The sequence below is a fragment of the Dokdonia sp. PRO95 genome, from assembly GCF_000355805.1.
Classification (GTDB): Bacteria; Bacteroidota; Bacteroidia; order Flavobacteriales; family Flavobacteriaceae; genus Dokdonia.
In genome coordinates, this window is record NZ_CM001837.1 from 1394120 (window position 1) to 1451026 (window position 56907).

58 protein-coding genes, 2 tRNA genes, 2 pseudogenes and 1 riboswitch (1 of these 63 running past the window's edge) are annotated in these 56907 nt (G+C 38.1%); of the genes and pseudogenes, 30 read left to right on the top strand and 32 right to left on the bottom strand.

The window, feature by feature from the left end:
- Both D017_RS06170 and greA read right to left on the bottom strand, forming a co-directional pair.
- Positions 1 to 277, bottom strand: the 5' portion of a protein-coding gene (locus D017_RS06170) for a four helix bundle protein (RefSeq protein ID WP_035335365.1). It extends 74 nt beyond the left edge of the window; 277 of the gene's 351 nt are visible here — the first part of the coding sequence; it begins with the start codon at positions 275 to 277; its stop codon lies beyond the left edge, outside the window.
- Positions 278 to 346: 69 nt separating this feature from the next.
- Positions 347 to 823, bottom strand: coding sequence for a transcription elongation factor GreA (gene greA, locus D017_RS06175; protein WP_035335371.1), 477 nt, complete (start codon positions 821 to 823; stop codon positions 347 to 349).
- A 188-nt stretch (positions 824 to 1011) separates the two neighbouring features.
- Between greA and D017_RS06180 the strand changes: the two genes are divergently transcribed.
- On the top strand, positions 1012 to 1434 hold the full coding sequence (locus D017_RS06180) for a hypothetical protein (protein ID WP_035335373.1): 423 nt from the start codon (positions 1012 to 1014) through the stop codon (positions 1432 to 1434).
- A 137-nt stretch (positions 1435 to 1571) separates the two neighbouring features.
- Here D017_RS06180 and D017_RS06185 read toward each other — a convergent pair whose 3' ends face one another.
- A complete protein-coding gene (locus D017_RS06185) occupies positions 1572 to 3746 on the bottom strand; it encodes a TonB-dependent receptor (RefSeq protein ID WP_035335376.1) in 2175 nt (724 codons plus the stop codon).
- A 158-nt stretch (positions 3747 to 3904) separates the two neighbouring features.
- Positions 3905 to 3997: riboswitch (TPP riboswitch) on the bottom strand.
- 110 nt (positions 3998 to 4107) lie between these two features.
- Here D017_RS06185 and D017_RS06190 point away from each other — a divergent pair.
- The 10 genes from D017_RS06190 (at position 4108) to D017_RS15355 (ending at position 13471) form a co-directional block, all read left to right on the top strand.
- Positions 4108 to 5031 (top strand): 2-dehydropantoate 2-reductase, encoded by a 924-nt coding sequence (locus tag D017_RS06190; protein ID WP_035335378.1) that lies wholly within the window; start codon positions 4108 to 4110, stop codon positions 5029 to 5031.
- Between the two features lie 182 nt (positions 5032 to 5213).
- Entirely contained in the window at positions 5214 to 8090 is a 2877-nt protein-coding gene (gene leuS / locus D017_RS06195; RefSeq protein ID WP_035335382.1) for a leucine--tRNA ligase, read from the top strand.
- 89 nt (positions 8091 to 8179) lie between these two features.
- Positions 8180 to 8449, top strand: coding sequence for a SemiSWEET transporter (locus D017_RS06200; RefSeq protein ID WP_081804645.1), 270 nt, complete (start codon positions 8180 to 8182; stop codon positions 8447 to 8449).
- A 125-nt stretch (positions 8450 to 8574) separates the two neighbouring features.
- Positions 8575 to 9681, top strand: a complete 1107-nt coding sequence (gene ald, locus D017_RS06205) for an alanine dehydrogenase (protein ID WP_035335384.1) — start codon at positions 8575 to 8577, stop codon at positions 9679 to 9681.
- A gap of 192 nt (positions 9682 to 9873) precedes the next feature.
- Complete coding sequence (locus tag D017_RS06210; protein ID WP_035335385.1) at positions 9874 to 10575, top strand: zinc metallopeptidase; 702 nt, start codon at positions 9874 to 9876, stop codon at positions 10573 to 10575.
- A 146-nt stretch (positions 10576 to 10721) separates the two neighbouring features.
- On the top strand, positions 10722 to 11039 hold the full coding sequence (gene trxA, locus D017_RS06215; RefSeq protein WP_035335387.1) for a thioredoxin: 318 nt from the start codon (positions 10722 to 10724) through the stop codon (positions 11037 to 11039).
- Positions 11040 to 11239: 200 nt separating this feature from the next.
- The gene (locus D017_RS06220; RefSeq protein ID WP_035338043.1) at positions 11240 to 11788 is read left to right on the top strand and encodes an ATP-dependent Clp protease proteolytic subunit; all 549 of its coding nucleotides are present in this window, start codon (positions 11240 to 11242) and stop codon (positions 11786 to 11788) included.
- A 103-nt stretch (positions 11789 to 11891) separates the two neighbouring features.
- Entirely contained in the window at positions 11892 to 12827 is a 936-nt protein-coding gene (locus tag D017_RS06225; RefSeq protein WP_035335389.1) for a DUF58 domain-containing protein, read from the top strand.
- Between the two features lie 152 nt (positions 12828 to 12979).
- A tRNA-Asp gene (locus tag D017_RS06230) sits at positions 12980 to 13053 on the top strand.
- Positions 13054 to 13297: 244 nt separating this feature from the next.
- Positions 13298 to 13471 (top strand): hypothetical protein, encoded by a 174-nt coding sequence (locus D017_RS15355; protein ID WP_160164963.1) that lies wholly within the window; start codon positions 13298 to 13300, stop codon positions 13469 to 13471.
- Positions 13472 to 13545: 74 nt separating this feature from the next.
- Here the strand turns inward: D017_RS15355 and D017_RS06235 are convergent.
- Positions 13546 to 13619, bottom strand: a tRNA-Asn gene (locus D017_RS06235).
- A gap of 445 nt (positions 13620 to 14064) precedes the next feature.
- Here D017_RS06235 and D017_RS06245 point away from each other — a divergent pair.
- The gene (locus tag D017_RS06245; protein WP_035335395.1) at positions 14065 to 15396 is read left to right on the top strand and encodes a M20/M25/M40 family metallo-hydrolase; all 1332 of its coding nucleotides are present in this window, start codon (positions 14065 to 14067) and stop codon (positions 15394 to 15396) included.
- Between the two features lie 106 nt (positions 15397 to 15502).
- On the opposite strand, the gene msrA is transcribed toward D017_RS06245, so the two are convergent.
- The 14 genes and pseudogenes from msrA to D017_RS06310 all read right to left on the bottom strand — a co-directional run bounded on the left by msrA (position 15503) and on the right by D017_RS06310 (position 26530).
- On the bottom strand, positions 15503 to 16042 hold the full coding sequence (msrA, locus tag D017_RS06250; protein ID WP_035335398.1) for a peptide-methionine (S)-S-oxide reductase MsrA: 540 nt from the start codon (positions 16040 to 16042) through the stop codon (positions 15503 to 15505).
- Positions 16032 to 16466: a DUF2452 domain-containing protein gene (locus tag D017_RS06255; RefSeq protein WP_035335400.1), complete on the bottom strand. Its 435-nt coding sequence runs from the start codon at positions 16464 to 16466 to the stop codon at positions 16032 to 16034. The genes msrA and D017_RS06255 overlap by 11 nt, the downstream gene beginning before the upstream one ends.
- A gap of 37 nt (positions 16467 to 16503) precedes the next feature.
- Positions 16504 to 16803 (bottom strand): TIGR03643 family protein, encoded by a 300-nt coding sequence (locus D017_RS06260; RefSeq protein ID WP_035335403.1) that lies wholly within the window; start codon positions 16801 to 16803, stop codon positions 16504 to 16506.
- A gap of 6 nt (positions 16804 to 16809) precedes the next feature.
- A complete protein-coding gene (locus D017_RS06265; protein ID WP_081804646.1) occupies positions 16810 to 18351 on the bottom strand; it encodes a deoxyribodipyrimidine photo-lyase in 1542 nt (513 codons plus the stop codon).
- Positions 18305 to 19840 (bottom strand): cryptochrome/photolyase family protein, encoded by a 1536-nt coding sequence (locus D017_RS06270; RefSeq protein WP_035335408.1) that lies wholly within the window; start codon positions 19838 to 19840, stop codon positions 18305 to 18307. Before D017_RS06270 ends, D017_RS06265 begins: the two co-directional genes overlap by 47 nt.
- Positions 19841 to 20485: pseudogene (locus tag D017_RS15560) on the bottom strand (FAD-binding domain-containing protein); the annotation flags it as partial. It abuts the gene before it with no gap.
- 68 nt (positions 20486 to 20553) lie between these two features.
- Positions 20554 to 21138 carry a deoxyribodipyrimidine photo-lyase gene (locus D017_RS15565; RefSeq protein ID WP_343215434.1) on the bottom strand — a complete coding sequence of 195 codons (585 nt, stop codon included), beginning with the start codon at positions 21136 to 21138 and terminating at the stop codon, positions 20554 to 20556.
- A 78-nt stretch (positions 21139 to 21216) separates the two neighbouring features.
- Positions 21217 to 22770: a DUF4301 family protein gene (locus tag D017_RS06280; RefSeq protein ID WP_035335410.1), complete on the bottom strand. Its 1554-nt coding sequence runs from the start codon at positions 22768 to 22770 to the stop codon at positions 21217 to 21219.
- A complete protein-coding gene (locus D017_RS06285; protein WP_035335412.1) occupies positions 22767 to 23327 on the bottom strand; it encodes an ATP-binding protein in 561 nt (186 codons plus the stop codon). Before D017_RS06285 ends, D017_RS06280 begins: the two co-directional genes overlap by 4 nt.
- Positions 23288 to 23920 (bottom strand): nicotinamide riboside transporter PnuC, encoded by a 633-nt coding sequence (gene pnuC / locus D017_RS06290; protein WP_035335414.1) that lies wholly within the window; start codon positions 23918 to 23920, stop codon positions 23288 to 23290. The genes D017_RS06285 and pnuC overlap by 40 nt, the downstream gene beginning before the upstream one ends.
- The gene (locus D017_RS06295) at positions 23904 to 24164 is read right to left on the bottom strand and encodes a hypothetical protein (protein ID WP_035335416.1); all 261 of its coding nucleotides are present in this window, start codon (positions 24162 to 24164) and stop codon (positions 23904 to 23906) included. Before D017_RS06295 ends, pnuC begins: the two co-directional genes overlap by 17 nt.
- A 5-nt stretch (positions 24165 to 24169) precedes the next feature.
- A complete protein-coding gene (locus D017_RS06300) occupies positions 24170 to 25129 on the bottom strand; it encodes a hypothetical protein (RefSeq protein WP_035335418.1) in 960 nt (319 codons plus the stop codon).
- A 20-nt stretch (positions 25130 to 25149) separates the two neighbouring features.
- On the bottom strand, positions 25150 to 25863 hold the full coding sequence (locus D017_RS06305) for a geranylgeranylglyceryl/heptaprenylglyceryl phosphate synthase (protein WP_051583946.1): 714 nt from the start codon (positions 25861 to 25863) through the stop codon (positions 25150 to 25152).
- Between the two features lie 43 nt (positions 25864 to 25906).
- Positions 25907 to 26530 (bottom strand): 4'-phosphopantetheinyl transferase superfamily protein, encoded by a 624-nt coding sequence (locus tag D017_RS06310; RefSeq protein ID WP_035335419.1) that lies wholly within the window; start codon positions 26528 to 26530, stop codon positions 25907 to 25909.
- A gap of 71 nt (positions 26531 to 26601) precedes the next feature.
- Here D017_RS06310 and ahcY point away from each other — a divergent pair, with 71 nt between their 5' ends.
- Positions 26602 to 27918, top strand: a complete 1317-nt coding sequence (gene ahcY / locus D017_RS06315; RefSeq protein ID WP_035335420.1) for an adenosylhomocysteinase — start codon at positions 26602 to 26604, stop codon at positions 27916 to 27918.
- Between the two features lie 116 nt (positions 27919 to 28034).
- Here ahcY and D017_RS06320 read toward each other — a convergent pair whose 3' ends face one another.
- Positions 28035 to 28913, bottom strand: a complete 879-nt coding sequence (locus D017_RS06320) for a hypothetical protein (RefSeq protein WP_035335421.1) — start codon at positions 28911 to 28913, stop codon at positions 28035 to 28037.
- A gap of 50 nt (positions 28914 to 28963) precedes the next feature.
- On the opposite strand from D017_RS06320, the gene D017_RS06325 reads away from it, so the two are divergent.
- Positions 28964 to 29308 carry a TM2 domain-containing protein gene (locus tag D017_RS06325; protein ID WP_035335422.1) on the top strand — a complete coding sequence of 115 codons (345 nt, stop codon included), beginning with the start codon at positions 28964 to 28966 and terminating at the stop codon, positions 29306 to 29308.
- 103 nt (positions 29309 to 29411) lie between these two features.
- Here the strand turns inward: D017_RS06325 and D017_RS06330 are convergent, their stop codons facing one another.
- Both D017_RS06330 and D017_RS06335 read right to left on the bottom strand, forming a co-directional pair.
- Positions 29412 to 29882 carry an Lrp/AsnC ligand binding domain-containing protein gene (locus D017_RS06330; RefSeq protein ID WP_013750864.1) on the bottom strand — a complete coding sequence of 157 codons (471 nt, stop codon included), beginning with the start codon at positions 29880 to 29882 and terminating at the stop codon, positions 29412 to 29414.
- A gap of 72 nt (positions 29883 to 29954) precedes the next feature.
- Positions 29955 to 31325: a saccharopine dehydrogenase family protein gene (locus D017_RS06335; RefSeq protein ID WP_035335423.1), complete on the bottom strand. Its 1371-nt coding sequence runs from the start codon at positions 31323 to 31325 to the stop codon at positions 29955 to 29957.
- Positions 31326 to 31415: 90 nt separating this feature from the next.
- Here D017_RS06335 and D017_RS06340 point away from each other — a divergent pair, with 90 nt between their 5' ends.
- Both D017_RS06340 and pckA read left to right on the top strand, forming a co-directional pair.
- A complete protein-coding gene (locus D017_RS06340; RefSeq protein WP_035335424.1) occupies positions 31416 to 31796 on the top strand; it encodes a DUF423 domain-containing protein in 381 nt (126 codons plus the stop codon).
- A 74-nt stretch (positions 31797 to 31870) separates the two neighbouring features.
- The gene (gene pckA, locus D017_RS06345) at positions 31871 to 33484 is read left to right on the top strand and encodes a phosphoenolpyruvate carboxykinase (ATP) (RefSeq protein WP_035335425.1); all 1614 of its coding nucleotides are present in this window, start codon (positions 31871 to 31873) and stop codon (positions 33482 to 33484) included.
- A 139-nt stretch (positions 33485 to 33623) separates the two neighbouring features.
- On the opposite strand, the gene D017_RS06350 is transcribed toward pckA, so the two are convergent.
- From D017_RS06350 to D017_RS06370, 5 genes are all read right to left on the bottom strand, one after another.
- Entirely contained in the window at positions 33624 to 34511 is an 888-nt protein-coding gene (locus tag D017_RS06350; RefSeq protein ID WP_035335426.1) for a DMT family transporter, read from the bottom strand.
- 89 nt (positions 34512 to 34600) lie between these two features.
- The gene (gene gldD, locus D017_RS06355; RefSeq protein WP_051583820.1) at positions 34601 to 35161 is read right to left on the bottom strand and encodes a gliding motility lipoprotein GldD; all 561 of its coding nucleotides are present in this window, start codon (positions 35159 to 35161) and stop codon (positions 34601 to 34603) included.
- Positions 35158 to 36480 (bottom strand): gliding motility-associated protein GldE, encoded by a 1323-nt coding sequence (locus D017_RS06360; RefSeq protein ID WP_035335427.1) that lies wholly within the window; start codon positions 36478 to 36480, stop codon positions 35158 to 35160. Before D017_RS06360 ends, gldD begins: the two co-directional genes overlap by 4 nt.
- 22 nt (positions 36481 to 36502) lie before the next feature.
- On the bottom strand, positions 36503 to 36994 hold the full coding sequence (ssb, locus tag D017_RS06365; protein ID WP_035335429.1) for a single-stranded DNA-binding protein: 492 nt from the start codon (positions 36992 to 36994) through the stop codon (positions 36503 to 36505).
- Between the two features lie 209 nt (positions 36995 to 37203).
- Entirely contained in the window at positions 37204 to 37605 is a 402-nt protein-coding gene (locus tag D017_RS06370) for a hypothetical protein (RefSeq protein ID WP_035335431.1), read from the bottom strand.
- A 210-nt stretch (positions 37606 to 37815) separates the two neighbouring features.
- On the opposite strand from D017_RS06370, the gene D017_RS06375 reads away from it, so the two are divergent.
- Complete coding sequence (locus D017_RS06375) at positions 37816 to 38688, top strand: AraC family transcriptional regulator (protein WP_035335433.1); 873 nt, start codon at positions 37816 to 37818, stop codon at positions 38686 to 38688.
- Positions 38689 to 38692: 4 nt separating this feature from the next.
- On the opposite strand, the gene mutY is transcribed toward D017_RS06375, so the two are convergent.
- Positions 38693 to 39748 (bottom strand): A/G-specific adenine glycosylase, encoded by a 1056-nt coding sequence (gene mutY / locus D017_RS06380; RefSeq protein ID WP_035335435.1) that lies wholly within the window; start codon positions 39746 to 39748, stop codon positions 38693 to 38695.
- Between the two features lie 128 nt (positions 39749 to 39876).
- On the opposite strand from mutY, the gene D017_RS06385 reads away from it, so the two are divergent.
- From D017_RS06385 to D017_RS06395, 3 genes are all read left to right on the top strand, one after another.
- Positions 39877 to 40167: an HU family DNA-binding protein gene (locus tag D017_RS06385; RefSeq protein WP_013750876.1), complete on the top strand. Its 291-nt coding sequence runs from the start codon at positions 39877 to 39879 to the stop codon at positions 40165 to 40167.
- A gap of 325 nt (positions 40168 to 40492) precedes the next feature.
- The gene (locus tag D017_RS06390) at positions 40493 to 42043 is read left to right on the top strand and encodes a ribonuclease E/G (protein ID WP_035335437.1); all 1551 of its coding nucleotides are present in this window, start codon (positions 40493 to 40495) and stop codon (positions 42041 to 42043) included.
- 86 nt (positions 42044 to 42129) lie between these two features.
- Entirely contained in the window at positions 42130 to 42609 is a 480-nt protein-coding gene (locus tag D017_RS06395; RefSeq protein WP_035338049.1) for a regulatory protein RecX, read from the top strand.
- 133 nt (positions 42610 to 42742) lie between these two features.
- On the opposite strand, the gene D017_RS06400 is transcribed toward D017_RS06395, so the two are convergent.
- Positions 42743 to 43228 carry a PAS domain-containing protein gene (locus D017_RS06400; protein WP_051583821.1) on the bottom strand — a complete coding sequence of 162 codons (486 nt, stop codon included), beginning with the start codon at positions 43226 to 43228 and terminating at the stop codon, positions 42743 to 42745.
- 163 nt (positions 43229 to 43391) lie between these two features.
- On the opposite strand from D017_RS06400, the gene D017_RS06405 reads away from it, so the two are divergent.
- The 8 genes and pseudogenes from D017_RS06405 to D017_RS06440 all read left to right on the top strand — a co-directional run bounded on the left by D017_RS06405 (position 43392) and on the right by D017_RS06440 (position 49751).
- Positions 43392 to 44045 carry a metal-dependent transcriptional regulator gene (locus tag D017_RS06405; RefSeq protein ID WP_013750882.1) on the top strand — a complete coding sequence of 218 codons (654 nt, stop codon included), beginning with the start codon at positions 43392 to 43394 and terminating at the stop codon, positions 44043 to 44045.
- 21 nt (positions 44046 to 44066) lie between these two features.
- Positions 44067 to 44858 carry a transporter gene (locus tag D017_RS06410; protein WP_035335439.1) on the top strand — a complete coding sequence of 264 codons (792 nt, stop codon included), beginning with the start codon at positions 44067 to 44069 and terminating at the stop codon, positions 44856 to 44858.
- A 6-nt stretch (positions 44859 to 44864) separates the two neighbouring features.
- Positions 44865 to 45782: a zinc ABC transporter substrate-binding protein gene (locus D017_RS06415; RefSeq protein ID WP_035335440.1), complete on the top strand. Its 918-nt coding sequence runs from the start codon at positions 44865 to 44867 to the stop codon at positions 45780 to 45782.
- Between the two features lie 4 nt (positions 45783 to 45786).
- Positions 45787 to 46527 (top strand): ATP-binding cassette domain-containing protein, encoded by a 741-nt coding sequence (locus D017_RS06420; RefSeq protein WP_035335441.1) that lies wholly within the window; start codon positions 45787 to 45789, stop codon positions 46525 to 46527.
- Between the two features lie 46 nt (positions 46528 to 46573).
- Positions 46574 to 47101, top strand: a complete 528-nt coding sequence (locus D017_RS06425) for a four helix bundle protein (RefSeq protein ID WP_035335442.1) — start codon at positions 46574 to 46576, stop codon at positions 47099 to 47101.
- Positions 47102 to 47195: 94 nt separating this feature from the next.
- Positions 47196 to 48095 (top strand): metal ABC transporter permease, encoded by a 900-nt coding sequence (locus D017_RS06430; RefSeq protein ID WP_225969336.1) that lies wholly within the window; start codon positions 47196 to 47198, stop codon positions 48093 to 48095.
- Positions 48096 to 48224: 129 nt separating this feature from the next.
- Positions 48225 to 49253 (top strand): annotated as a pseudogene (locus D017_RS06435) (metal ABC transporter permease); the annotation flags it as partial.
- A 93-nt stretch (positions 49254 to 49346) separates the two neighbouring features.
- Positions 49347 to 49751, top strand: a complete 405-nt coding sequence (locus D017_RS06440; protein ID WP_035335443.1) for a hypothetical protein — start codon at positions 49347 to 49349, stop codon at positions 49749 to 49751.
- On the opposite strand, the gene D017_RS15170 is transcribed toward D017_RS06440, so the two are convergent.
- The 4 genes from D017_RS15170 to D017_RS06455 form a co-directional block, all read right to left on the bottom strand.
- On the bottom strand, positions 49748 to 49888 hold the full coding sequence (locus D017_RS15170) for a FeoB-associated Cys-rich membrane protein (protein WP_081804648.1): 141 nt from the start codon (positions 49886 to 49888) through the stop codon (positions 49748 to 49750). The two genes, D017_RS06440 and D017_RS15170, sit on opposite strands and share 4 nt — an antisense overlap.
- Positions 49889 to 49925: 37 nt before the next feature.
- Positions 49926 to 52052, bottom strand: a complete 2127-nt coding sequence (gene feoB / locus D017_RS06445; RefSeq protein ID WP_035335445.1) for a ferrous iron transport protein B — start codon at positions 52050 to 52052, stop codon at positions 49926 to 49928.
- Between the two features lie 3 nt (positions 52053 to 52055).
- Positions 52056 to 52286, bottom strand: coding sequence for a FeoA family protein (locus D017_RS06450; protein WP_035335447.1), 231 nt, complete (start codon positions 52284 to 52286; stop codon positions 52056 to 52058).
- A gap of 73 nt (positions 52287 to 52359) precedes the next feature.
- A complete protein-coding gene (locus tag D017_RS06455) occupies positions 52360 to 53064 on the bottom strand; it encodes an SCO family protein (protein WP_035335448.1) in 705 nt (234 codons plus the stop codon).
- A gap of 143 nt (positions 53065 to 53207) precedes the next feature.
- Between D017_RS06455 and rseP the strand changes: the two genes are divergently transcribed.
- Positions 53208 to 54515, top strand: a complete 1308-nt coding sequence (rseP, locus tag D017_RS06460; RefSeq protein WP_035338056.1) for an RIP metalloprotease RseP — start codon at positions 53208 to 53210, stop codon at positions 54513 to 54515.
- 715 nt (positions 54516 to 55230) lie between these two features.
- Positions 55231 to 56907 (top strand): Calx-beta domain-containing protein (locus D017_RS15360; protein WP_035335449.1); only part of this gene is annotated, 1677 nt, incomplete at its 3' end.

The following is a 56907-nucleotide window of genomic DNA, read 5'->3' on the forward strand; positions in this document are numbered from 1 at the left end:
TGTTTTCTGATAATATATTTGCTTTAACTTGAATGTTGAGATTGCGCATGCTTTCCCTTAGTTCTTTTAAACAAATTCTGAGTTTATGAACTTTATCGTTAGTAGTTCCCGCCCCTAAGGCTTCTCCATAGTTTAAAGCAGATGAGCAAGATGATCTTATCAATTGTTTTGCGAGATATTCTGCAGCAAATGAAGATGGTTTTTTACTGTAAAGTATAATAACCGCAGCAGCAAAATCTTCCAGTCGCTCACTCAAATCGAAACGTTTGTCGCTCATATTATAATTATTTAGCCAACTTCATTTTTCAAATTCTAGTTCAATTTCAACTTCAATTTCGAGTTCTACTTAGTCCCTTGAGATAGAAACAACGTCAAATTTCATCACGCCACTTGGCACTTGAATCTCAGCTACTTCACCTACTTCCTTGCCTAGTAGCCCTTTACCTATAGGTGAGTCTACAGAGATGAGTCCCTTTTTAATATCGGCTTCATTTTGAGCTACAAGTTTGTAGGTCATGGTTGCGCCATTAATTTGATTTTTAATCTTTACCGTAGAGTGCACAAGTACTTTAGAAGTGTCTAGTTGTGACTCGTCAATGATACGTGCATTTGAGGCTAGGTTTTCTAGTTTTGCAATGCGCATCTCAAGCATACCTTGCGCTTCCTTTGCGGCATCATATTCGGCGTTCTCACTTAAATCTCCTTTGTCACGAGCATCTGCAATATCTTGTGACGCCTTAGGGCGCTCCACATCACGTAGGTGATTGAGTTCGTCCTTGAGCTTCTTTAAGCCCTCTGCTGTATAATAATTTACCTTACTCATAATAGATCCGGTTTAAGTATAATTAGTTTAAAAATGTTGTCATTTTATGCATACACATAAAAAAAGTCCCTCTTCGGGACGTGTCTCACGAATATACAAAATATTTTAAATCCTTTACCGTTTTATGGTACCTTGCAAGCCTAAATTGTTGAAATCACGCTTTCGCGAAAGCGTAAAAAAATCCTTCTATGCGTCAGATATTGACCTTTGTTATTCTTACTACTCTTTGTCTTTCATGTACAAATAGTGATGATGGAAACCAGCGTAATCCTTTCTTACTAGATGTGAACTTTTCTACACAATTGAGTGCTATACAGGTACTAGATTTAGAAATTCCAAGTAATCCTATCTATGTTCAAAACGGAGGTATACGTGGTCTTTTTGTTATTAATACAGGTAGCAGCATTGTTGCGTGGGAAGCATCAGATCCTAACCATGCACCTAACGATTGCTCACTTATGGTTATAGATGGTATCAATGTAAAATGCCAGTGTGATGATGATAATAGTTACAATCTCTTTACTGGGCAGTCTAATAATGAAGTGCTAGAATATACAATGCTTAATTACCGAGTAAATGCTTCTGGTAATAGCATCACCGTATTTAACTAAAAGTAAAAAAAAGAAGCCGACTCAAAAGAGGCGGCTTCTCACTTACAATTTGTAGTTCAGTCCCCCAACTGATTACATATTGTTTATTTTTAGCGACTTAAATATAGCGAAAATTAAATAATAAGACCTTTTATCCCTTAAAATTTAAGAGTAGCTCCTACTAAGAAGTTAATTCCCGCCTGCGGATAATAGCCCGCTCCTTCAATGGTAGTAATCTCATTAGGCACTGAGAAATCATCATTATAGGTGAAGAAGTATCCATTTGAAATATATTTCTTATTAAAGATATTATTCACAAGTCCATTGAGGAGAATAGACTTAAATACCGGAACCTCCTTAATCTCGTATTGAATACTCAAATCATTTAAGAAATAAGAATCAAGTTTAGAAAGTTCGCTATCTATATTACCCATATATTGCTCTCCTACAAATTTCGATAAGAAACCTATGCTAAAATCTGCATTAGGCTTATAGGTAAGCATATTACTAGCTACGAGATTAGGCGAGTATGAAATATTTGTATTACCTAGGTTTGTAATCGCACCATCTAGATTAAAAAGAAAATCTCTATTCTTATTTGTGCTTAATGCAATATTAGGTTGTAAAGTAAACTTAGAACTTAGCTTTATAGCAGCATCTATTTCTATACCTGCTCTATAGCTATTACTATTAATTCGGATAGGCGCTCCTACATTATCAAGTTCACCAGTAGGGACTAACTGCCCGTCATAATCCATAAAATAACCATTCACATTTAAGGTGACGGTCTCTGTATTTAATCTCCATCCTAGCTCAAAGTCGTCTAGTTTTTCTGCGCGTGGATTGCCGTCTTCAAAATCTCCACGGTTGGGCTCACGGTTTGCACGGGCATAAGAGGCATATAACTGATTTTCTGCATTAATCTTATAGCTCAAACCTAATTTTGGATTAAAGAACTCATAGTTTTCATCTACCAAAAATTCATCAAGGTCAGAATTGATTCCGTCAGTTTTATAAGTGATAAATCGACCTTGAATGTCTGCATAAAATTGCCATTGATCATTTAATTTAAAGTTCGCTTTCGCGAAAGCAGAAAACTCATTCTTACTTCCCGTTCCAAAATAGTAATTATCTCCTAGCTCAGAATCACCAGCAAATCGTGCCCATATCACTTCGCCAAAATGGTCTCCTCTATAAATGCTACCCAAAGCACCACCTACAAAGTCAACCATGTTGTCCTTGTAATTTGCCGTTGCACTTGCCACATAGAAGTCGTTATCTAGCCAGCGACGTCTTATAATATCTGATGTTTCTATGGTTTCACTACCTATAACTACAGGGGAAATACTGTAAAAAGCAAGATCTTCATCCTCTTTATATTCTTCAAAAAAGCCTCTACCATAGGTGTAGTTTAAACTGAGCTGTGTGCTCCAGTTATTGTCATAACGCTGGTTCCAGTGCAATTGGTAATGATCTTGCTTGTAATCATCTACTTGATTCTCGTGAAAGCGTGTCTCACCATTCTCATCTGTAAACTGTCCTGCAGGGTTAAAGGTTCTATCCTCGGCTAGCGTCTCTGCATCTATCCCAAACCAAGATTGGTATGTAACCTCAGATCCTGCAAAATTGATAAGCTTGATAAGCGTATTATCATCCTTATAGGCTGCTTGTAGAAAGTAAGATTTAAGATCAGACGATGCACGGTCGATATAACCGTCAGATTTAATTTGTGATAAACGACCAGATATCTCAATATGGTCATTGAGTAATCCAGTACTAAATTTCACATTATGACGTCGCGTCCCAAAAGATCCGAAAGAGTTGGAAATCTCACCATATGCCTCATTAGAAATTGCATCTGTAAGAATATTAAGACTGGCTCCAAAAGCTCCAGGTCCATTCGTAGAAGAACCTACTCCACGCTGTAGTTGTAAACTTTCTACGGATGATGTAAAATCTTGAAGATTTACAAAAAAGGTAGTAAGACTTTCTGAGTCATTATAGGGAATTCCATTTATAGTAACGTTAATCCCTTGGTTACCTGTACCACGTACTCGGAAACCAGTGTAACCTATGCCAGCACCAGCGTCTGAGGTAGTCACTACGCCTGGTAAAAAGTTAAGCTGCGTAGCAATGTCTTGTCCTAAGTTGCGCTCTGCAATTTGTTTTTTTGTAAGGTTGGAATGCGTAATAGGTGAGTCGGCTTTTACTCGTACAGAACGTACTAAAACTTCATCAAGTGACTCTACTTTTGTAGTGTCTACCACTGTTTTCTCTTGTGCACTAGCTGTAATTCCTGCAAGCGCAATCATACTCAATAGGATCTTTTTCATCCGTATATGGTTTAGTTACGAATACAAAGGGCAAATATTCTAATAAGTTAGCATTTACATACCTGTGCCGTGAGCACATATTGAAGAGGGTGCACCGTAGTGCTTCTCAAGAGAAATATGGTAACACTAGAAAAGCTAATTTGTATAGCGTTATCTGGAAAAACAAGTTCCTCATTCCTAAACAGCATTACCTGTTCTAGGTTCAATGGGTATAATCTCAGCTTCGTATAAAAGCACCCCTTTGAGATTTTGCAAAGATATACTAGAGTTTTTAATTAAGATATTATAAAGAAAAAATAAATCCGCTTACTGTACTTTTAAACTGACTAGCATTCTCTAGTTCTTATAAAATTATAAAACAATGCATATTTTAATTTACGGATCCGGTGGCGTGGGAGGATTCTTTGGAGGGAAACTCGCGCTTGCTGGAAATAAAGTAACCATGATTGCTAGAGGAGAACACCTTAAGGCCATACAAGAAAACGGTATTGAGGTAAACAGCATAACAGGAGATTTTAAAGCGACTCCGTATCTAGCAACAGATGATCTTAGTAAGATTGAAACACCAGATTTAGTCATCTTTGGAGTGAAGTCGTATCAGATAGAGAGTGCTGTAAAAGATATATTGCAATATTGTGATGAAAATACATTGTACTTGCCTTTACAAAATGGAGCAAGTAATGTAGAGGTCCTTAATTCGGTAGTGCCTAAATCACAGGTGCTGGCAGGACTTTGCCGTATGATTAGTTTTATTGAAGCGCCAGGAGTGATTTCTAATCCAGATATAGCGCCTGCAATACTCTTTGGAGAGCAGGATAATAGTAAGACAGAGCGCCTAGAAAAAATAGTGTCTGTATTTACAGATGCAGGAATTAATGCTGCTGTGCCAGATAATATTCAAGTAGCCATCTGGCAAAAATTTCTTTTTATAACAACCATAAGCGCCATAGGCGGACTAACAAGAGTGCCTATAGGCGTGATGAGAGAGCAGCCGTATATAAAAGAACTGATGCGCAAGACCGCGCAAGAAGTATTTGAGGTGGCAAAAGCAAAAGGAATCATACTCTCAGAGAAAACCTTTGAAAATATGTTTGGAGCCATTAGCAAGCAAGCGCATGAGACAACTGCTTCCACTCAGCGCGATATCATGGCTGGAAAACCGAGCGAATTAGAAAACTTCAATGGTTATATCGTGAAAGAAGGTAAAAGACTAGGTGTGGCTACACCCGTAAATGAGATGATTTATGAGTTGTTATTGCCGCAAGAGAAAGAGGCAAGGAAATAGTCATTTCGACAGCGCGCAGCGACAAGAAATCTCATTACAGTTAATATACAAAAGTGAGTATTATAATGATAACCAAAGCATGTTATTACCTACTATATAATTCCCCATAATTAATTGTAAATTTGCCCCCTTAAATGAGGAAGAGCACGCTTTCGCGAAAGCGTATAAATAATACATATACCATGAAATACCACTTTAACGAGATAGAAGCCAGATGGCAACAATACTGGGCAGATAAAGGCACTTTTCACGCGTCAAATAACAGTGATAAACCTAAATATTATGTGCTTGATATGTTTCCTTATCCTTCTGGGGCAGGGCTTCACGTGGGTCACCCGCTTGGGTATATTGCAAGTGATGTGTACTCGCGTTACAAGCGTTTAAAGGGGTTTAATGTATTGCATCCACAGGGATACGATTCTTTTGGATTACCTGCAGAGCAGTATGCAATCCAGACCGGGCAGCATCCTGCAGTGACTACAAAGGTGAATATTGAGGGCGGTGTAGATAATCAAGGAAATGTGATTGCTGGGTATAGAAAACAGCTGGATAAAATTGGCTTTTCTTTTGATTGGAGTCGTGAGGTGCGTACCTCAAATCCTGAGTACTACAAATGGACGCAGTGGATTTTTACAGAGCTTTTTAACTCTTGGTATAATAAGGATACAGATAAAGCAGAAGCGATAGAAACGTTGGTTTCCGCTTTCGCGAAAACTGGAAATGCAGAGGTAAACGCTGCTTGTGATGATAATATCACACCATTCACTGCAAAGCAGTGGAATGGGTTTACAGAAAAAGAACAACAAGATATATTATTACAATATCGCCTGACCTATCTCGCCGAAACGGAAGTAAACTGGTGTCCAGCACTTGGAACCGTACTTGCAAATGATGAGATTGTAAACGGGGTTTCTGAGCGTGGTGGTCACACAGTAATACGCAAGAAAATGACACAGTGGTCTATGCGTATTTCTGCTTATGCAGAGCGTTTAATCCAAGGACTTGAAGGAATAGACTGGAGCGAATCAATAAAAGAAACACAGCGCAACTGGATAGGAAAATCTGTAGGAGCGATGGTTACATTCCCTCTTAAAGATCATGCCGAAAGTGTAGAGGTGTTTACAACTCGCCCTGATACTATTTTTGGAGTGTCATTCATGACACTAGCGCCAGAACATGAGTTAGTAGCTCAAATCACTACTCCAGAGCAAAAAGAAGCTGTAGAAGCATACATTGAAAAAACAGCAAAGCGTTCTGAACGTGAGCGTATGGCAGATGTAAAAACCATCTCTGGTGTATTTACTGGAGCTTATGCAGAGCATCCTTTTACAAAGGAGCCTATTCCAGTATGGATAGGTGATTATGTACTTGCTGGTTATGGGACAGGAGCCGTGATGGCAGTTCCTTGTGGTGATCAACGTGATTATGACTTTGCAAAGAAATTTGATATTGCAATTCCTAATGTTTTTGAAGGTGTAGATATCTCAGAAGAAGCTTTTTCAGACAAGGCAACTACGGTTATCACAAACTCAGATTTCTTAAACGGATTAAAATATAAGAAAGCCGTAAAACTTGCGATTTATGAGTTAGAAAAAATAGGCGCAGGAGCAGGTAAAACAAACTATAGATTGCGTGATGCGGTGTTTAGCCGCCAGCGATACTGGGGAGAGCCATTTCCAGTGTATTATGAGAACGGAATCCCAAAGATGATTGACGTTGCTCATTTACCTATTAAACTTCCAGAAGTAGAAAAATACCTGCCTACAGAAGAAGGCGAGCCACCATTAGGCCGTGCAGATGTATGGGCATGGGATACTAAGAATAACAAAGTAGTATCTAACGATCTGGTCACTTCGAGCGCAGTCGAGAAGTCTCAAGACGGGATTTACCCGCTAGAACTCAATACCATGCCAGGCTGGGCAGGAAGTAGTTGGTATTTCTTTAGATATATGGAGAAAGCACAGCGCGATGAAGTCTTTGCTTCAAAGGAAGCAATGGATTACTGGGGTAATGTAGATTTATACATAGGAGGATCAGAGCACGGAACGGGGCACTTGTTGTACTCACGTTTCTGGGTGAAATTCTTAAAAGATAGAGGGCACGTAGGTGTAGATGAACCTTTCCAAAAGATGATCAATCAAGGAATGATTTTGGGGACTAGTGCTTTTGTGTATAGAGAGGAAGGAACGAGTAAATTTCTTTCTGCTGGGTTGTTAGAAGGAAAATCTTATCAAGCAATCCACGTAGACGTTACTTTAGTTAACGCATCAGATGAACTAGATGTAGAAGCTTTTAAGAACTGGCGTGAAGAATTTAAAAATGCTGAATTTATCTTAGAAGATGGTGTTTACAAAGTAGGCCGCGAGGTTGAAAAAATGTCTAAGTCTAAGTACAACGTGGTAAATCCAGATCAAATCTGTGAGCAATACGGAGCAGATACGCTACGTATGTATGAGATGTTCTTAGGGCCACTTGAGCAAGCAAAACCTTGGAACACGGCAGGAATTACAGGAGTACATAACTTCTTAAAGAAATTCTGGAAGCTCTATCACAATGGAGCAGACGAAGCTTTTAATGTGACAGAGGAGGCGCCAAGTAAAGACAGCCTCAAAACTCTACATAAAACAATAAAAAAGGTAGAAGAGGATATTGAGAACTTTAGTTTCAATACTTCAGTATCTACATTTATGATTGCTGTAAATGAGTTAGGAGCACAAAAGTGTACCTCTCGTGAAGTGCTGGAGTCTCTGGTTATCCTTATTGCACCTTATGCTCCGCACATCGCAGAGGAGCTTTGGAGCAAGCTTGGACACTCAGAAAGTATCTCTGAGGCTGCTTTCCCAATATTTGATGCGAGTCATTTAGTAGAAAGTGCAAAGAACTATCCTATCTCTTTTAATGGGAAAATGAAGTTTACGCTAGAATTACCACTAGATCTATCTAAAGATGAGATAGAAAAAGTAGTTATGGCAAATGAGAAAACACAAATGTATCTAGATGGTCGTACGCCTAAAAAGGTAATTATCGTGCCTGGTAAGATTGTAAATATAGTAGGGTAACACCTAGCTGTAATATAAAGCTTGCTTGTGTTCAAATAGCTCACGAGCAGGCTTTTGTTTTGTAATTACATTAATAATACGTTGTTGCTATGGCAGGAATTGATAACATAGAAATTATAGGTCTGGTTGCGGCCACACTTACTACGGCGGCTTTCTTGCCTCAGGTGTATCAAACCTGGAAAACTAAGGATGTCTCAGGCTTGAGTCTTCCTATGTTTACTATGTTTTTTGTAGGGGTTGTATTCTGGCTCGTTTATGGAGTTCTTAAAGAAAGTCTCGCCATTATATTAGCAAATGCAATTACTGTAGTCTCTTCTTTCTTATTACTCTATTTTAAAATCAAATACGGTAAAAAATAACATTTTCAGATTGCTAGAAATCCATAGGTATTTTTAATAATATCATTGTGATAGCCCTTGATTTTTAGGATTTTATAATCTGCATTTTTTCGTGTTTCTGTTACCTTGACGCCAAAATTCAAGCAATGGTAATAGGTGTTCCTACAGAAATTAAAAACAATGAAAACAGGGTGGGCATCACCCCCGGCGGAGTCTATGAACTCGTAAAGAGAGGTCATAGTGTACATATTCAAAAGGCAGCAGGCTTTAATAGTGGTTTTACAGATCAACATTATATAGATGCGGGTGCAACAATCCTTGACACGATTGAGGAGGTCTACGCCAGCGCAGAGATGATTGTGAAAGTAAAAGAACCGATCGAGCCAGAATATAAGCTCATTAAGAAAGATCAAATCGTATTCACTTATTTTCACTTTGCCTCTAGTGAGCCGCTCACCAGAGCGATGATTGCCAGCGAGTCTATATGTATAGCCTATGAAACGGTTGAAGAGGAAGACCGTTCGCTCCCGTTACTTACGCCTATGAGCGAAGTGGCAGGTCGTATGTCTATACAGCAAGGAGCGCGATATCTAGAGAAGCCCGTAAAAGGGCGAGGCGTACTTCTAGGTGGAGTTCCTGGAGTGAGTCCTGGTAAGGTGTTAGTCTTAGGAGCAGGAGTAGTAGGCATTCAAGCGGCAAAAATGGCTGCGGGATTAGGTGCCCATGTAACCATCCTAGATATTAGCATGAAGCGACTACGTCATGTAAATGACATCATGCCGCCACACGTGGTGACAGAATTTTCAAATGAATTTAATATCCGTAAACATATAAAAACGCACGACCTAATTATAGGTGGTGTTCTTATTCCTGGTGCAAAAGCGCCAAAACTTATTACTCGAGACATGCTCAAGGAGATGCGTCCAGGTACCGTAATTGTAGATGTTGCAGTAGATCAAGGTGGTTGCGTGGAAACCTCAAAACCTACTACGCACGAAGATCCAGTCTTTATTATAGACGATGTAGTGCATTATTGCGTGGCAAATATGCCTGGTGCAGTGCCTTATACTTCCACCGTAGCGCTTACTAATGTGACCTTGCCTTATGTATTGAAAATTGCAGACCAAGGTTGGAAATCTGCGTGTCTTAAAGATGCTACTCTTAAAAAAGGAGTGAATATCGTCGGAGGTGATGTTGTGTATCAAGAGATTTCGGAGGTTTTTGATGTGCCATATGTTCCGCTAGCAATATAGGTTGTGGGTTACGCTTTCGCGAAAGCGTACTTTTAAAAAACAACATATGTATTCCATAATCTTATGTAGTTGTTATTACACCGAGTATTTGAGGCTTTTGATGATAAAAAGATGAATTGTAATCTTGGCTTAATTTGTGCATAATACTTTTGTAACTTTAGAAACCTAAAAACAACTTTAAAATAAACGACTATGTTAGGAGGATATATGGGCTACTATATTATTGTAGGAGCTATCGGGCTTGTGAGTATGCTAGTAAGCAACAAGCTCAAAAGTAAATTTAAATTTTATTCAGAAGTGCAGCTGCGCAACGGGATGTCTGGAGCAGAGATTGCCGAAAAAATGCTAGCCGATAATGGAATTACAGATGTAAAAGTAATTTCTGTAGCTGGACAGCTTACAGATCATTACAACCCTAGAGATAAGACGGTAAATCTTAGTGATGTGGTTTACGGGCAGCGCAATGCTTCGGCAGCAGCGGTTGCTGCGCATGAGGTAGGTCATGCTATACAGCACGCTACGGCTTACAGTTGGTTGCAAATGCGATCTAAGCTTGTACCCGTGGTAAACATTGCTTCAAAAATGAGTATGTGGGTTATTATGGGTGGTGTCGCGCTCATGGCGTCTACTTCAATAGGAGGTACTGTGGCTATTATTGGTCTTGCACTATATGCAATGGGGACTATATTTAGTCTTATCACGCTGCCAGTAGAGTATGATGCAAGTAACCGAGCATTAGCTTGGCTCAAAGCAGAAAACATGGTAACACCACAAGAGTATGATGGAGCAGAGGATGCTTTGAAGTGGGCTGCAAGAACATACCTTGTTGCTGCAATAGGTTCGCTCGCTACATTAGCATACTTTGCGTTACAAGTTTTTGGAAATAGACGATAATAAGTGTTATCCTGTCAATGAACGTATGATAAACTGTCACAATGACGCTATAATCAAAGCTGATATAAGCGTTGTAAGGTTTGGATTAATTATTGACTAAGTTTGCATAACAGAAATTAATAAGAATACATTAAACACATATAGTTATGGCATTAGAAATCACAGATGCGACATTTGAAGAGCAAGTATTAAACAGCGATAAGCCTGTATTAGTAGACTTTTGGGCTGCTTGGTGTGGACCTTGCCGTATGGTAGGGCCAGTTATCGAGGAGATCGCAGGAGAATACGAAGGTAAAGCCATAGTAGGTAAAGTAGACGTAGATGCAAACCAAGAATTTGCAGCAAAATACGGAGTGCGTAACATTCCTACAGTTCTTATGTTTAAGAACGGTGAGGTAGTAGGACGTCAAGTAGGCGTTGCTCCTAAGGCAACTTACACAGAAGCTATCGACGGACTTTTATAAGCCCAAGCTTTTTATAAGATTATCAGAAAGGTTTGGCACTGTGCCAAGCCTTTTTGTATTTTTAGTGCGCTGTTATTGGAGTACGGTTTCGCGAAAGCAAAACAATACAACACTTAGCAGTTTTGATTACTAAAAGAAAATAATGATGAGGTTTCTGTCTAGGCAGGAACGATAAATAGCCGTAATCGCGGCATATGTTTATGGAAAAGAAAATGAAAGTACAAGACGCAATTGACAGTCAGTTGCTTGATGATAGAAAGATATTCCTCTGGGGAATGGTAGATGATAAAAGTGCAAAGCACGTGATAGATCGTCTTTTATACCTAGATGCACAAGGTCATGGTGAGATTCAACTGTTTATTAATAGCCCGGGTGGTTATGTGACATCTGGTTTTGCAATGTATGACACTATTAAAATGATTAAAAGTCCAGTTTCTACAATTTGTACAGGTCTTGCGGCAAGTATGGGTTCACTGCTTTTATCTGTAGGAGAGAAAGGGCGTCGTTTTATACAGCCACATGCACGTGTAATGATACACCAGCCATCTGGTGGAGCACGTGGTCAAGCTTCTGATATTGAGATTACAGCACAAGAAATTGTAAAAACAAAAGAATTGAGCGCACAAATCCTTGCTGATAACTGTGGTCAAACTTTTGAAAAAATAATGAAAGATTTCCAGCGTGATCACTGGATGGGTGCAGAGGAGTCTGTAGCCTACGGGATTGCAGATGGGGTTTATGAAGGATAGTCTCCTTTATAATTTTATGAGTAACACAAAGTGCGGAATTTATTCCGCACTTTGTGTTTAATGTATCAAAACATATATCTTACCTACTTAAATTGTACCCATAATGGATATCAAATCAGAACTTAACAAAACTTCGGGCTTCGGTAACTTAGAGTTGCTGGCGCGTCAAGTGGTGGAAGGTTTTATTTCTGGGATGCATAAAAGTCCGTTTCATGGATTTTCGGCAGAGTTTGCAGAGCATAAAATCTATAACCCTGGAGAGAGTACAAAACATATAGACTGGAAACTCTACGCAAAAACAGATAGACTGTATACAAAGCGCTATGAGGAAGAAACTAACCTACGCTGCCACCTTATACTAGATAATAGTAGTTCTATGCATTATCCCGCTGTAAAGGAGCACAGCGTGACAGATCTTAATAAGATAAGCTTCTCTGCACTTGCAAGTGCCGCTATTATGAATCTCATGAAAAAGCAGCGTGATGCTGTAGGAATGAGTATTTATAGTGACGATTATGAATTTTATACAGGAGAGAAGGGAAGTGATAGACATCACCATATGTTATTAGATCAATTAAATGGTGTGCTAGATCCCGCTCTTTCAAAGGCAGAAAAGAAAACAGCGACCTACAAGCATCTACATCTCATTGCAGAAAAGCTAAAACGTAGATCTCTGGTTTTTTTATTTTCAGACATGTTACAAGATGATGTAGAGCAAGAACAATTATTTGAAGCGTTGCAGCATCTTAAATACAATAAACACGAGGTGATTCTTTTTCATACGTATAGTCAAGAGAAGGAATATGACTTTAAATTTGATAATAGTCCGCGTAAATTTGTAGATGTAGAGAGTGGAACATCAATTAATTTATATGCAGATAATATTAGAGATATTTATACAAGCGCGGTAGAAACGTACTTTAAAAACTTGCAACTACGTTGTGCTCAGTATCGTATCAAGTATATTCCAGCAGTAATTGAAAAAGGTTTTGCACCTATACTCACCACGTTTTTAGTAGAGCGTCAAAAATTTATTTAAAAATTTTAATTTTTTGTTTGTGTAATCAAAAAACGAGTGTATATTTGCACCCGCAACGAAGCAAAAGCAATGTTGCTTCTCTAATTAAAAAGTTAGAGATTGAAAAACTGAAAAATTTAAGACATACTCAAAGTCTCAAAAAGTGGAGTAACGGTCTGGTAGTTCAGCTGGTTAGAATATCTGCCTGTCACGCAGGGGGTCGCGGGTTCGAGTCCCGTCCAGACCGCAACAAAAAGCTCACAGTCCGTGGGCTTTTTTTGGTTTATAGAAGTAATTGATTACTTTTAACGATGTTGTGTTGGCCACATCACATGTGGTAGGATTTGTAGTTGAATCCGATGAAGAGCTTTTCCTGTAGGAAAGGCTTTTTTTGTTTCAGAGCAATCTTAGATGCTTAGACTAGAAGTGAAACTTCCTTTATAGTTTCGCGATTTTCACGACAACTCTTGATACAATCTTTAATTATTTAGATGAGTAGTGTGCTAGCAAATACAAGAGCTCTTGATCATCTTTTTAATATTTCTAGTGATGATGCTTTCGGCAGGGCTGATGATGTCGTAAAACGCTTTAATTGGCTCAGGAGGTTGCAAGCGCTAGGTTTTATGGTGGTGGTGAAAGCATTAATATTAGTGAGCTTTAATTAATACTTGTAATTGAAAACATTTAAAATAAGGCACAAAAAAAAGCCACACGGACTGTGTGGCTTTGTACTTACTAGCTCCTCAACTAAGACTCGAACTTAGGACCCTCTGATTAACAGTCAGATGCTCTAACCAACTGAGCTATTGAGGAGTGTTACTTTTTGTAAGCGGATGCAAATATAAAACTTTTTTACACTCGTCCAAAAAAATCAAGCATTTTTTTGACTTTTTTTTGACTTTTTTTTCATCATGCCTACCTGTAAGTAATGCGTTTCTTGAGCTTAAATAATCATCGCGATTCTTATGTGTTCAGAATCAGGTATTTTCAAAAAGAAGAGTAATTAAAAAGAGAAAACCCCAAGAAAAATATTTCTTAGGGTTTTTTCAGCTTTTTTTTGAAATTGTACTCAAAAGTAGTTTTCACTAATCCAAAAAAGCGGGGGAACATTGTTTTTAGTAGGATTAATTCTTTGTTATATAACCACCCAATTATAAAAACTCCTACCCTCCATTTGAAAAAAATGAAAAATAACGCAAGAATTGAATTATTGAGCATTGATTATCTTTGAGATAATCGCCTCTTAAATATAAAACCTATGAAGAACCATCAGATATTATTTCTAATTGTAATTAGTTTAATGATTGCTTGCGCGAAAACAGGAGCACTCAATGCGCAATCTTCTATACAACAATTATCAAAAGAGGAACTACAAATTATAAACCTCGTAGAAACACATACAGAGGAAAGTATTGAGTTTCTTAAAAACGTGGTAAACATTAATAGTGGTACACTCAATACAAAAGGGGTGAAAGAAGTGGGCGATGTATTCTCTGCGTCTTTTACAGATATAGGTTTTACTACAAATTGGATTGATATGCCTTCCGAGATGAATAGAGCAGGACATCTATTTGCTAGTACAGAAGGAAAAAGAGGCAAGCGATTGCTGCTTATAGGACATCTAGATACCGTTTTTGAGGACGATAGCGAGTTTCAGCAATTTGAAATGGTGAATGATTCTATTGCAAAAGGTCCTGGCGCAAATGATATGAAAGGTGGTAACGTAGTAGTGCTATATGCACTTAAGGCTCTTAGAGAAGCAGGATTACTTGACGATGCGCAAATCACCGTAGCCTTCACAGGAGATGAGGAAAGTACCGGGAAACCACTCACAATAAGCAGAAAAGATTTGATAGATGCTGCAAAGAATTCGGATATCGCTTTAGGTTTTGAAACTTCGACAGGATTTGATAATGCTACCGTAGCAAGACGAGGATCTTCTAACTGGAAAGTTACAGTTACTGGAAAGAGAGCACACTCTAGCGGAATTTTTCGCGAAAGCGTAGGAGCAGGAGCAAATTTTGAACTTGCACGTATTCTCAACGGGTTCTATAATGAAGTAAGAGGCCCAGAATTACTGTCTTTTAATCCAGGCATGATGTTGGGAGGTACCACAATGGAGCTCAACCCAGAAGAAAGCAAAGGAAGTATTTTTGGAAAAGGAAATGTAGTTGCACAAACAGCATATGTGCAAGGAGGTCTTCGCTTTATCTCTGAAGAGCAGAAGGAAGAAGCACGAGCAAAAATGCGTGAGATTGTAGCAAATAATTTACCGCATACAAGCGCCGTTGTCGAGTTTGAAGATAGTTATCCAGCAATGCAACCTACTCCTCAAAATTATGAAGTGCTTGAAATTTTGAGCCAAGTGAGTCAAGATATGGGAGGTCCTGCTGTTGCGGCCTATGATCCTGGAAAGCGCGGTGCAGCAGATACTTCGTTTGTGGCAGCGTATGTGGCTTGCCTAGATGGTTTGGGAACTATGGGAACGGGAGCGCATACTCCTAGCGAGACTGTAAATATTAAAACTATAGAAATGCTCACAAAGCGTACGGCAATTCTGATTTACAGATTGATTAATATGGAAAGATAATGAGTTACGCTTTCGCGAAAGCGTACTAGTCCCACCACAACTTAAAAAGCCACATTGCTCTATGTTTATGAGTAATGTGGCTTTCTTACGATTTGTTATTCCAGTATTAAGAAGCGAGCAAATGCTCATAAAATTTTTTGAGCTTGGCTACCTTAGGATCTATGACTACGCGACAATATCCTTGCTGTCTATTTTCATTATAGTAATCTTGGTGTTCTTGTGTAGCCTCATAAAATGGAGGTAATTCTGAAACCTCAGTAACTATAGGATCCTCATAATACTCTTGTACCACCTTAATCACTTGTTCTGCTTGTGCTTTTTGCTCATCATTGTGATAAAAAATTACAGATCTATATTGTGTCCCACGATCTGCTCCTTGTCTATTTAGGGTTGTAGGGTCGTGTGTGGTAAGAAATACAGTAAGTATCTCTGCATAGGTAATTACGGCAGGGTCAAAATCAAATTGTATCACCTCTGCATGTCCCGTAAGTCCGGAACAAATCTCTCTATAGGTAGGATGTCCAGGGACTTGTCCTCCAGCATATCCAGAAACTACATTAGAAACACCTTTTAAGCGTTGTATAACAGCTTCTACACACCAGAAACATCCTCCACCTATCGTGGCTTGTTGTAAATTATTTTTCATTTTCTTCTTCTTCCTCTTTTGGAGTATCTAGTCGGTTCCAGATTTTATCGGCCTTTAATTCAAAGGTTCCGGCAAAATCCCAATTACATTCTTCTGGCGAAATTAAAGACAAAAATGGCTCTCCATTTTTAGAGCGATATAAGTGATAAATCGCACCTACAATTGGCTCAAAAGAGAACTTTGCAGCATAGATGAGATTGTTATATTCAAATTTTTTCATCATCACCTCATACTGTGCCTTTAACTCCTCATATTCAGTCTTAAATTGGTGATTAACCTTACTGATATTTGAGTTTTTCCATGTAGTTACATCGTCAGTTACGATAGCTGGCGCTCCTAAGTTTGTTGCATAAGGAGTAAGTGCAGCATCATACTTGCCTTTCTCTTCATTATAAACAACCTGGTCTGGTTTTTTCTTTGTCATAGTGGTGATCTCTTACTTGAAAGTAAATAGTATAGTATTACCTTCTTTTTGAAATTTTATTATGTGTAATCTGTTTTTGACGACTGCATTTAAAACGTGCATCATCCATGCCATAAGCACGTTTTGCTTCATGCTTTGTCTTACGTCCTTGCACTCGCTTACGCCACATACGGAAACTACTTTCCTTCATCTCACGACGCATTAATTCAATAACAAGTTGCTCCTTGATTCCGAACTGCATTTCTATAGCGTCAAAGGTAGTTCTATCCTCCCAAGCCATTTCTATAATACGGTCTAGTTCGCGTTCTGTAAATTCTGGTATTTCTTGCTTTTTCATAGTCTTTTAATCAAAATTATTTCTGTTTGCGAGCGTGTGTCGTCTTAAGATACGATACGCATCTCGCTTTACCATATTATCGTCCTTAAGCTTCCACAACACGTCTCCTGCATATTTTGCCGTTTTCTTAATGTCAATAATAGGCGCAGGATAATCTTCACCTATAACTGTATTGCAAAATTGTTGTTCAAGAACACTCATCGTCCACGGTTCATGGATGTATGCGATAGGCACACTTGTCAATTCTGGAATCCATTTCTTTATAAACTCACCATCTTCATCATGCTCATAACCATTTTTAACCGGATTGTATATACGTAGCATATTTATTCCTGTTTCACCCGCTTGCATTTGTATTTGAGGATAGTGAATACCTGGTTCAAAATCTAGAAACTGCTGGGCTAGGTGGTGCGTGGCATCTTGCCAAGGTTGCCATAAGTTATGTGTAAAAAAAGATAGCGTCATAGCACGCATTCTAAAATTTAGGTAGCCAGTCTCACACAGACATCGCATACAAGCATCAACAAGTGGATAACCTGTTTTTCCTTCTTTCCAAGCCTTTTGATAGGTGAGATTTGCTCTTTTGGAAAGCTTGTGATATCCTTTATTCACACTCAAAAATTCCATTGAATCCTCCATTTCAAACTTCTGAATGAAATGTGCTTGCCATCGCAATCGTGAAGTAAACCCATCGATGGCACGTTTATTTTTAGAGCTTTCGCGAAAATGTTTTGCTTCCTGATACACTTGGCGTATACTCACATTTCCCCAAGCGATGTATGGTGACAATCTAGAGCAGCTCTTTCTAGCTAGGCTAGGTTTTGATATATGTTTTGAATAATTGAGGTATCGATTATCATGCAAAAAGGAAGCTAGGTATCGCATCGCCATCGTCGTCCCTCCCTTTTGAAAAGGACTAGATGCAGGTGTTTGTAAAGAGATTTTTTTAAAATTATCTTCTAGAGCATTAATATATTGTATTGATAGTAATTGATTCTTTTTGGGCTGAAAAGGAATCTGCGGTTGTTTCATAAACCACTCCCAGTCTTCGCTCCATCCTACACGATTTTTAAGTTTGCGTTGTACTCCGTTATTTGCAAATTCTACCCAGCCAAATTTATTTTCTGGTGAGGCTATTTTTAGATTATTTGCATATGCCTCTAGTGCAAGATCTCTATCATAGGTAACACGCAGTCCAGTTTCTTGATGTGAGAAAACGGTGTGAATTTTATAATGTTTTATAAGCTCTTTAAAAGCAGAGACCACTTCATCATGGACAATCAAAATCTTAGTATCAAAGGCCAGTAATTCACGCTGTAAATCTTGCAATGACTCTTTAATAAAGTTAAAGTGACGGTCGCTGTAATGAGGATCTGCTTCTAATGAAGGTTCTAAAATGTAAAGTAAAAGCAGCGGTTTACCCTCTTGCACAGCATTGTACAAGGGCAAGTGGTCATGCAAACGCAAGTCCCTTTTTAACCATACTATGTTTACCTCTTTCTTAATAATTTGCTGGATTTTTAATGATGTCTTCTGCGCGCTCTTGATGCGCCTGTAATGTCTTCTTATCCATTTTATTCAAAAGGCTTAGCATCATACTCATGCGATTGTTTCCTTTAAAATATTCTTGTTTTTCATTTAAGAAATTCCAATACAAGGAGTTGAAAGGACATGCATCTTCTCCTGTTTTTTTACTCGCTTTATAATGACACCCCTTGCAGTAATTAGACATTTTGTTGATGTAACTTCCGCTTGAAACATAGGGCTTTGTCGCAATTTTACCACCATCTGCCCATTGCGACATTCCGCGAGTGTTTGTGATTTCAACCCATTCTATAGCATCTATATAAATCCCGAGATACCATTCATCTACTTGTGCTGGATCACACATAGTAAGAAGCGCGTAGTTGCCAGTAATCATTAATCGCTGTATGTGGTGTGCATAAGCGTTATCTAGACTATTGTTGATACTGCACTTAAGGCAGTTCATCTTAGTCTTTCCAGTCCAGTAAAAATCTGGCAGCGCATTATGATTTTCAAGATGGTTAGTCGTTGCAAATGCTGGCATCTCTTTCCAATACATGCCTCGCATGTACTCTCTCCATCCTAAAATCTGCCGTACAAAACCTTCTACCTGACTTATATTTATTTCTTCTTGATGCGCTCTCCAGAAGTTAATAACCGTTTCAATTACTTCTTGAGGATCTAGAATCTTACTATTCATAGCAAAGCTTAATCTGCTATGATATAAATAGGCTTGATCTGGATCCATGGCATCTTGATAATCGCCAAAATGAACTAACAAGTGTTCACAGAAATAGTCAAGCACTTCAAGTGATTCAGTGCGTGTAGTAGGCCAAGCAAAATTCTTTTCATCTATGCGTCCTATTGTTTTAACTCCAGCACTTTCAATGAGCTTTACAAGAGACGAGACGTTGGTGTCAAATGTCTTTTCAATCGGGATTAAAGTGTCTCCTTTCCACTTGTTGCGGTTACTGTGGTCAAAGTTCCATTTACCACCCTCTGGGTCTTTATCGTTTATCATCATGACGTCATATTTCTTGCGCATCATGCGGTAAAAATATTCCATCGTAAAGAGCTTTTTACCTTCAAAAAACGAACTAAGATCGGTACGAGAAGTCATAAAATGCTCTGTATCGTATGACTTTACTTCGATGTTTACGCTTTCGCGAAAGCGTGATAACATTTCGTCCAGGCGGTATTCATCTGGAAGTTGATATTCAAATAGTGATATATTTTTTTCCTTGATAAGTTGCTCAAGGTTGTCAATGAGACTTTGGGTATTTTCAGGCGCATCTAAGGTGTAATAAATCACTTTGTGTCCTTGAGATGTAAGCCAATCAGAAAACTCGCGCATTGCTTTAAAAAAGGCGACAACTTTTTGAATATGATGGGTTGCATAATCTGTTTCTTGGCGCATTTCTGCCATGAAATAAATTACATTATCAGATTGCTCCTGATACCAAGAGTGCTTGTGGTTGAGCTGGTCGCCCAGAATAAGTCGTAAAGTGCTCATTTAGAATAATTCATTTTGCGTCCATAGTCTTACAAACTTGCCATTACCATCATACATTTCCTGCTGCCTTTTTATGTTGAATTTTCTATCTCTAGGATCATTTCCTACTCCTGCGTTGTACATCCAGTTTGCCCAGTTGCTATGCACGTCATAATCTATGAGGATACTTTCAAAGTAAGCAGCGCCTACCCGCCAGTCTTGTTGTTGCTCTTTTGCCCAGAAGCTCGCAACATTCTGACGACCGCGATTAGACATCCAGCCTGTTTCTTTGAGCTCTATCATATTGGCGTTTACAAAGTCGTATCTTGTATTGCCATGAATCCATTCTCGCTGAGCTTTGTCATTACGCTTCCAGTCGTAGTTTTTATGTAAAATTCCGCCTATTTTAAACAGGTCGTTACCATGTTTGAGAGAGACATACTTGAAATAATCTCTCCATATCAACTCAAAAATGAGCCAGTATGTATCTTGATTTGAAATAATTTCCTTTTCAAACTTTTTTACCTCCCAATAAATTTGACGTGCAGATATAGATCCATTTGCCAGCCATGCAGATAACTTTGAACTGTAATCTTCGCCTACGAGTCCGTTGCGTGTTTTCTTATAGTACTGGAGTTTTTTTGTATTCCAGAAGTAATTATTGAGTCGGCTCCAAGCTTCATCTTCTCCGCCGTTCCATGGGAATGCAGAGCGATGGTCTTTAGTAAAGGTGTCTAACCTAGCTCTTGCAAGTCAGGTATGTCGCTTTCTTCATCGAGTAGATTTTTTGAAGAAAGCGCTTCGATTTTTTCTTGTAAAGGCTGGATATTGCTTTCTTTCTCGCACTTTTTACGGAATTGAGTGAATACTTGAGGAATGTCTCCGAAAGTATCGAAAGGAATATCTTGGGGATGAAAGAGAAACTGATCATAATAGGTGTGATGCTTTACGTTACTTAACTTTTTTTCAACAGCAAGGGTAACTTCATTTTCTTCACGCGTCCACTCTTTTTGAGAGTAGATTTCTGAGATGTTGTGTTGGTCTATGAGTGCTGGAATAGTCTTTTCTGGATGCTCGTGAGTTACAATCAAAGCGATGTTAAGATTGTTGAGATTACTTTTAAGATTCTCGACAGTCTCAGTTAAGAATTGAGCGCGATATTTCTCCGTCTTTTTAAACCCAAAATCACCTAATTGAAATTGTCTAGGATCAAAACAGTATAATCCTATAACTCGCTTACCTGAGGCAATTGCATGAGTCAGGGAGGTATTATCTTGTGTTCGTAAATTATTTCTAAACCATACCAGTGCGGTATCCATATTTCTATTTTGAAATAAAGATACTTATTGTTTATCTTTTAATAAATAAGATTAAACAAAATTTAACCTATGATTGTGTTATTTAACTTGGTGAGCTGGTTTGAGAAGGTCGTTTACTGTTTTTACTGGATTAAAAGTAAGTAGTGGAACTTCTATAAATATGGTGTTCCAGTGTGCCATTGCACCATTCCAAAGTCCTGGATGTTCAAGTGCTTTTATTTTCTTTCCTTGGTAGCTTTTTGAAGCGATAAATCCTGCTTTGTAATCCACATAATTGAGAAGATTGTACTTCTCTCCTTTGTAATTTTTTACACCGCAAATAATGTCAACTGGATTAAAATGAGTGGCGTTTTTAAGAATTTCTTGCTGCTCCTTGTCATCAGGGTTGATTTGTACACTTTCTATAATTTGTAAGCTCTCAGTACCATCTTCATCAAGCACCCAGAAAGGTCCACCTCCTGGTTCGCCTTCATTTTTTACCATACCACAGACACGTATGGGGCGGTCTAATAGATTTCTGTAATGAGCAATTTGTGTACTCTGGTCAAGACTGTCATGATTTGCAGGAAGTCTCAAGCATAGATTGTTTTTTAAGAAGGTAGCTATCTCTTGACGCTCGTTGTCCAAAAGGTCTCTTTGTTTGTCGATTTTCTTTAGATATTCAAAAGATGTTGCTTGAAGTGAAAGCAACTTTCCAGCAAGCATTTTTTTATAATAAGCAACTTGAGTCTTGTACTTATTTACAACTACATTATCAATATTCTTAATGAATATGATATCTGCATCTTGCTCATTTAAATTTTTAATTAAAGCTCCATGCCCTCCTGGTCTAAATACGAGTTTTCCATTCTCATCTCTTAAAAGAGTATTTGACTCTGTAATGGCAACCGTATCTGTAGCCGAATCTTGGTAAGAATAAGATATGTCAAAGGTCACACCGGTCTTACGTTCAATATAATCTTTACGTTTATGAAAACGTTTTGCAAATCTCTTCTGATGTTCTTTTGAAACCGTAAAGTGAAGGCGAGCGACAGTTCCTTTGGTAGCATACAACGCGCCTTCAAAAAGGTGCTCTTCAAAAGCTGCTGCTACATATTTTTTATAACTATGAAAAGGAAATAGGCCTTTGGGTTTTTTTCCAAAATTAAGTTCTTTCTCCTCAAGCATTATTTTTACAAAGCGCAATCTGTTTTCATTAATGTCTGCACCATCTTTGCCATACTTTTCTTTAATGCGTGCTCTTATTTTCTTGTAGAAAGGGAAGCTCTCTAAGCCAACAAAGAATAATCTTAACTCTGGAACTCCTTTTTTATTAATGTACGCATTAATGCTTCCATCATTAGGGTTATAATCTTCTACAAATTCAAATAGAAATTTAAACATTCTAGTAGCAGCACCAGAGGCTGGGGTAAATTTTAATGGATTTATACCATCTTTTCGATCCTCATAATGTTGTACAAGTTGTTCTTGTTCTTCGGGCTTAAGTACTATGAGTCCATTTCCTTTTGTAGCCGCACTGCGTAATTTTGTAAAGGGAATACCTTGCTTAAGAATCTCGAACTGTTGTTCTACTTGATCTCTGGTTACACCTAAGTCTGTGATGTGCTCTATGTCTTGTTCTGTGATTTTCAAACTAAAAGTGTATTTATAGATTCGGTAGCAGTTACCATTCTTTCTGGAACGGTCCCTTTTACAAGAATAAATGGTTTTTTATATTTCTCTAAGTTATGTTTAAAATAATTAAACATTTCCTCTCTTCTTTCTGGGCGATCTCTTAAGTCATCTTGCTCCCAAGGAGTATCTATGTACGTTAAAAGATACAAATCATATGTGTTTTCCAATGCCATTTTCTCTAATAATTCTGGACACCAGCCATTATAATAAGCCTCGCTATATGTTTTTGTAGTGAGTAAATCAGTATCGCAAATAACAAGATTTGTGGCATTTTTTATAGCAGTATTCTCTAGTTTAATTTGGCCTTTGGCTATCGGTAACAAATCCATTGGTCTACATATCTTTTGCTCTGTGTCCCATAAATCTTGAAGATATTGTCTTGCATATTCGGGAACTAGGGGTGCGCTGTAATGCTGAGCTAGCTTTCGCGAAAGCGTACTTTTACCACTACTTTCTGGTCCAATAAGGCAAACTCTTATGCAATTACTGCTGACTTGTCTAAGTTCTTCTTCCATGCTAAATATCCAAAAATGGCAATAATAGTGAGTGCAAAATATAAAATACTGCTGAAAGTGAGTCCCTTATAAAAATAAAGGGGTACGGTTATAATGTCACCTATGATCCAGTATATCCAGTTTTCAATCTTCCGTCTAGCCATAAGCCACATGCCTACAAAAAAGATTCCTGTAGTTATCATATCTACGTAAGATGTCCAATGTTCAATTTTATCAAAAATGATATATACGACATACACAAAAATCGCAGATGTAATAAAAATCACTACAGAGAGGAGGTGTTCCTTTCTAGTAGCACTCGTAATAGGAGTAACCGCGACACCGTCTACTTTTTGTGTCCAGATGTACCATCCATAAACACTCATAATGAAGTAGTATCCATTAATCATCATGTCTCCCAGTAGTCCCCATTTGAGAAGTAGATACACAAAGATTGCTGTACAAATCATTCCTGTAGGAAAAACGAGAACGTTATTTCGTTTTGAATAGACTACAGATGCGATTGTAAATACGGCAGCTATAAGTTCTAATACAATATCTAAGGTGTCGTATGTGGCGTACTGGCCAAAAAGGAAATCAAAAATCTGCGACATAATCAGAGCGATCTGTTTTTACAATTTTAATATAAAATAGACCGATGCCTATTTCCTCAAAGCTACGCTTCATTTCTTTAGTAAGTGTAGTCATCACCTTGTCATAGTCCCCATATACTTGAGTAGCAAGAGGATTTTCTATAATGGTAAGGCCAGAGTCGCGTAGTCGCTTTATAAATGCAATGATATACATTTCATAATCATTTTGTAGCGGACTAAAAGTAAGATCTACAGAGATTTGCATAGTTATTATTCTTGATAAACGTGCAGTAATGCACCCATTCCATAATTTACATTTCCAGTTTTTACTAGAGCCGAATGCTCATTGTACGTACGGTCAAATACTTGCCATTTTTTATCATTAAAGAATACCCTTCTTACATATGTTTTTTGTGATGGCAATTCATTTGTAAATGGTAATAAAGGTCTAAAAGTAACAGATACCTTTTGAATTCCTCTAGGAGTTTCAATTTCATTATATTTTTTAGTCTGTATGAGCTTTCCTTGTTTATCTGCATATCCTAGCACTTGTAAGGAGGCAAAAATCCCGTCTTTAGGAATAAAGATTTGATATTTATCTATATCGAGTTCGTACATCTCATCATCTTGCTCGCTTACGCGAAAAACAATATCCCTATGGATTACAGGTGTTCCAGGCAGTCCATTTTCGTTCTTATAAAACTGAATGCGAAACAAGGTAGAGAATTTCATATTGCCCTTCTTGCGAAATTCCTTTTCTGAGTTTATAGGAATCCATAGTTGTGCAATTTTTGACGATTTACCATCTTCACGTTCAAAAAATACAGCCACCTCACTTTCTACAGTAGGAAGCCAGCAGTTGTAATAATTAGTGTGTGTAGTCTCCTTGTATTTTTTCTTCTTGTATTTACCTTTCTTTTCTGCAGTAACGATAACTTCAGAAAGTAAGCTAGCCTCTGGGGTTAGATATATTTTGTTTGGTAAACTGGCGGCAGCAAAAGCTTGTTCCTTAAAACCTATGGCCGAGATGTATAAACTGTCAATGTCCTTATATTTTGAGCTAATAAAAGTAAACTCACCAACATCGCCTGCAAATGTCCCCCTTCCATCACCAAAGGAAATAGTAGCAAAGGATACGGGTGTTTTTGATACCGCATCTATTACGTAGGTCGTTTGACCTAGTAGTTGTGTTGTGATGAGAATCGTTATTAGATAAATGATATGTTTCATAAGGATGATTTAATATTCAATTAGCAGTCATTCCATGAGTTCTCTTCAAAAGCTGTGCCTATAACGACCATTGTTGCCCCAGCCTCATATGCCAGCTCCATTTGCATAGAATTTCTAATACCTCCGCCCACGATTACTGGAATGTTGAGTGTATCACAAACAGCTTTGATAATTGAAGGTTTTACTGCGGTTTTTGCACCACTCCCTGCTTCTAGATAGATACATTTTTTACCCAAATATTGTCCAGCAAGTGCCGTGTCTACTATGCGTTCTGTGTCATCTTGTGACATTGGGCTCGTCTTGCTCACTCGTTGCACCGCGGTTACAGATCCGCCGTCTATGAGTAAATATCCAGTAGGGATCACCTCAAGCTTGCTTTGTTGTACTGCTCTTGCAGCTTTGGTTTGCTGGCCTATTAAAAATTCGGCATTATCACCAGAAAGTAGTGATAAGAATAATATTGCGTCTGCATCTGGAGTAACCTGATTGTAATTTCCAGGAAACAGAATAATGGGTAATGCTGTTTCGGCCTTTAGAAGTTGGACCACAGTTGCTGTTTTAAGTGCTGGATCTGTACTTCCGCCTATAAAAATGTGAGTTGTAGTGGTGGGTATTTTTTTCAAGTACGCTTTCGCGAAAGCGGGATCCAGTTCAAACTTATCTGGATCTATAAGAATTGCGAGTAGCTTAACGCCTTTGTCTCTGTTGTGTATTATCTGGGAGTATATAGTCACCACACGAAGGTAGGAATTGAAGTACAAAGAATGCTATTCATTATTAATAACCGTAGACACAGGTAAATCCCTCGAACTCCATAAAGGTGAGATCATAGGTGGAGATTGCGCCTTTATAATTTACCGTGGCTGTAGTCTTGGCATCATCAAAATTAAAATCTGCTACATCTATATGCTTTAAAAAGCTCAGTCCTTCTTGAGCATAGAGTTTATAAAGTGATTCCTTTGCTCCCCATACAATGGTGAGTTTGCGCATGCGAGCATCTGCATTAGTAAGTGTGTAGTATTCTTCTATAGGTGTAAATTTATGAGCAATGCGCAAGATTTTGTCGCGTTGTTTTTCTATATCAATACCCACAGGTTGATCACTCACAATAATGGCAGTAAAGGTGTAGCTGTGTGTTATAGAAATATGCTTTCCATCGTGTAGATGTGGTTTTCCATTCTTATCGTAATATAAATCAAAGTCTGTGTATCCAGCTTCGGCTAGGAGGTGGCGTATACTCATGAAGCCCCTTTGGTGAAGCTCAGACTTCATTCCTTGTAGTCTATTCTGGCAATGATCTGTAAGTTTTATATTTCGCGAAAGCGTAGTAATATCTTCCTCAATCTTCCAAATATAGACTGTTGTACTCGAGCTAACTGTTATCGTTTTGTAAAGAGGCATCGATTAAAAGGTTTTCTGTAAGGTATTGCGTAAATTTGCCACTGCTAAGAAATAAGCTAAATATACAAATTATGAGCACAAAGACAGTACCGTACGTACCGTACAAAGTAAAAGATATTTCCCTAGCGGGTTGGGGACGCAAAGAGATCGAACTTGCAGAGGCAGAGATGCCTGGGCTTATGTCTCTACGTGAGGAGTATGGAGATGAGCAGCCGCTTAAAGGTGCTCGTATCGCAGGATGTCTGCATATGACAATACAAACAGCTGTATTGATTGAAACATTAAAAGCACTAGGAGCAGAGGTGACTTGGTCTTCTTGTAATATATTTTCTACGCAAGATCAGGCTGCTGCAGCAATTGCAGATGCTGGTATCCCAGTATATGCTTGGAAAGGAATGAATGAAGAAGAATTTGACTGGTGTATCGAGCAAACACTTTTCTTTGGAGAAGATCGTAAGCCATTAAATATGATTCTTGATGATGGAGGAGATCTTACTAATATGGTATTAGATCGTTACCCAGAACTTGCAAAAGATATCAAAGGACTTTCTGAAGAAACTACAACGGGTGTACACCGTCTTTACGAGCGTGTAAAGAATGGAACGTTACCTATGCCAGCTATAAACGTAAATGACTCTGTAACTAAGTCTAAGTTTGATAACAAATACGGATGTCGTGAGAGTGCGGTAGATGCTATACGTCGTGCTACAGATACTATGCTTGCTGGAAAGCGTGTGGTAGTATGTGGATACGGTGACGTAGGTAAAGGAACAGCAGCATCTTTTAAAGGAGCTGGATCTATCGTTACAGTAACAGAAATCGATCCTATCTGTGCGCTTCAAGCTGCAATGGATGGTTTTGAAGTTAAGAAACTAGAAAACGTAGTAGGTAATGCAGATATCGTTATCACAACTACAGGAAACAAAGACATCATACGTGGTGAGCACTTTGAGGCAATGCGTGATAAAGTAATCGTTTGTAACATAGGTCACTTTGATAATGAGATCGATATGGCTTGGTTAAACGGTAACCACGGCGCTACAAAAGATGAGATCAAACCTCAAGTAGATAAGTATACTATAGATGGTAAAGATATTATCGTTCTTGCAGAAGGTCGTCTTGTAAACTTAGGTTGTGCAACTGGTCACCCTAGTTTTGTAATGAGTAACTCATTTACAAACCAGACACTAGCGCAAATCGAGCTTTGGAACAATAGCGAGAAGTACAATAACGAAGTTTATATGCTTCCTAAGCACCTAGATGAAAAAGTAGCAGCATTGCACTTATCAAGACTAGGAGCAGAGCTAGAAACACTTTCTAAAGATCAAGCAGATTACATCGGTGTGACAGTAGAAGGACCATTTAAGCCTGAATACTACAGATACTAAGAGAGAGTCGCATAGACGGAACAATTTTTTCGCTTTCGCGAAAATGTTAAATATAAGAACCCACGCCTATAGCGTGGGTTTTTTTTGTTGTTAATTCTGAAGAAATCTAGTTTCTTTTACTGCTTCACTAATGTAAGCTCTGCCTTTTCGCCTGTTTTAAGACTAGTTCTTGTAGTGATTAGACTCATACCATCTTGTATTTCTACCTTAACCGTGTTAGGGGCAGAGGTCCCTTCTGTAAGAGCTTCCACGCGCACGACGGTTGTTTCTTTTGTAATGGTGATTGGTATTTGCTTTTTAGCTCTTTCTATTGAGTAATCTTCTAGTACAAGTACATCATCTACATAAAGGTTTATGCGATCATCATCTACTTTACCGGAGTCATAAATAGAAATCACAACATTCTTAGTTTTAGCAAAAACGTTGAGGTTTTCGTTTTTTCTCACGATACTCATGGTAAGCGTGTCTACAGAACGTTTTGCCGAAATTCGATCTTTTAATTCTTGACTTACCTTTTTAGATTTTTGAATCTTTCTGTCTAGCTTGGCAATTCTAGCTTGTGCTTCTTCTGTAGCAGACATGATAAGCATCCCGTCTAGGCAAGAGCTCTTGTCTGGATATAGTCCTTTAAAATCACCGCTAAAAGCTTTGTTATTTTCAAGTTTTCTCATTTTACCTTCAAAGTTTATGAGACACATGTCTACTTCACCTAGTGGAGATTTTGTGTACACAATATCATATTCGGCAAAGGAGAATAGTTTGTTTTCACTATCATAAATTCCTTTAATGTTAGACTTTGTTTCATGCTTGCCGCCTAGATCTGCCATAGAGTATCCTTGCACCCTACCATCTATTTCTTCAAAGGCTAGTTTGTAAGATATAAAAGCTGTGTCATTAAGTTTTATTACGCCCATATATTCATAAGCAGTAAGTTGGCCGTAAGCAGTTGCTGCGAGCAGGAAATATGTAAAAAAGAGAATTCTTCGAAAGTACATAGCTGTTTTTTAGGTAATTTAGTTAGGTCTAATAAAAACAAAACCAAACTATGAGACTCAAAATTACACTATTATTTGCGTTTGTAATCCTTGCCGTTACAAATACCTATGCTGGATTTCCAGTACAGAGAACAGCAGTTGCTGCCGTAAACGGAGTAACACTTACTGAGGATGATCAAGCAGAGGTGCTTACTTCTCCTGCAGCAGTAGAGGCAGACCGCCAGCTAGTAGCTATCTTATTATGGTTATTCTTAGGAGGTTTTGCAGCACACAGATGGTACTTAGGAAGCCCAATAGGCTGGAACATCTTATTTATTCTTACAGCAGGTTTCTTTGTTGTAGGTTGGATAATTGATGGTATTGAGATCCTTACGGGTAGCTATCCTGGGCTGTAACAAAAGCTTAGTATATAGAAAAACCTCTCCAAGTGAGAGGTTTTTTTATGCGTAAATAATGGGTTTTAATGGTGATGGTACGCTTTCGCGAAAGCGTAAAAAATTAGATTTTAATCTGTCTGTCTATTTGTTGATCAAGCGAGATAAAGGTTTCAGTACGTGATACACCGTCTATCGCTTGAATTTTTTTATTGAGTAGATTCATTAAATCCTCGTTATTCTTGCAGAGAATTTTGATAAGAACAGACCAGTTTCCAGTAGTGTAATGACATTCTATCACCTCAGGAATGTCTTTAAGTTGTCGTACTGCTCTTGCATTATTTGCAGCTCTATCAAGATATACTCCTATAAAAGCTTGTGTGCGATAGCCTAGCACTTTTGGGTCTATAATAAATTTAGAGCCAGCTATAAGTCCAGACTTCTCTAGCTTGCGTAAACGCTGGTGTATGGCAGCTCCAGAAATCCCCACCTTACGAGCAATCTCAAGAATGGGCTTGCGTGCATCTTCCATGAGTTGGCGCAAGATTATCTTGTCAATACCATCTATAATAAGTTCGTCTTTTACTATTTTCATCTCAAGAAGGTTCTATATTGAAACTACAAGATATATAAATAGTTATAAACTGTAATTCAATTTTTAAAAAGGTTATCCGCCTACGATATCTGGATTATAACCTAGATAGTCAACCTCGTACTCCTTAAAAGTAATGCCGTAGTCTTCCAGTTCTTTTAGAATAGGCTCGTAGACTTCCTTTTTGATAGGGAGTTGTACTCCAGGTGTAGTGATCTCTCCGTTGAGAATGCGTAAGGTGGCCATTGCTACTGGCAAGCCTACTGTTCTTGCCATTGCGGTTTCTACTTGATCTTCTCCTATGTTTACCATAGTTGCATCAATCTGCTTGCGCTTACCATCAAGCTCATAGCCAAATTTATGATACATCACAATCATGTCCTTATCTTCTGGAGCTAGTGTCCACTTGTCTTCTAGGATGCGTTGTAATGCTTGAGCAGGAGTTGCGTTTGTAAGCCCTATTTTTTTATTGGCATTAAAAAGATCAAGCTCTAATAGTTTGTCCCAGAGTAAATCGTCTTGATCGATCTTGAGGTAGTGACGCAGTTTTAACTCTACCGAATCTGTAGGGGAGTAGGGTAAAAATAAATTTACATAATCACGGTAACTCATTTGCTCTGTGTTTTCTAGTTGATAACTATCATCTGTCATACCTAGGAGTACAAACATTTGCCAAGCTCTAGAAAAGCCAACTCTACGTATGGTGCCACGATACAGTGTAGGGATGTCATCGAGACCATATACAGAGCGATACTTAAGAGAATTACGATTTGCATATCCTTCAAAACGACCGTGACCTTCTATCTGTAAAAATTCTGTACGTCTAAAAAGGCGTTGATATGGGATATACTTGTAAGTGCCTTCCTGTATGAATTCGGCAGCGCCACCTTGCCCTGCGAGAACTACATTACGAGGGTTCCAAGTAAATTTATAGTTCCATAGATTAGTGTCGCTTTCTGGAGCCACAAGACCACCTGTAAAAGACTCAAAAAGAATCATCTTTCCTCCCTTATCGCGTATGCGATCTATAACCTGCATCGCACTCATATGATCAATGCCTGGGTCTAGACCTATTTCATTCATAAATACAAGCCCTTTCTCTTTTACAGAGGCATCAAGAGCTTGCATCTCGTCAGAAATATAAGATGCAGTTACCATAGACTTTTCAAAAGTGACGCAGTCTCTAGCAACCTCAATATGGAAACGCGCAGGAAGCATAGAGATTACTATAGTTGCTGCCTTGATAGCCTGCTCACGTTCTTCCTTGTTAAATACATCAAGGCGTATTGCAGTAGCATTTTTATGATTATTGATGAGTTTTTGAGCATTCTCTATAGAGATGTCGCCCACGGTAATTTGTAAATCTTCTGTGTCAGATTTAGAAAGTAGGTAGTTAACGAGTTGGCTCGTGGATTTTCCAGCGCCTATAACGAGAATCTTTCGCATGGGTAGTTAGTTTTGTAATTTTGTATGAGAGTTCAAATTGAATTCTGCTGGTCTAAAGTACGGTTTTGGACCACATCTTAAACAAATAGCATGGATAAAAAATTAAGACTCACAGGTGGGATTTTTGGACTGACAGCAGTTATTATAGGAGCATTTGGTGCTCATGGTCTTGAGAAAGTACTCGATGCATCTGCGATTGCGACTTTTGAGACGGGTGTAAAGTATCAAATGTACCATGCCTTATTGCTGTTGCTTATTCCAGTTTTCGCTTTAAGCGAAAAAACGAAAAAAACAGTATGGGTGCTGCTATTGCTAGGTGTTTTGTTCTTTTCGGGTTCTATATACGGGCTGGCAACCAATGAATTAACATCTTTTGATTTTACTAAAATCGCTCTCATCACCCCTATAGGTGGTACTTTGCTCATTGTTAGTTGGCTTTTGATAGTTATACATTTCATAAAATCCAAATAAAACAGCGAAAACGTTATAGTGCTGAGCAAAGTCTTACTACTTTTGTGATCTAAAACAACACAAAACTCATTGTTATGGTCGCAGATAGCTTAGCTTCGAAGACACTTTCATTAGAAAAATTAGGCATCAAAAATGCCAAAATCAACTACCAACTCTCCCCTGAGAAACTACACGAAATAAGCGTAGAAAACGATATGGGAACTACTGCGTCTTCTGGCGCACTAGCAGTAAACACAGGTAAATTTACAGGAAGATCACCTTTAGATCGCTTTATTGTAAAGGATGCCAAAACAGAAGATAAAGTCTGGTGGGGCGACATTAACCTACCATTTGGCGAAGAAGCTTTTACAAAATTAAAAGCTAAAGTAGCCAACTATCTTTCTGAGAAAGAAATTTATGTACGAGACAGTTATGCTTGTGCAGATGACAATTACAGACTAAATATACGAGTGATAAACGAGTATCCTTGGTCTAACATGTTTGCTTATAACATGTTTCTTCGTCCTACGGTTGAAGAACTTAAAACATTTGATCCAGAGTGGACCATTCTTAATGCTCCAGGATTTCTTGCAGATCCAGAAGTAGATGGTACTCGCCAGAGCAACTTTGCAATTCTTTCATTTACAGAAAAAACAATCATTATAGGTGGAACTGGTTATACAGGTGAGATCAAGAAGGGAATCTTCTCTGCATTAAACTTTATCCTTCCTGTAGAAAAGGAAACATTGCCTATGCACTGTAGTGCAAACGTAGGTGATAATGGAGAAACTGCAATTTTCTTTGGACTTTCTGGTACTGGAAAAACAACACTTTCGGCAGATCCTGAGCGTAAGCTTATAGGAGATGATGAGCATGGATGGACTAAGGAAAATACCATCTTCAACTTTGAAGGAGGTTGCTATGCAAAGGTGATTAACCTATCTAAGGAAAATGAGCCAGATATCTTTAATGCAATCAAGCCAGGAGCAATACTAGAGAATGTAATTCTAGATGACAATGGTAATGTAGCTTTTGAAGATACTTCTATTACACAGAATACGCGTGTGAGTTACCCTATTCACCACATTGATAATATACAAGAGCCTTCTGTAGGTAAGAATCCTAAAAACATTTTCTTCTTAACAGCAGATGCTTTTGGAGTACTGCCTCCTATCTCAAAATTAACGCCAGGTCAAGCGGCATATCACTTTATAAGTGGTTACACGGCAAAAGTTGCTGGTACTGAGGCTGGAGTTACAGAGCCACAACCATCTTTCTCGGCTTGTTTTGGAGCGCCTTTTATGCCATTACATCCTACTAAATATGCAGAGATGCTTAGTGCAAAAATGAAGGATGCAGGTGTAAATGTATGGCTTATCAACACTGGGTGGACTGGTGGACCTTACGGAGTAGGATCACGTATGAAGCTTAAGTATACGCGTGCTATGATTAAGGCAGCGATGAATGGAGAGTTACCACAAGAGACAACTCATGATAACTATCACATACACTCTGTTTTTGGACTAGCACAGCCACGTACATGTCCAGGAGTACCTACAGAGGTGTTATCTCCTAGAGCAACTTGGAATAACGATGAAGGATACTATGCAACAGCAAATAAGCTTGCGAGATCTTTTAAAGATAACTTCAAGAAGTTTGAAGAGTATGCTAGTGAAGAAATAATGAATGGACAACCACCACTAGGGTAGTTGAAAAAATAGTTTAGTTGATAAAAGCGATTTGCAGTAATGTAAGTCGCTTTTTTTGTGCGCTTTCGCGAAAGTTAACATGTGAACTTGACGAGCTCCTTAAATCTAGAGGCCTTTATTTCAATAGAATCAGACTTAATTAGACCTTTTTTCTTTTTCCAGTATTCCCAATATAAACACCGGTAAGAATAATAAGCGTAGCAATAACTTGAAGACTTGTAAACGCTTCTCCGTCTAGTAATCCCCAAGTGACAGAAATAATAGGCATTAAGTAGGTTACAGAGGAGGCAAACACTGGATTGCTTATTTGTACTAGCTTATTAAACATCACCTTTGCGATAGCTGTACCAAAAATGGAAAGAACGACAATGTATCCCATAGATTGCTGTAAGGTAGTATCTGTACTTAATGGAAGCTCAAAGAAATCTGAGTAAAAAAGTATGATAAGGGCGGGGATAATTAAGAAAACAAAATTCCCTGCGGCAATGGCTATGGCGCTCACTTCTTGAAGATGGCGTTTTATGATATTCACATTGAGTGCATATAGCGATGCTGCAATAATCACTAGCGATGCGTACCAGTAGTTCTGCTCTTCATTTATCTGCGCACCTATATAAATGAGTGCTCCAGCGCCTATAAGTCCTAAAAGAACACCTATAAACTGCTGCTTTATGAATTTAGCACCAAATATTAGTATTCCAAAAATAAAAGCAAGTAGCGGAACGCTAGAATTTAAAATTCCTACTACGGCGCTATCAATCTCAGTTTCGGCAAAGGCAAATAGAAATACAGGTATGCCAGTTCCTAGCAAGGCAGAGACTCCTATCCATTTCCATTCTAGTTTCTTTATAGTTTTTAAGCTTTTCCAGCCAAATAGTAATAAAACAAATGCGGAGAATAAGATGCGCAAAGCTCCTAATTGTAGTGGTTCTAGACCTACTAGCCCTTTTTTAATAAGGATAAATGAACTTCCCCAAATAATGGATAGTGCCACGAGGTATATCCACTTAAGCGATTTATTTGGCATTACTTGATTTTAGAAATGCAAAGTTCGGTAATAAGTTACTAGGAATAGGAGAACTTTTTCGCGAAAGCGAACTCTAAAGAAGAGTGCGATTATTCTTTCCATTTGATACTTTCCATCAAATGCCTAATATCGTTTTTAAGATACATAGCTGCGGGATAAATACTATCGTAATTAGGTTTTGTGTTAAAGTAAATAGATCCGGTTAGAAAGTGCGTTGTGCTGTCTGTGATGTAAAATTGGGACTGGGAAGCAGCATCTCCCTTAATGTCATAAAACATCCCGTATGCGCCTTGCTCTTGGTTTACATACTTCTCTTCAATAATATCATCTGCTTTGCGCACATGCTCATAAGTGAGTTTTTGTGCGTCATTGAGTAAGGCATTGATATTATTATTTACCGCTCTATAGGTTAAAAATACACTGCCGTTGAGCGATGGATAATCAATAACTGCAGAGCAATTATCTTTGTAGCGCACCTTGCCTAGTGAGTTGAGGTCAAAGTTGTAATCACAATCTGATGCGGTAAATGAATATGAGGGTTTAGGGTATGATAAACTGAGCTGCCCTTTAGGTTTAGGTAGTGTGTCACCACCACAAGACGCTAGTAATAGTGCGGCAAATGTTGCTATTATGAATGCTGTAAATTTCAAGACTTTATGGTGAATTTAATCTGTTTGATTCGTTTTTTATCAAGAGCTTCTATGGTGAACGTGTAGTTTTGATAATTTATTACCTCATTCTTACGTGGGAAACTACCAGAGACTTCGAGTACAAAACCAGCAATAGTTTCTGCCTCTCCTTTTTTGTTTTCAAAGATTGCAGTTTCTTCTAGCTTTATAATACGATAAAAATCCTTTAGGGATGTTTTCCCGTCAAAAACCCAATTGTGCTCATCGAGTTTGGAATAGATGATATTTTCGTCATCAAACTCATCTGCGATGTCTCCTACAATTTCCTCAATAATATCTTCTAGAGAAATTAGGCCACTCGTACCGCCATACTCATCTACTACGATAGCGAGGTGGTTTTTCTTTTCTTTAAACTCTGCAAGAAGGTCATCTAACTTTTTGTTTTCTGGGACAAAATACGGTTCGCGTATCAGCTTTGCCCAGTCAAATTCTTTCTCGTTAAGATGAGGAAGCAGGTCTTTTACATATAGAATTCCCTCTATGGTATCTATACTTTCAGAAAAGACAGGAATGCGCGAGAAGCCGTTTTCTGTAATTTGTTTTAGAATAGATGTATAATCATCCTCTTTATTGAGAGCAAATACATCCATGCGAGGACGCATCACTTGCTTGGTATCTGTGTTTCCAAAGGAGACAATACCCTTTAAAATCTTCTGTTCCTCTTTTGTGGTATCTTCTTCACTTGTAAGTTCTAGGGCTTGCGATAGCTGGTCTATATTAAAGCTAGTTTTTTGTTCTCCTAGTTTTCTTTGTATCCATAGCGTTGCAGCGCGCATAGGGCTACTAAGTGGTGTAAAAACTACATCAAGTACGCGTAATGGATAGGCTACCAGTGCTGCAAATTTTTTGTTATTACGGTTTGCATAAATTTTAGGTAGAATCTCGCCAAAGAGTAAGATTAAGAACGTAATAAGCACTACTTCCAGTAAAAAACGCCAAGGAATGCCTAGGATCTCTGCTGTGATATTAGAAAAAATCACTTCGCCTAGACTTGCAAAGAGCAGTACAATTGCAATATTTATGGCATTATTTGCAACAAGAATTGTTGCTAGAAGCTTTTTAGGTTTTGTGAGAAGCTTTTTTACAATGAGCATCTTTCTATCTGCAACTTGCTCTTCTGTTTCTAGAAGATCACTAGGTGATAGTGAGAAAAAAGCAACCTCGGCACCACTTATAAGTGCAGAGCACATGAGTAGTACTAAAAGCACTACGATGCTTACTATAGTAGTAGGGTCTACACTAATTAATAATATCAATAAGAGTTCGGGATCGGGGTCCAAAAGTTTTATCGTTTAGTTAAAATTAAAATGGCAAATCATCTACATCGCTAGTGTCTGTAGAGGGTTGTGCTGGTTGTGCTGGCTGGTTAGGGTTGTAAGGTTGTGCTTGAGGACGAGCTGCTTGTACTGGTCGCTGCGCCTGTTGCACGCCTCCTTGTGATTGCCCTTGGCTTTCGCCTTTAGGTGTAAGGAAGGTAAATTCTTGGCACTGGATTTCTGTAGAGTATCTATCCATTCCTTTATCATCTGTCCACTTGCGTGTTTTAAGACGTCCTTCTACATATACTTTGTCACCTTTTTTGAGATACTTCTCACAAATTTCGGCAGCCTTGTTGCGCACTACAATGTTGTGCCACTCTGTATTACTTACTCGCTCGCCTGTGGTACGATTTACGTATTCTTCATTAGTCGCTAGCGGAAAACGTCCTATACAATTCCCACCTTCAAAGTAGTTCATCTTTACATCATCTCCCGTGTGACCTATTAAGATCACTTTATTGATTGTTCCTGCCATAATTTCAAATGTAGTAAATATTGCAATGCAAGTGTGTTATGCTTTCGCGAAAATATGCTCTCCCTTACTATTATATCCTTTATTAGAGAGCTTCTATTTTTAATAAATAAGAAGTGTGACAGGAACTTAATGAACACAAAAAATCCCTAGACGAACTACCATCTAGGGATAACTAAGCATACTAATTGTTTACTACAAGCAAACAGATATTATAGTATTTCAAACTCTTTACTATAGCTCTCTTTTTCATTCTCAACATGGATTGTGTAGTATCCTTTATAAGCACCTTTGAAGTTAAAGGTCTTGTTTAAAGAAGCTTCTCCGTCAATCTCATTTGAATAAACGATACGATTAAGACCATCTCTCACTTCGAGCTTGATAGTTTGTAATTCTGGATTAGAAAAACTTACATATACGATGTCTGTTCCTTCTGTAAATACATCTTTGTCTATTGCTTTAGACGTTTTTTTGATTTTATCTCCTGGATTTGAAGCCCTTGTTAAAAGCTCTGGTTGTCCTTCATAATGTGTCATCTCACTAGTAGCTGCAAATGTTGTAATAGCAGTAAATAATAAAAATGCAATTGCTGAAAATTTTAGTGTCTGTTTCATAACTGTTGATTTAAGTAATTGATTATTTATTTTGATACAAACATACGGTGGTATATAGGCGATCACCACTAGTAATTGTGCACCAATGTGTTCATTTTTAACCTATGCATTGTTCTTTAATGTTGTTTGTGTTAATTTAGAACATGTTTAAGGTAAATTAATGTAGATTTCACTTTACAGTCATTTATAAATTTGTAAAAAAATAAGGCCATGCTTCTGCATAAACCCACTTTTGAATCTATTACTCCAGATTTTGGAAATTCATTTACGTATCAAAGATTTGATGAGCATCATATTAATGATAACAGCTTGTGGCATTATCATCCAGAGATTGAGCTGGTTTATGTAAATGGAGGTACGGGAAGAAGACAAGTGGGAAGTAACTTGTCTTATTATACATGGGGTACTCTTATCCTCGTAGGGAGTAATTTACCTCATTGCGGTTTTACAGATGAACTAACTGGAAATAAAAGTGAGACTGTAATACACATGAAGAAAGATTTTCTAGGAGATACTTTTTTTAATCTTCCAGAAATGGCGGCAATTAAAAGATTATTGCAGGTAGCGCAACGTGGGATTGTATTTTCTGGTGAGACCAAAAATAGAGTAGGAGCAATGATGGAATCTATGGAGCATCAGTCGGATTTTAATCGTCTCATGACTCAAATAACTGTTTTAAATGAGCTGGCAACTACAAAAGAGTTTAGAATACTTAATGCAGACGGATTCTCACTTCTTTCTGATGTGAAAGATAATAACCGTATCAATGAGGTTTTTAATTATGTAAAAACACATTTTAAAGAAGAGATACCTTTGGAGAAAATGGCTGATATAACAAACTTGACCATTCCATCGTTTTGTCGCTATTTTAAAAAAATTACTCATAAAACATTTACGCAGTTTGTAAATGAGTATCGACTTGTGCATGCCTCTAGACTACTTGCTGAGCAACCCATGAGCATTACTCAGGTATGTTTTGAGAGTGGCTTCAATAACTTTTCTCACTTTAATAAAAAATTTAAAGCCTTTACGGGTCAAAATCCTTCAGATTATAGAAAAGAACTCAGGACGGTCTTGGAGTAGTGTGCTACTTAGATAGAAACTCTTCTAAGAATCTACCTATTAATATGGGTACAGGATAATCTTTTATAGTTGAGATAGGAATCCCTTTTCTTTCAGTGGTTGCTACATCAACTACCCAGAAGGTTGTGTGTAGGTGCTGGTGAGATAATTTATGGATAATCGGTTTCTCATTAAATCTTGTAATTGCTGCAATGTCCATATCATTAGCTTGCTTTGAGGTTGTAACGCTTTCGCGAAAGCGGGATTCTTCACCATCAGTAAGCGCGGCGTCAAGTTCAATTACTGGAAATTCATAGAGTCCTTGCCAGATTCCTTTACCAGTGCGTTGTTGTAATACGGTTTTCTCATCCTTATCTCTAAAGACAAGATAGTTGAGGTAGCGATTACGCACCTTAGTCTTTTTGAGCTTTACAGGGAGTTCAGAAACTTTGTTCTTTTGTAATGCTACGCACTTGTCATTATATATACAATGCAGGCAGTATGGATTTTGAGGTTTGCATTGTATAGCGCCAAACTCCATAATAGCTTGGTTAAAATCTGCTGGGCGTTTTACATCTATGAGCTCTTGAGCAAGTGCTTTAAACTCTTTAATGCCAGGAGTGCTATTTATAGGAGTGTCTATGCCGTATACTCTAGATAGTACTCTATATACATTACCATCTACTACGGCTGTAGGCTCATTAAAACTTATGCTTGCGATGGCACTAGCGGTATAATCACCTACTCCTTTTAATTTTTTAATTTCTTCATAGGTGTCTGGAAAGACGCCGTCATATTCATTTACAATAATTTGGGCAGATGCGTGAAGGTTTCTGCCGCGGGAATAATAGCCTAATCCTTGCCAAAGTTTAAGTACTTCCTCTTCTGTCGCATTTGCAAGATCTTGTACTGTAGGAAATGACTTTGTAAAAGCCAAATAATAGGGCAATCCTTGCGCTACTCGCGTCTGTTGAAGAATAATTTCTGAGAGCCAAATCTTATAAGGATCCTTAGTGTTGCGCCATGGCATATCACGTTTGTGTTCTAAGTACCAAGCAATGAGTTTGTTAGAAAATGACAATTTAAAATAGGGTTTTACACAAAGCTAGATGTTATGTATCTATTTTTTAAAAGATTATGTTTGATTCTTTGTTATTTTAATCCCTATATTTGCAGTCTTGAATTTTTAACCCCTAAATATTTGACATTATGACTAAAGCTGATATCGTAGCTAAAGTTTCTGAGAAACTAGGTATCGAAAAAAATGACGTGCAAGCAACTATCGAATCTTTCATGGAAGAAGTAAAAACTTCTTTAGAAGGTGGAGATAACGTGTACTTAAGAGGATTCGGTAGCTTTATTATCAAAACCAGAGCGGAAAAAACAGGTAGAAATATTTCAAAGAATACGACTATCAAAATACCAGCACATAATATTCCAGCGTTCAAGCCTGCTAAAGTTTTTGTAGAAGGTGTAAAAACGAACGTTAGTGTAGACTAATAAGTAATTAAAAACTATCATTTTTATGCCAAGCGGTAAAAAAAGAAAAAGACACAAGGTAGCGACTCACAAACGTAAGAAAAGACGTAGAGCAAATCGCCACAAGAAGAAAAAGTAGTCTTAAGACTACTTTTTCTTTTATTACACCCATCGGGTGAAATACTGCGTTCATTGACATGGCAATAACAGCACTACCTACACCTTAGGTACGTCATTATTGCACCGGCATTTATTACACAACGTATGCGTATGGCATACGCATTAATCTGTAATGAATTAGAATTATCAACCATCCCGATAGTTATTGGGATAAAATTACTACACAGTGAATAAAGAATTGATCATAAGATCTAGTTCCGCCGTAGTTGATTTTGCCTTATTAAAAGATGGAAAACTTATTGAGCTTCACAAAGAAGAAGATAAAAATAAGTTTAACGTAGGTGATATTTATATCGCAAACGTAAGAAAGACCGTTTCTGGTCTCAACGCCGCATTTGTAAATGTAGGCTATGAGAAAGATGCATTTTTGCATTACCACGACCTTGGTCCTAAACTTCCTACGCTTCAGAAATACATAAAAAGTGTAACTACAGGTAAATTAAAAGACTATTCCTTACAAAATTTCACCTTTGAGAAAGACATAGACAAAAACGGTAAGATTGCCGAAGTTCTTAAGTCTAAACAAAGTGTACTTGTACAGATTGCAAAAGAGCCTATCTCGACCAAAGGACCTCGCATAAGTAGCGAGCTGTCTATAGCTGGTCGTTATATTGTTCTCGTTCCTTTTTCTGACCGTATCTCTATCTCACAAAAGATTGAGAGCAAAGAAGAAAAAGCACGTCTTAAAAGACTTGTTACAAGTATCAGGCCTAAAGGGTTTGGCGTTATCGTACGTACAGTAGCTCAAGGCGTAAAAGTTGCAGAACTAGACAAAGACCTGCAAAATCTAGTGGACAAATGGACCACTATGAGCAAAAAAATTCCAAGCGCTCACCATCCTAGCAAAGTTCTAGGAGAGATGAATCGTGCATCGTCTATCCTGCGGGATATTTTTAACGATAGCTTTACGAGCATCACTGTAGATGATGAGACGTTGTATTATCAAATTAAAGATTACCTAAGCGAGATTGCTCCACACAAGGAGAATATTGTAAAATTATATAATAGCCAAGTGCCTATTTTTGAGAAATTTGGTATCGAGAGACAGATTAAAACGTCTTTTGGTCAGACAGTATCAATGAGCCGTGGTGCTTATCTTGTAATTGAGCATACAGAAGCCTTGCACGTTGTAGACGTAAACAGTGGTAATAGATCAAATAAAGCCAAAAGTCAAGAAGACACAGCACTTGAGGTAAACATGATCGCCGCTTCAGAAATTGCACGTCAGCTTAGCCTCCGTGATATGGGAGGAATTATCGTAGTCGATTTTATCGACATGGGTAAAGCTGAACACCGCCGTCAGTTATTTAATCACCTCAAAGATGAGATGAAAGATGACCGCGCAAAACACAAAATCTTACCTCCTAGTAAATTTGGACTTATCCAGATCACTAGGCAGCGAGTACGTCCAGAAATGAACATTAAGACCCGTGAAGAAAATCCTAACGGTGGTACTAATGAGATAGAAGCTCCTATTGTAATTGTAGAGAAACTTCAAGGACAGCTCAACCGCATATTAAAATCTGGAACAAAGAAGGTGACGCTACATGCACACCCATTTGTAGCAGCCTACTTAACAAAAGGCTTCCCGTCCATACGATCTAAATGGTTTTTAGATCACAAGAAGTGGGTAAAAGTAATGCCACGAGATGCATATACGTATCTTGAGTATAACTTTACAGACGCTTCTGGTAAGGATATTAAGATTGAAAATTAGCAAAAACCCCATTCTCTTTTGAGAATGGGGTTTTTTTTGTGCCCTATTCTAAAAAAGGTATCCTTGCAAACAAGTACTTTTGCTTAGTGCAACAACCTGTAAAAACATATACTGTTGAAGAAGCAAAGCGTAAGCTAGAAGCCTACTGCGCTTACCAAGATCGTTGCCATAAAGAAGTGGCTCAAAAATTACGAGACATGCGTATGATACCAGATGCAATTGATGTGGTGATAGGTCATTTGCTAGAGCATAATTTTTTAAACGAAGAGCGTTTTGCAAAAGCCTTTGCGAGGGGTAAATTTCGACACAAAAGTTGGGGAAGGGTAAGAATCACCCGCGAACTCAAACAACGCGGCATAGGGGCTTATAATCTTAAAACAGCCCTTATTGAGATAGAAGACGAGGAGTATGATAGGGTTTTTAATACGCTTTCGCGCAAGCGTTATGAGCAACTCTCCTCAGAAACCGATAAATACCGCAAGCGTAAAAAACTAGCAGACTACCTCACCTACAGAGGTTGGGAAGGTGATCTTGTGTATGAAAAGGTAAAGGAGCTGGTGCCTTAGAACCGATAGCTTAGTTTGCGTAGTTTGTAACAAAAACTAAAACCCCACAAGTAAAACATGTGGGTCAAGTTTAAATAAATGTCTTAGATATCCTCTTATTATCTACTAGTGCAAAGAGGGAGATAAGTAAATGTTAAGCCACACGTGCCTTTTTTTCAAGAGCCATAAAGTGTGTGAGTTCTTGATCCTTATTAAATAGAGGTATGATTTTTATATCACAGAGATATGGCGTGCCGTCTTTTTTATAATTAAGTAGCTGCTTGACTACAGGTTTCTCAAGACGTAGTGTGTTACTTATAACTTTCTTGGTTTCTTTTGAGGTTTCTGGTCCTTGTAAGAAACGAGGGTGTTTACCTACAGCATGATTTCTTGGGTAGCCAGTCATTTCCGTAAAACCACCATTCACCCATTGGATAACTTGATCACGATCTGTTACTACAATTGTGGTAAAATCTTCTGTTGCTAGTAATGAAGTGTCAAAATCCCAATTGTACTTTGAGATGAAATCTGCCACCTTAGAATAATCAAGTTCTCTAGCAGCTTTAGTAGCCCTGGCGACTAAGTATTCTGAAAAAATATCCCACGATTGTAGGGGAGCGGTGACTTTTACTCGTTGCATCTTATAAAATTTTGATAAATATAGGAAAGTCATGTTCAGTACAATTATTTGATATATTAATTAACACAAACGTTTAAGAGACATTAATTTAGTGTTTAATTTTAGATTAGACTAAATATATTTTTTTACTACTCTACTTCTGTTTATTACCTTTGATTAATATATGTACACACTCGCAGAAGAAAATTATCTTAAAACAATCTTCCACCTTGAACAAGAATTTAACAAGGAGGTAAGCACAAACGCACTTGCAGAAACGATGCAAACTAAGGCGTCTAGTGCAACAGATATGGTGCAAAAACTCGCAGATAAAGGCTTGGTTTCTTACCGAAAATATAGAGGTGCCCGCTTATCCAAAGAGGGCGAAAAAGCAGCGATTTATATTGTGCGTAAACACAGGCTTTGGGAAGTTTTTCTGGTGGAAAAACTCAATTTCCAGTGGGACGAGGTGCACCATATTGCAGAGCAATTAGAACATGTAAACTCTACGGAGCTTATTAATCGCTTAGACAAATTTCTTGACTATCCAGACTACGATCCGCATGGAGATCCTATTCCAGATAAAAACGGAAATATAAAGAGTGCTATAAAAAAGTTGCTGTCAGAATTAAATAAGGGCAACACTGGGCAGCTCGTGGGAGTACGAGAAACATCAGCAGAGTTTCTTCAATTTTTGGATAAAAGAAACATCGCAATAGGGGCAACTATAAAAGTACTAGGGCGAGAGTTTTTTGACGGCTCGATGGTGATACAAGTAAAAAAAGAACAGTTTTTTATCTCTAAAAAGATAGCAGATAACCTATATATCCAGATTTAATAATTACCAAAATCAATAACCTTGAAACAAATTTTTACGCTTACAACAGTATTACTTTTTTCGCTAGGCAATCAACTAGTTGCACAAGAAACTGAAGCTCAAGTAGGTCTTGTGACCGATCGCCCCGACGCAACAGAGGCTCCTACGGTCGTTCCCAAAGGAAGCCTGCAGGTAGAGACGGGAGCTTACACAACCACGTATGAACAGAACAATGTAGAAGAACGCGTATGGGGTTACAATACTACGCTGCTGCGTTATGGGATACTAGATAATCTCGAGCTTAGAGTGGGATGGGCATATCAAGAGGTGGAGACAATAATCAATGATCAAGAAGTAAGTAGCCTTAACGGGATGTCTCCGTTACTTTTTGGTGCAAAAGTGGCGATTGCAAAAGAAGATGGATGGAAACCAGAAATAGGTTTAATAGGTCATTTATTTCTTCCATTTACCGCAAGTACAGACTTTAAGCCAGAATTTACTAGTGCAGATTTTCGCTTTGCGTTTAATCATACACTTGGTGAACGATCAGGTATTGCCTACAATTTAGGGGGTCAGTATGGAGGTGACTCCCCAGAGCTAGCATACATTTATACGTTTGCATATGGCTATGCGATAACAGATAAGTTAGGCGTTTATGCTGAAGTCTATGGAGATTTTCCAGAAGATAATAGCGCAAACCATTTTTGGGATGCTGGTCTTACATATGCCATTGCACCATTGGTGCAACTCGATGCAACAATCGGTCAGAGTATTACAGATGGACAAGATTTATTGATCAGTGCGGGAGTTAGTTTTAGAATAGATAAAAAATAAGAAATAATGAAACAGAGTCTATATATAGTAATTGTAATTTTCGCTTTAAGCGTTATAAGTTGCAAGGGTGAGAAAGAAAGTAATGGCAAATTAAATTTAGTTGCTACCACCTCAATGATTACAGATCTTGTAAAAAATATAGGAGGTGATCTCGTTAATCTAGAAGGGTTGATGGGCGCCGGTGTAGACCCTCACTTGTATAAAGCAAGTGCTGGTGACGTTACAAAGCTCGCTGGAGCAGATGTGATTTTCTATAATGGGCTACATCTAGAGGGTAAGCTTGTAGAAGTCTTTGAAAAGATGAATGCCACTCAAGTGACGCAAATTCCTCTAGGAGAGTCGCTTGATAAAAATACCCTCATAGGTTCAGATTATTTTGCATCTAACTATGATCCGCATGTGTGGTTTAATATTCAGTATTTTAAGCAATTTGCGGCAGAGGTGGTAAGTACGCTTTCGCAAAAAGATCCTCAGAATGCAAAAAGCTACGAAGCAAATGCCCAAAACTATCTTGCACAATTAGATGAGCTCGAAGCTGAAATCAAAGCTAGAATAGCTACACTCCCAGCTGAAAAAAGGATTCTTGTTACGGCTCACGATGCCTTTAACTATTTTGGGAAGAGTTATGGTTTTGAAGTAGTAGGATTGCAAGGACTATCTACCGCTACCGAAGCAGGAGTTAAGGATGTACAGCGTCTTTCTCAATTTATAATTGACAATAAAGTGAAAGCTATTTTTGTAGAGAGCTCCGTACCTAGAAGAACGATAGAGGCATTGCAAGCAGCGGTGCAATCTAGAGGACAAGAAGTAGTGATCGGCGGTTCATTATATAGTGATGCGTTAGGTAATGCAGGAAGCGTAGAGGGAACATACATAGGCATGTTCAAATATAACGTGACTACAATTGTAGAAGCTTTAAAATAACAATATGTCACATTCAAAAATAGCCATTCGTGTTGATGATCTTACGGTTGCATATAACTACAAGCCGGTACTTTGGGATATAGATCTGGAAGTGCCAGAAGGAGTGCTCATGGCTATTGTGGGGCCTAATGGTGCAGGTAAGTCTACGCTTATAAAATCTATACTCGGTATTATAGATCCTATTGCTGGGAGCGTTTCTATCTATGGAAAACCCTATGATAAGCAGCGAAAACTCGGAACAAAAGGTCCCCAAAAAGGAAAGGGAAAATGGGAATTTCCCAACAACGCAACTGAACGGGGAAACAAGGGAAACCAACGAAAAGTAAGCCGGAAAAAAACGCCCGGAAAGAAAGAAAAAAAAACAACAACAAAAGCAACAAAAAAAAGTGGGAAGCCTCCCTTTAAAAGGAAAAAAAAAAACCAAACAACAAGAAGGCAAAAACAACCGGGTTTCCCTGCCAAAACAACAAGGCAAAAAGCAACCAACCAATTTAAGGATGAGCCTTTTCAAGGAGTAGATGCAACCACGGAGATTGCTATTATTAATATTCCTAAAAAAATAACGAAAACAAGAAAAAACGGAAGGGGAAGGCAACAACAATTAAAAAACGGAACAAAAAAATTTGAACGGGGGAACTTTTTAAAAGGAAAAAAAATCGCAACAGGACCCGTAAAAGACATCTTTAATGATGGCAATCTTACCAAGACTTATGGTATTAATTACAAGGTGGCGGTAAATCAATAAATCTAGACAATAGTTTTTAGTCGATAGTCGGTAGAAAAAAGGGCATATGGAAAATCCTAAGTTTAAGTTCGAAGAATTAATAGTATACCAAAAGGCCTTAAATTTTGTAGATGATGTTTACAGTGTCACTAGAAAGTTTCCAAAGGATGAGTTGTATGGTTTAATTTCACAATATAAACGTGCTGCTGCTTCCGGCCCCTTAAAAAATGCAAAAGGGGCCGGGGAAAAAAAAGCCCAAGTTAAACCAAAACCAAAAAAGGCCTGGGAACCCGGAAAAAAAAGGGGAAGGGGCCCAAAAAAAACCAAGCCAAAAAAACTTAAAACAACAAAAGAAGAATTAAAAACAAAAAAGAAAATAACAAAAGTGGCAAAAAAGAAAAACTCAATGCAAACCCAACTAAAAAAAAAAAAAAAAAAACAAACGCCAACCAACGCAAAACAAACGCCAAAAAACCAAGGAAACCCCAAAAAAATTCCCCCAAACCCTCCCCGAACAAAACCCCAAGAACAACAACCCGGGGAACGCCAAAACTGGGGCCAATTGGGGGAAGCCTGGGAACCTTGCAAGGCCTAAAAAACAAAAGTTGCCTGGGGAAGCCAAAACCCAAGCCGCCCCGCCCGGGAATGCCAATGCCTTTTTGGGCAAAAGGAAAAAAGAAAAAAAAGGAATGCCGCCAAGAACCTTAAGAAACCGAACTAAAAGAAACTTCCGGAAAACGGGGAAGGGTAACAAAAACCAACCTAAAAAGGAAAAAACAACAAGGCCTGGAATAACCGTAATTTTTGGGTTTGGAAAGGTGGTGCCTAACGTTAAAAAAAAAAAAACAAAAGCAAAACAAACCGGGCCTGAAAAAAAACCTTTTGGGCAAACCCCAAACCCAAACCAAAAAGAAGGAAAAATGAAGGCAAGAAGTAAAAGAAACCGGTTAATTAAAAAGGTAACAATCCGGAAAGAAATTAAAAACCTAACTTTTGAAGCAAAACAAAACAAAAACTTAAGGGTTAAAAACCCGTTTAATGAAAAAACCAATAACCTTTTTAACCGGCCTGCCAATGGGCCAAGAACAAAAAAAAGAGGAGTTGTATTAATGAGTGCGATGCTGCTCGCACCTGCAGCAGCGGCAAGGCAGTGGACAAATAAGCTGAGTGTGATGATTGTACTCGCGGCTATATTTGGTGCGTTCTCAGGAGTCTTTGGAACGGCAATTAGTGCTAGCCAAAACAACTTGTCTACAGGACCAGTGATTGTGCTTGTAGCTAGTGTATTTGTGCTTTTTTCATTCATCTTTTCTCCTGGACGTGGTATTCTTTTTAAACAACTACGTAAATATCAAAACAGAAGAGATTTGGAATTACAAAAGACATTGCAGTTTATGTTTGATATTGCAAAAACACATGAAGACATCTCCCACCCTCACGCAATATTAATCCTAAACAATTTTCAAGGATATGCAAAATCTACATTGAAGGAGCTAGAAGAAAAGGAATGGGTAAAAGTTAAAGGGCAAAACTGGTCACTTACTGAAAAGGGATACGATGCAGCCGCAAACTTATATAACAATAACTAATGGATGCACAAATAAAAAAAAAAATGAATGCCCCAAGAAGAACCAATGCCTGGGCCAACCCAAGAAGCCTTTTAAGAACAACGAAAAAGGCCCCTAAAAAGGAACCCAATAAGCAACCCAAAATAACAAGGAATGGAAATGGCCTTTTTAATAACGAAAAACCCAAACCCGCCACTATTAATATTACTAGCAGCTGTGACTGGTGTTATCACTGTTGTGATGGTAGAGTCTATTCAGAAAACTGGATTAGTAAAAGAGGACACCGCTATAGGATTAGTTTTTCCAGCGCTCTTTAGTATAGGCGTTATTCTCATTGCCAAAAATGCAAACGATGTACACCTTGATGTAGATGCGGTATTGCTAGGCGAACTAGCATTTGCGCCTTTTGATAGGCTTATTATAGGAGGAACAGATGTAGGGCCTAAATCACTGTGGGTGATGGGAGCAATTTTAAGTATCACTGTAGGTATGCTCTTTGCGTTTTTTAAAGAACTTAAGGTGAGTACCTTTGATGCTGGGCTTTCTGCAGCGCTTGGTTTTTCGCCAGTGGTTTTACATTATGGATTAATGACTATTTCTTCAGTAACGGTTGTTGGTGCTTTTGAAGCGGTAGGAGCAGTACTTGTTGTTGCGCTTATGATTGCGCCCGCAGCAACGGCTTATTTACTTACATCAGACTTAAAAAAGATGTTAGTGCTTTCGGTGATATTTGGAGTGTTTTCAGCAATTGGTGGATATTGGGTGGCTCATGTTCTAGATGCATCTATCGCCGGTTCTATGACTACAGTGCTAGGACTAGTATTCCTTACCGTTTATCTTTTTGCACCTAGTAAAGGACTCATCGCGGTGATGTATAGGCAGCGACAGCAGCGCACAGAAGTGTCGTTACTTACCTTTTTACTACATCTTAATAATCATGAGGAAGAAAGTGAGAGACACGTAAAGCATCTCAATGAGCATATAAATTGGCAAAAAGTGAGATCTGAAACGGTACTTGAACTCGCTGAAAAAAATAATCTTATCAAAATTAATAAGGAGATTGTTGCCCTCACACCAAAGGGTAAAGAGTTTACAGATCTTGCGCTAGAATATATCATCACAAATAAGGATGAGCATATCGAGCATATGAAGGATGATTTTTTCTTATTTAGAGGGTAATTTGCAACATGGCATTGCTTTTGGAGTATTTAGATGTAAATAGTGAGTGTGTATAACTATCTATCTAGCTCGACTTGTATAAAACCTAACATTATGAAAATCTATTACCTCGTTGCGATTCTATTTCTTTTTTCCGCTTTCGCGAAAGCGCAAGACTCGACAACCGTAGAAGTTCCTAGGATCTATGCAAAAGCTTTTCAGGGAGAATCTACATACATTGAGGGAGCTACTGTAAGGCTAGTAAAGGTGTTAGAAGATAGTAGGTGCCCAAAAGGAGTAGATTGTATTTGGGCAGGAAATGCCAAGGTTGCTGTGGAAATAATAAGTGAAAGCGGTAAAAAAGTAACTAAAGAAATTACCTTAGGTGGTGGGCCAGTAGCGCCTATTTATTTACAAGATGACCTAAAAGTATTAATTAAAGGATTAGCCCCTTATCCATCCTCACTATCAAAAATTAAAGCAAGTGATTATTACTTGCAAGTAGAAGTTAGCAATTAACATCCACAGCTACCAGTACCACAGCCGCTATCATTTTTCTTCTTTAAGAAAGCTGGTGTCCACACAAATTTTGTAATGAGATAGCCTAGTGCTACTAGAAAAATAAGAATGACGATAACATTTTGTATTAGCTCCATGCGTTATTAGTAGTTAAATAAGTGTCTAGCTTACAAATTATTTTAAAATCTGGAATGCTGTTAGCGCAGCTATATATGCAATAGCGGTCATTGCTACGAGTTGTATAGCAGGCCACTTCCAGCTGTTTGTTTCTCTTTTTACAATGGCAAGGGTACTCATACACTGCATAGCAAAAGCATAAAATAATAACAATGATATTCCGCTTGCAAAATTAAATCTTGGTGTACCTAGCACTGGGTTTATCTCTCCAGCCATCCGGTTTCTAATGGTTTCCTCCTCTGCATCACCTACGCTATAGATGGTTGCTAGTGTTCCCACAAAAACCTCTCTTGCAGCAAAGGAAGTAATAAGAGCAATCCCTATTTTCCAATCATAACCAAGAGGCTCAACAATAGGTTCTATCGCTTTACCCATATACCCTATATAACTATGTTCCAGTTTCTGGCTCGCAACTAGCTTGTTTATTTCTGCTTGATAAGCCTCCGCATCTGGAAATGCGTTTATGCCTCCATCTGCTTCTAGTTGTGTGGTCACAATATCGTCTGCCTGATTAAACTTTTCATTAGGCCCAAAGGAAGCTAGTACCCATAATACAATGCTAATAGCAAGGATAATCTTACCAGCGTCTACTACAAAGGATTTTGTTTTTTCAAGTACATTGATTCCTACGTTTTTAAGCAGCGGCATTTTATAGTTAGGCATTTCTACTACAAAGAAAGACTTGCTTTTTATCTTAAGAATTTTATTGAGAATCCATGCAGAACCTATCGCGGCTCCGAAGCCTATCAGATACATGAGCATCAAGGTAAGCGCCTGTAGATTAAAAAACAGAAACTTCTCATCGGGAATCACTAGCGAAATAATGATCAAATACACAGGCAATCTCGCCGAACAGGTAGTAAATGGAGTAACTAATATGGTGATTAATCGTTCTTTCCAGCTCTCAATGTTACGTGTTGCCATAACCGCAGGGATGGCACATGCAGTTCCAGAAATAAGAGGAACTACAGATTTACCACTCAGTCCAAAACGGCGCATCACTCTATCCATTAAGAAAACCACGCGACTCATATAACCACTCTCTTCTAGTACAGAGATAAAGAGGAATAAAAAGGCAATTTGAGGTATGAATATAACAATACCTCCTAGTCCAGCAATAATACCTTCTGCTAGAAGGTCTGTAAGTTTACCTTCTGGAAGGGTGGTTTGTACCCACTCACTCATACTGGCAAATGCGGTGTCTATAGCATCCATAGGATACTGTGACCAGTCATAAATTACTTGAAAAATGAGTAGTAATATCGCAAAGAAAATCACATAGCCCCATACCTTATGCGTAAGTAAGCGATCTAAGCGAGCTCTTAAATCTTTTGCATTTGCTACATCTATTGTTTGAGTTTCTCTTAAAACTTCATTGATGTATTTGTAGCGAACAATGGTTTCTTTTTGCTGTAGTCTTTTAAGATTACTCTCTGACTCAGTTTTGAAAGAGGAGATGGTTTTCATCTCGTTGCGCTCCAGTTTTCCAAAGTTTACGTCTTGGGTGATTACAAGCCATAATTTGTATAAATCTTGCTTTGGGAATGCTTTACGTAATCTGTCAAAATATTCTGGAGCAATTATAGAAGCATTAATACAAGGTTCTGTATTTATGGATCTATATTCTGTAATGAGCTCCTTAAGTTTGTCTATTCCCGTGTTTTTACGGCTGCTTATAAGTGCAATTCTCGTTTTAAGGCGCTCTTCCATCTTGGGAATGTCAAGAGAGATTGCCTTGCGCTCCATACGGTCTGCCATGTTAATGGCAAGAATAGTAGGGATGCCAAGATCTTTAATTTGTGTAAAGAGTAGTAGGTTGCGTTTAAGATTTTCTACATCAGATATTACTACCGCGACATCTTGGTAGTCTTTGTCATTCTTATTAAGAAGTAACTCTATCACCACATTTTCATCAAGAGATGAAGCGTTAAGGCTATACGTACCCGGAAGATCTAATATGTGTGCTTTTACACCACGATCTAGTTTACAGATGCCTTCTTTTTTTTCTACAGTAATCCCAGGGTAATTCCCTACTTGTTGGTTAAGACCAGTGAGGTGGTTAAAGACAGAAGTCTTTCCCGTGTTTGGGTTTCCTATGAGGGCAACGTTAATCTGTTTGGCCATAATTTAGGATGGCGTTTCTATGATTATATGAAGTGCCGTTTCTCGGCGTATCGCTAGGTGACTTCCATTTACGTCTATGTATAGTGGGTCAGAAAATGGTGCGAGTTGTATCAATCGCACTTCGTTACCTGGAAGGCAGCCCATCTCAAGTAATTTAAGAGGTACCTCGTCTGTCATCACGTCTGTGATAATAGCTCGTTCTCCTTTAAGTAAATGTGCGACTGTTTTCTTCAATGTTTATTTAGATTGAATTTAGATAACAAAAGTAATGCATTTTACGCTTTCGCGAAAGCGTACACAATCCATTCTAAAAAATCTTTTGGTACCAAGCTTTCCTTGGCTCATAAGATGCCTTTAAAATCTCAATATCCTCAAGTAATTGATCTATTGCTTCTGGATCTGTACCGTCATAATAACCACGTATTTGACGTTTTTTGTCTATAAGCATAAAGTTCTCAGTGTGAACCATGTCAAGGTCATCTTCTGTTCCTGGGATATCTTTTACTGCCAAATAACTTTTTCGCGCAAGCGTGAAAATTTCTTCTTGAGAACCAGTTACTAGGTTCCATCGTGAGTCATCTACTCCTTTTTTTAGGGCATACGCCTTCAGAACATCTGGTGTATCATAAGTAGGGATTACTGAGTGAGAAAGTAGTTTTACAAGTGTGTCACCTTCTAACTTCTTTTGAATTTGAACCATGTGCTCTGTCATAATAGGGCAAATAGTCTGGCAGGTGGTAAAGAAAAAATCTGCTACGTAGATATGGTTTTCATAATCCTTCTGGGTGATGGTCTTTCCATTCTGATTAGTGAGTGAAAAATCTGCAATGGTATGATACTTCTTAACATACTGCATGGTGCTGTCTACAAGTTCTTTATCTACCATATCTGGTTGGTAGACCGGTAAAGTAGGAGTCACTTTGAGTTGGCTATATATTAAGGTCATAATAATGACAGAAAGAATACCAAGGGTGATAAATAGTGTTTTATAGCGAGCGAGGTGATGTGCCATAGTGCATTTTTTTACAAAGTTACAATCCAAGTGGCAGTTATATAAAGTATGGCTTGAAAAATGCTATCCTACGCTCATATAACTTTAGTATGCGCATCTAAAAGCCTATTTTTGTGCGTTTAAAATTTGACTTATATCCTTCTATGGAGACTTTTATACAGATTGCCCAGTTTACACTTGCTATTTCTATCCTTGTAATTTTACATGAATTTGGTCACTTTGCACCAGCTCGTTACTTTGGAATTAAAGTAGAAAAATTCTTTCTTTTCTTTGATGTGAAGTTTGCGTTGTTCAAGAAAAAGATAGGTGACACCGTTTATGGAATAGGATGGCTTCCACTTGGAGGTTATGTGAAGATTGCCGGGATGATTGATGAGAGTATGGACAAGGAGCAAATGGCAAAAGATCCAGAACCTTGGGAGTTTAGATCAAAACCGGCATGGCAACGTCTTATTGTGATGATAGGTGGTGTGACGGTAAATGTGCTTCTTGCATGGTTTATTTATAGTGCAATGCTTGTTTATTATGGAGACGAGTATGTGCCTGCAGACCGTCTTAAGTATGGTATTGCCGTAGGAGAAGTAGGAGAAGAGATAGGATTGCGTAATGGTGACCAAGTAATAAAAATAGATGATAAAACGGTAACTCGTTTTGACGATGTTCAGATTGATATATTATTAGGAGATAATGTAACAGTACTTCGTGGCGGTAATGAACTTACATTTGCTATCCCAGACGAAGCAAAAAAATCTGTACTTGATGCTGAGGAGCGTTTCATAAGACCGCGTTTTAGTAATACAATAGGTCTTGTAGCCAAAGACTCAATAGCTTACAATAATGACGTTCTTGTAGGAGATAAAATTGTTGCTATTAATGGAAGTCCTGTTAATGAATGGACAGAATTCCAATCTCTTTTTGATCAAGCAAAAGGAGGTGATGTTGTTATGACGCTTGATAGAGACGGACAACGTATAGAGAAACTATTTCCTGTAGATCAAGGTCGTTCCTTTGGGGTAGGTGCAAATGTTGAGGAGTTGTTAGTAAAAGATGAGTATAGTATAGGTGCGGCAATTCCTGCTGGTCTTACAAAAACTTGGGATGTACTCACAAAACAAGTGCGCCAGTTTAAATTAATCTTTAATAGAAAAGTACAGGGTTATAAAAAAGTAAAGGGTCCTATAGGTATTGTAGAGATGATGGCACCACAATGGGATTGGTATAAATTCTGGGGATTCACTGCCATGTTTTCTGTTTGGCTTGGCTTTGTAAACATTCTTCCTATTCCAGCACTTGATGGAGGACATGTGATGTTTTTATTATATGAGATGATTTCTGGAAAAGCTCCTTCAGAAAAAACTTTAGAAAGAGGTCAGATTATTGGTTTTGTCATTGTGATGGGATTAATGGTTGTGATTTTTGGAAATGACATTTGGAACCTAATAAAAGGCTAATTTTATCTCGCTTTCGCGAAAATAGGATTTATAGTCTTATTCTATTGCTAGTCGTTTATGTATAGCAATAAATTATACCCTTCTAATTCTTGCTTTTTTTAGAGCTTGTTTTATGGCGGATTATAAAATTAATGACCACCAAGCCCTCTGTTGAATTATCTGATTGGAAAAGCTCTTAAATTCGTTATTCTTCTTTTTTCTTTAAAATTTCACGATTTTAAACTTTACGCTCTTTTTGCTGAAATACGATAGCAACTCATTTTCTGTTGAGCACAATTATATGCTTAGTATTGCACGAAAAACTGTTGAGTATAGTCAAAATTTACCACGCTTACTTCGCTGATTGCTAGAATATTAACATATTTTAACAAACTTTTTGTATCCTGTTTAGTGATAGATTTTTTCGGCCAAATGCCGATTATCCCTTATCTACACTGGTGTTCAGAGATTTATAAAAATTGAATAATTCAATTTTCCCAAAACCTAAGCGCTATCTATTGCGTACATAGGAGGAAATGTGTTGTTTGAGTTTTTAATTGTTTATAAGCTGTGTATAACATCGAATTATTTGTCTCTTTAGTCGAATTTTCGGTGAAGATGCGTGGTTCTGAAATTCGTTTTTTAAGTCCATTGTATTTTTGTATTGGTTTTTATAGTTACACCCCATTAATTGCAACTAAAACAGAAAGCTTAGGCTTTCAGCTATTTATAGTATATGATAAAATTTACTCTTAAACATTTTAATAATGTAATTGTTATCCTTCTGATAACCTTCGGAGGATTATTTCTTAGTGGAAACATTCATGCTCAATCTGTTCCAAGATCGTGTGATGATGATCCTATTGTGTTAACATCTGCAGATTTCATTGGAGCAAACGCTACAGTAGAATCTGAGGCTGGTTCACCTGCTGTTATTGAGGTAGGGGATATCTTTAGATTTAATGATGTATCAGCAGGTATAGACTGTTTGGTCTCTGTAGATGCATTTATTAATGGAGCTTCTATTAGTAGTATAGATAACCTTGATGCTACAACTGGAGCTGTAGGTGGTTTTGATAGAGCCTTTCAGCCGGTAATTGAGGGAGATCCTGGAGTTAATGGTCAAGAGGTTGTCTTTACATTCAATTTTGTAGTAGCAAATACTAATATTAGCCAGGCAGTATCGGTATATCTTACGGCATTGGACCTAGATAGTAATATTGCTGGCGATGTTGAGAGAGTTAAGTTGGAAATTCCTGATGCCTACTATACAAATGGAGCTAATTCTCAAATAAACATCACGCAGACACCTACGCAAATTATAGGTGAGTCTAATGGGTCTGGAATTGTGAATGGTATTAATGTAGATGATTCTTATTCATTTACAGGATATTATAACTCGTTTTCTTCTATTGAATATACAATAAGTAAGGATGGTTATAATGGAGGTTTAGGTTTTGAAGACAGACAGTTTTCTTTATTATTTGAAGATGTGGAATACAGTCCTGAAGAGTCTGTACTCCTTACTAATCCTATTATTTGTGGTCAAGTTTTTGTAGACGGTGCTCCAAGAGCAGGTGTTGCTGTTAATCTTACGGGTGATTCAACTCAGACGACTACGACAGATGCAAATGGTCAGTATAGTTTTACAGTTTCTGGTAATGGTAATTTTACCATAACAGAGACAGATTTGTCTGGTACTGTGTCACTAAGTGATGTGGATGCGGGTAATGATAATATCATCAATGTTGCGATTACTAACTTCGAATCTTCTCAAGAAAATGATTTCTTTGATTCTATATTGGTAAGTGTTGGTGATGTAACCGTAATTGAAGGTGATGATGGTTCAACGGTTGTTGCAAACTTCCCTGTAACATTAGGCGCTCCATCGGATGTAGATACAACAGTGACTTTTACGGTTTCTAATGGTACAGGTACACTCGGTGATGCAGATTATGTGGCTCCTACAGTCTTAACAGTGGTTATACCAGCCGGACAGACAAGTGGAGTATTTCCTGTTACTATAAATGGAGATGATAAGATTGAAAATAATGAGCAATTTTCGGTTAGTATAGCTAGTGTATCTAGCGGAACAATCAATCCAGCAGCAAATACTGGGGTGGGGACTATTACTAATGATGATACTCCTGGAGTTGTATCAGTATCAACAGAAGAAGAACTGGAAGGTACTGCATTGGTGCATGATGTTGTTGTTACTGAGAGTATTGTTGCTGAAGTATATCCATTTGTTATTTCAAATGACAGTACTGAGGATGAGGATTACACGCTACCAACGGATGCGGAATTCACTAATGGTGTTGTATTAAATGGTGATGGTACGATTACAGTTCCTGCTGGAGTTACTGACTTTACAGTAACAGTACCAACAACTGACGATGCTATTGATGAAGAA

Coding starts and splice junctions, on each gene's coding strand:
- D017_RS06295 (WP_035335416.1), bottom strand. CDS start 24,164: ATGCAAATCTCTGTAGATCTTACTTTTAGTCCGCTACAAAATGATTAT.
- D017_RS06225 (WP_035335389.1), top strand. CDS start 11,892: ATGGATATCAAATCAGAACTTAACAAAACTTCGGGCTTCGGTAACTTA.
- D017_RS06405 (WP_013750882.1), top strand. CDS start 43,392: ATGTACACACTCGCAGAAGAAAATTATCTTAAAACAATCTTCCACCTT.
- D017_RS06350 (WP_035335426.1), bottom strand. CDS start 34,511: ATGCCAAATAAATCGCTTAAGTGGATATACCTCGTGGCACTATCCATT.
- D017_RS06325 (WP_035335422.1), top strand. CDS start 28,964: ATGAGACTCAAAATTACACTATTATTTGCGTTTGTAATCCTTGCCGTT.
- trxA (WP_035335387.1), top strand. CDS start 10,722: ATGGCATTAGAAATCACAGATGCGACATTTGAAGAGCAAGTATTAAAC.
- D017_RS06210 (WP_035335385.1), top strand. CDS start 9,874: ATGTTAGGAGGATATATGGGCTACTATATTATTGTAGGAGCTATCGGG.
- ald (WP_035335384.1), top strand. CDS start 8,575: ATGGTAATAGGTGTTCCTACAGAAATTAAAAACAATGAAAACAGGGTG.
- D017_RS06220 (WP_035338043.1), top strand. CDS start 11,240: ATGGAAAAGAAAATGAAAGTACAAGACGCAATTGACAGTCAGTTGCTT.
- D017_RS15170 (WP_081804648.1), bottom strand. CDS start 49,888: ATGGAGCTAATACAAAATGTTATCGTCATTCTTATTTTTCTAGTAGCA.
- feoB (WP_035335445.1), bottom strand. CDS start 52,052: ATGGCCAAACAGATTAACGTTGCCCTCATAGGAAACCCAAACACGGGA.
- D017_RS06285 (WP_035335412.1), bottom strand. CDS start 23,327: ATGGAAGAAGAACTTAGACAAGTCAGCAGTAATTGCATAAGAGTTTGC.
- D017_RS15565 (WP_343215434.1), bottom strand. CDS start 21,138: ATGGATACCGCACTGGTATGGTTTAGAAATAATTTACGAACACAAGAT.
- D017_RS06440 (WP_035335443.1), top strand. CDS start 49,347: ATGAAAATCTATTACCTCGTTGCGATTCTATTTCTTTTTTCCGCTTTC.
- D017_RS06370 (WP_035335431.1), bottom strand. CDS start 37,605: ATGAAACAGACACTAAAATTTTCAGCAATTGCATTTTTATTATTTACT.
- D017_RS06415 (WP_035335440.1), top strand. CDS start 44,865: ATGAAACAGAGTCTATATATAGTAATTGTAATTTTCGCTTTAAGCGTT.
- msrA (WP_035335398.1), bottom strand. CDS start 16,042: ATGAAAAATAATTTACAACAAGCCACGATAGGTGGAGGATGTTTCTGG.
- D017_RS06260 (WP_035335403.1), bottom strand. CDS start 16,803: ATGAAAAAGCAAGAAATACCAGAATTTACAGAACGCGAACTAGACCGT.
- ssb (WP_035335429.1), bottom strand. CDS start 36,994: ATGGCAGGAACAATCAATAAAGTGATCTTAATAGGTCACACGGGAGAT.
- D017_RS06190 (WP_035335378.1), top strand. CDS start 4,108: ATGCATATTTTAATTTACGGATCCGGTGGCGTGGGAGGATTCTTTGGA.
- rseP (WP_035338056.1), top strand. CDS start 53,208: ATGGAGACTTTTATACAGATTGCCCAGTTTACACTTGCTATTTCTATC.
- D017_RS06320 (WP_035335421.1), bottom strand. CDS start 28,913: ATGTACTTTCGAAGAATTCTCTTTTTTACATATTTCCTGCTCGCAGCA.
- D017_RS06375 (WP_035335433.1), top strand. CDS start 37,816: ATGCTTCTGCATAAACCCACTTTTGAATCTATTACTCCAGATTTTGGA.
- D017_RS06245 (WP_035335395.1), top strand. CDS start 14,065: ATGAAGAACCATCAGATATTATTTCTAATTGTAATTAGTTTAATGATT.
- leuS (WP_035335382.1), top strand. CDS start 5,214: ATGAAATACCACTTTAACGAGATAGAAGCCAGATGGCAACAATACTGG.
- D017_RS06270 (WP_035335408.1), bottom strand. CDS start 19,840: ATGAGCACTTTACGACTTATTCTGGGCGACCAGCTCAACCACAAGCAC.
- greA (WP_035335371.1), bottom strand. CDS start 823: ATGAGTAAGGTAAATTATTATACAGCAGAGGGCTTAAAGAAGCTCAAG.
- D017_RS06330 (WP_013750864.1), bottom strand. CDS start 29,882: ATGAAAATAGTAAAAGACGAACTTATTATAGATGGTATTGACAAGATA.
- D017_RS06180 (WP_035335373.1), top strand. CDS start 1,012: ATGCGTCAGATATTGACCTTTGTTATTCTTACTACTCTTTGTCTTTCA.
- D017_RS06310 (WP_035335419.1), bottom strand. CDS start 26,530: ATGCCTCTTTACAAAACGATAACAGTTAGCTCGAGTACAACAGTCTAT.
- pckA (WP_035335425.1), top strand. CDS start 31,871: ATGGTCGCAGATAGCTTAGCTTCGAAGACACTTTCATTAGAAAAATTA.
- D017_RS06200 (WP_081804645.1), top strand. CDS start 8,180: ATGGCAGGAATTGATAACATAGAAATTATAGGTCTGGTTGCGGCCACA.
- D017_RS06400 (WP_051583821.1), bottom strand. CDS start 43,228: ATGCAACGAGTAAAAGTCACCGCTCCCCTACAATCGTGGGATATTTTT.
- ahcY (WP_035335420.1), top strand. CDS start 26,602: ATGAGCACAAAGACAGTACCGTACGTACCGTACAAAGTAAAAGATATT.
- D017_RS06385 (WP_013750876.1), top strand. CDS start 39,877: ATGACTAAAGCTGATATCGTAGCTAAAGTTTCTGAGAAACTAGGTATC.
- D017_RS15355 (WP_160164963.1), top strand. CDS start 13,298: ATGAGTAGTGTGCTAGCAAATACAAGAGCTCTTGATCATCTTTTTAAT.
- D017_RS06185 (WP_035335376.1), bottom strand. CDS start 3,746: ATGAAAAAGATCCTATTGAGTATGATTGCGCTTGCAGGAATTACAGCT.
- D017_RS06430 (WP_225969336.1), top strand. CDS start 47,196: ATGCCGCCAAGAACCTTAAGAAACCGAACTAAAAGAAACTTCCGGAAA.
- D017_RS06340 (WP_035335424.1), top strand. CDS start 31,416: ATGGATAAAAAATTAAGACTCACAGGTGGGATTTTTGGACTGACAGCA.
- D017_RS06335 (WP_035335423.1), bottom strand. CDS start 31,325: ATGCGAAAGATTCTCGTTATAGGCGCTGGAAAATCCACGAGCCAACTC.
- D017_RS06255 (WP_035335400.1), bottom strand. CDS start 16,466: ATGACAAAGAAAAAACCAGACCAGGTTGTTTATAATGAAGAGAAAGGC.
- pnuC (WP_035335414.1), bottom strand. CDS start 23,920: ATGTCGCAGATTTTTGATTTCCTTTTTGGCCAGTACGCCACATACGAC.
- D017_RS06455 (WP_035335448.1), bottom strand. CDS start 53,064: ATGGCACATCACCTCGCTCGCTATAAAACACTATTTATCACCCTTGGT.
- D017_RS06425 (WP_035335442.1), top strand. CDS start 46,574: ATGGAAAATCCTAAGTTTAAGTTCGAAGAATTAATAGTATACCAAAAG.
- D017_RS06420 (WP_035335441.1), top strand. CDS start 45,787: ATGTCACATTCAAAAATAGCCATTCGTGTTGATGATCTTACGGTTGCA.
- D017_RS06300 (WP_035335418.1), bottom strand. CDS start 25,129: ATGAAACATATCATTTATCTAATAACGATTCTCATCACAACACAACTA.